The sequence below is a fragment of the Micromonospora sp. NBC_00421 genome, assembly GCF_036017915.1.
Classification (GTDB): Bacteria; Actinomycetota; Actinomycetes; order Mycobacteriales; family Micromonosporaceae; genus Micromonospora.
In genome coordinates, this window is record NZ_CP107929.1 from 3,689,278 (window position 1) to 3,746,948 (window position 57,671).

Consider the following 57,671-nt stretch of genomic DNA (forward strand, 5'->3'; position numbering starts at 1 on the left):
TAGGTCATCTCCTCGCGCAGCCGGGGTTGGTCCTGGCCCTGCGCCGCGGCCCGGCTGAACCTCGGGTCGGTCAGCACGGTCTTGACGTCCTCGTACCGGGTGGCGAGCCAGGACACCTCGCCGTACGGCAACTGCACCCGGGCCAGCGGCTCGGTGCTGCGCAGCAACCCGTACGTCGGGTCGATGTCGATCCCGGGCGACTCGCTGAACGGATACTTGCGGATCTCCTGATCGATCGTCACGGGACACTCCCTCAAGTCGCACCGGGCGCACGTGATCCGGCGCTGGCGTCGATGTCAGTTCGGCCGCTCGGCGCGGTACGGCGTATCCGGGCGACACGCCGGGCGCCGGCCGGACCAGGCGAGGGATACGTAATCAGGAAAGGAAATCCACCTACACCCCCGCGACGCCCCTAGCCTCCCCCTACCGGGCCCGCTAAGGGGCGGCTCTGGGGTGTCGTTAGGGGTTCGGGTCGACGGCCCACCACTAGCGTGTGGACGAGACAACGCGCTGTTGACCGTCGAGCGATTCTCGCGGGCGCGCACCGGTGATCGAGTCACGCCACGTCGGTGGGCGCAACCCCCCATGGAGGATGGTTGATGTCCCTGCTCGTTTCCACGACCGCCGATCCGGGGCGGTTCCACTCCTTCGGGCCGCACCACATCGATGAGCTGGGGACCCGGTACGGATTGTCGGCCGACAATCTGCACGCGATCCGCACCATTTCCCAGGTGCTGCCGTTCCGGGTCAACGAATACGTCCTGTCGCACCTGATCGACTGGGACCGCATCCCGGACGACCCGATCTTCCGGTTGGTGTTCCCGCAGCACGGCATGCTCGCCGCCGCCGACGAGCGGATCGTCGGCGACCTGCTGCGCGCCGGCGACCGCAAGGGGCTGCGCGGTGAGGTGGCCCGGATCCGGGCCGGGCTCAACCCGCACCCGTCCGGGCAGCAGCAGCACAACGTGCCGAGCCTGGACGGCCAGGAGCTGCCGGGCATGCAGCACAAGTACCGGGAGACGGTGCTCTACTTCCCGCAGCAGGGGCAGACCTGCCACGCGTACTGCACCTACTGCTTCCGATGGGCGCAGTTCGTCGGGGACGCCGACCTGCGGTTCGCCGCGCCCGGCCCGGAGCAGTTGGTGACCTACCTGCACCGGCACCCGGCGGTGACCGACGTGCTGGTCACCGGGGGCGATCCGATGATCATGTCGACGGAGCGGCTGCGCAGCCACGTGGAGCCGCTGCTGAAGGTGGACACCGTCCGCACCATCCGGTTCGGCACCAAGGCGGTCGCCTACTGGCCGTACCGGTTCGTCTCCGACAGCGACGCCGACGACCTGCTGCGGCTGTTCGCGCAGGTGGTCGCGTCCGGCCGCAACGTCGCGGTGATGGCGCACTTCAGCCACCCCCGGGAACTGGCCACCGAGGTCGCCACCCGGGCCATCGCCCGGATCCGGTCGACCGGGGCGGTGGTCTACTGCCAGGCCCCGCTGATCCGGTACGTCAACGACGACGCCCGCGCCTGGAGCGAGATGTGGCGTGCCGAGCTGGCCGTCGGTGCGGTGCCCTACTACATGTTCGTCGAGCGGGACACCGGTCCCCGGGACTACTTCCAGGTGCCGCTGACCCGGGCCGCCGACATCTTCCGCACCGCGTACCAGGATCTGCCCGGCCTGGCCCGGACGGTGCGCGGGCCGGTCATGTCGGCGACCCCCGGCAAGGTGCTCGTCGACGGCGTCGAGCGGACCCCGGACGGCGACTTCTTCCAGCTCCGGTTGATCCAGGCCCGCGACCGGCGGCTGGTCGGCCGACCGTTCCGGGCCCGCTGGTCGGCCGACGCGGCCTGGCTGAGCGACCTGGAACTCGATCCGAGCGCCCCGGCGGACATCCTCGCCGCGGTCAGCCCCAGCACGGCCCGCCCCGGCGTGGCCGTCACCGCCTGAACACGTACCCACCCCGAAGGGAGCTGGCCATGGCCGGCCGGAAGATCTCGCCCAACCTCGCGCTCGACCAGTTGGTCGCGCAGCGGATCGCCGCCGGCGAGTCCATCGTGCACCTGGGCTTCGGCGAGTCCCGCCTGCCGGTGTTCCCGCCGCTGGCGCGGGCGCTGACCGAGGGCGCCGACCGCAACGCGTACGGGCCGGTGGTCGGTGACCCGGCCACCCGCGACGCGGTGGCCGGGTACTTCTCCCGCCGTCGGCTGCCCACCGAGGCTGACCAGGTGATCATCGCGCCGGGCAGCAAGCCGCTGCTGATGGCCCTGCAGTTGGTGGTCGGCGGGGACACCCTGGTCGCCGCCCCGAGCTGGGTGACCTACGCCCCGCAGGCCCGGTTGGCCGGCAAGACCGTGCTGGGGGTGCCGATCCCGGACTCCTGCGGTGGGGTGCCCGACCCGACGGCGCTGCGGGAGACGATCCACGCCGCCCGGGTGCTCGGTCACGACCCGCGCATCCTGGTGCTCACCTCGCCGGACAACCCGACCGGCACGCACGCCCCGGACGAGCTGGTCCGGGAGCTGTGCGCGATCGCCGAGGAGGAGGACCTGCTGATCGTCTCGGACGAGATCTACCGGGACATCCTGCACACCCCGGGGACCGACCTGCTCTCCCCGGCCGAGATCGCTCCCCGGCGGACCGTGGTGATCACCGGGTTGAGCAAGAACCTGGCCCTCGGCGGCTGGCGGATCGGGGCCGCCCGGTTCCCGGTCGGCGGGTGGGGCGGGCGGATCCGCGCCGACGTCGCCGCGGTGGCCAGCGAGATCTGGTCCACCCTGGCCGGACCGATGCAGTCGGTGGCCCGGTACGCCTTCGCCGAGCCGCCGGAGATCCGCGAGCGGCTGACCGAGGACGCCGCGCTGCACGGCGCGGTGGCCGGCGCGGTGCACCGGATCATGGTGGACGCGGGCGCCACCTGCCGGCCGCCGACCGGCGCGTTCTACGTCTACCCGGACTTCGCGCCGCTGCGCGAACCGCTGGCCGAGCAGGGCGTCACCGACGGTGCCACGTTGCAGCACTACCTGCTGGAGGAGCTGGGCGTCGCGGTGCTCTCCGGCCACCACTTCGGCGACCGGCCGGAGGCGCTGCGCTTCCGCGCCGCGACCAGCATGCTCTACGGCGACACCCCCGAGCAGCAGCGGCAGACCCAGACCGCCGCCGACCCGCTGGCCGTGCCGCACGTCGCCGACGCGCTGGTCCGCATCGAGCAGGCCCTCGCCAAGCTCCCCCGGTGACCCCACCGCCCGGCTCCCCCGCCGACCGCGCCCGCGCCGGTCTGCCCCGACGACAAGGACGCCCCAGATGACAAGCGCCATCGTCTTTCCCGGGATGGGTCCGTGCGACTTCGCCGACGTCGCGAAGTTCATGCTCATCGACCGGGACGCCCGCGAACTGCTCGCCGCCGCCAGCGACGCCCTGGAGTACGACCTGTTCGCCAGCTACCGGGACAGCGACAGCGACTACTCCGAGTACGCCCAGGTCGCCTTCCTGGTCAACTGCGTGGCGCTGGCCCGCTGGGCGGAGCGGACCATGGACCTGCGTCCGGACCTGATCGCCGGGCCCAGCTTCGGTGGCAAGGCCGCCGCCGTGTTCAGCGGCGCGCTGGACTTCGCCGAGGCGGTCCGGATGACCGCCCGGCTGTCCCGGATCGAGACGGAGTACTTCACCGCCGAGCAGCGGGGGGTGGTGACGATGTCGTTCGTCCGTACCCCGGCCGAGCGGCTGCGGGAGATCCTGGCCGAGCTGGACGAGGCCGGCGAGTGGTACGAGATCTCCTGCTACGTGGACACCGACTTCTGGATGGTGACCCTGCACGAGCGGCGCACCGAGTGGTTGACGCAGCGGCTGCGGGCCGGCGGTGGACTGCCGCTGTACGTGATGGACCCGCCGCTGCACGCCGCCGCGTTCCAGCCGCTGCGCGACCGGGTGGAGGCGGAGCTGTTCGGGTCGCTGCACTTCACCGACCCGCAGATCCCGGTCGTCGCCGACCAGGACGGCACGGTACGCACCACCGCCGACGGCGTACGGGCCATGCTGCTGGACGGGATCGTCACTCCGGTGCGCTGGCCGGAGGTGGTCGCCACGTTCCAACGGTCCGGGGTGGAGACGGTGCACGTCTGCGGACCGGACCGGTTGTGGGGCCGGGTCGGCGCCACCGTCCGCAACTTCCGGACCACCATCGTGGACCCGCGACGGGCGATGCGGCCGATCCGCCGCACCGTGGCCGCCTGAGCACCGGCAGAGCACGGAGGACGAGATGACCCAGCACACCGACTACGCCCTGCACGGCCGGTTCCTCCAGGGGCTGGCCGCCGCGCCCCGGGCCACCGCCCTGCACCTGCCCACCGGCCCGGTCAGCTACGAGCAGCTGCACGCCACCGCGCTGCGCTGGGCGGGGGCGCTGGCCGTCGGCCCGGACGGGCCACCCCGGGTGGTCGGCATCCTGGCCGGCAAGACCCTGGAGTCGTACGCCGGGCTGCTCGCCACCCTGTACGTCGGCGCGACCGCCGTGCCGCTGCACCCTGAGTTCCCGGCGGCGCGGACCGCCGGAATGCTCACCGCGTGCGGGGTCTCCGTCCTGCTGCTCGACGACGCCGGGCTGGCGGTCCGGGCGGAGATGGGTGACGCGGTGGCCGGGGTGCCGGTGTTCGCGCCGGTGGTCGACCCGCGCGGCAGCGGTGCCGGGCTGCGGCTGCCGGTGGCCTCGGCGACGCCGCTGGCCGCGCCCCGCCCCGCCGGCCCCGACGACGTGGCCTACGTGCTGTTCACCTCCGGCTCGACGGGGCGGCCCAAGGGGGTGCCGATCACCCACGGCAACCTGCGGCACTACTTCTCGGTGCTGGACGACAGGTACGATTTCGGGCCCGACGACCGGTTCTCCCAGTCGTTCGACCTGAACTTCGACTGCGCGATGTTCGACCTGTTCTGCGCCTGGGGTGCCGGGGCGAGCGTGCATCCGGTGCCGCCTGTGGCCTACCGGGACGTGCCGAAGTTCGTCGCCGAGCGGGGCCTGACCGTGTGGTTCTCCACCCCCAGCGCGATCACCCTGGTCCGGCGGACCGACCGGCTGACCGCGGCGGCGATGCCGTCACTGCGGTGGAGTTTCTTCGCCGGGGAGGCGTTGCACGCCGCCGACGCGGTGGACTGGCAGGCGGCGGCCCCCGGGTCGACCCTGGAGAACATCTACGGCCCCACCGAGCTGACCGTCACCATCACCGGGCACCGCTGGTCGCCGCAGACCTCGCCGGGGCTCTGCGTCAACGGCCTGGTCCCGATCGGCGCCCTGCACGACGGGCACGACGGGGTGCTGCTCGACGCCGACGGCGCCGCCAGCGAGGTGGAGGGCGAGCTCTGCATCACCGGCCCGCAGCTCACCCCCGGCTACCTCGATCCGGCCGACGACCAGGGCCGGTTCCTGGTCCGCGACGGCCGACGCTGGTACCGCACCGGCGACCGGGTCCGGCGGCTGGAGAACAAGGAACTGATCTACCTGGGCCGGTTGGACTCCCAGGTGCAGGTGCACGGCTGGCGGGTGGAGCTGGCCGAGATCGAGCACGCGTTGCGCGACTGCCCCGGCATCGAGGACGCGGTCACCGTGGCCCGCGCCGCAGCCGGCGGCACCGAACTGGTGGTCTTCTACACCGGGGAGCCGACCGCCCCGGCGGAGCTGGCCCGGCAGCTGCGGAAGATCCTGCCGAAGGGCATGCTGCCGCGCTCGTACCGGCACCTGCCGGAGTTCCCGCTGAACTCCAACCGCAAGGTGGACCGCGCCCGGCTGGCCCGCGAGGCCGCCGAACACTGACCAGCCCGCTCCGGCCACCGCGGAAGCCCCGCGCCGGAACCCCGCTCCCGGGAACCCCGCGCCGGAAGCCCCATGATCGACACAGTTTCGTTGTTGTAGTGGTATCCGAACGGTCCGATGCCACTACAACAACGAAACTGTGCGCCCGAGAACCCGGGGCGGGGCTCGGCGTCAGCAGACGGAACCCCTGGCCGGTCCCCCTCCTGAAGGGACCGGCCAGGGGCCGTTTCGGGGCGCGGGGCCAGCCCTTCGCGGAGCCGACCCAGCGGGGCCGACCCAGCGGGGTCAGGCTTGCGTGGGTTGCCCGGCGCGGGCGGCGAGGGCGCGGCGGTCGACCTTGCCGTTGGCGTTGACCGGCAGCTCGTCGAGGACCCGCACCTGTTGCGGCACCATGTAGTCGGGCAGCGCCTCCAGGCAGAACGCGCCCAGTTCCATCTCCTCCACGCCGGTGACGCCCTCGTCGAGCACCACGAACACGGCGAGCACCGGGTCCTTGCCCTCCTGGGGCAGCATCAGCGCGGCGGCCCCGGCGATGCCCGGGAAGTCCCGGACCCGACGCTCCACCTCACCCAGCTCGACCCGGTTGCCGCGGACCTTGACCAGAGAGTCGACCCGGCCGATGAAGTACAACTCCCCGCCCTCGCCCCGGTACGCCAGGTCTCCGGTGCGGAAGACGACCTGACCGGTGGCCGGGTTGAGCGGGTCGGGGACCAGCGCGGCGGCGGTGGCCTCCGGGTCGTTCCAGTAGCCGTGGAACAGGGCGGCGCTGCGCAGGTGGATCTGCCCGACGGTCCCCGGGGAGTCGACCGGCCGGCCGTCCTCGTCGATCAGCAGCATCTCCGCGCCCGGGTGGGCGTGCCCGATGGAGATCCGGTCGACGTCGTCGGGCAGCGGGTTCGGCACGTCGGTGAACGACGCGGCGATGGACTCGCTGCTGCCGAAGCAGTTGACCACCCGGGCGTGCGGCAGGGCGCGTTGCAGCTCGCGCATCTCCGGCAGGGGGAAGTTCTCACCGGAGTAGAGCACCCCGCGGATCTGCTCGCCGAGCGCGGCCAGCCCGGCGAACTCGTGCCGCAGCACCCCCCGCCAGATCGACGGGACCCCGTTGACCTGGGTGGCGCCGCCGTCGGCGAGGAACTGCACGAAGCGGCGCGGCCAGCGCAGCAGCGCGCGGGGCACCGGCACCACGGCCGCGCCGCTGCCCAGCGCCAGCCCGATGTCGAGCAGCGAGAAGTCGAACTGCAGCGGCGAGGTGGTGGCGACCCGGTCCTCGGCGGAGACGATGCCGTGCCGCAGCATGCCCCGGAAGAAGGCGAGCACCCCCCGGTGGCTCATCACCACGCCCTTCGGGCGGCCGGTGGTGCCGGACGTGAAGATCATGTAGGCCGGGTCGGTGGGCACCAGTTCCCGGCGGTGCCGGGTACGCGGCGCGGGCGTCCGCTCGACCTGGATGCCGTCCGGGCCGAACCGGGCGGTCCCCATCGGCGCGGGTACCCCCTCCCGGCGTCCGTCGACGGGTTGCAGGTGCAGCGCCGCGGCGGTGCTCTCGGCGATCAGCGCGAGCCGCTGGGCCGGCGTCTCCGGGCTGACCGGGATGAAGGTCAGACCCAGCGAGGAACAGGCCAGGAACACGGCGATCGCGGTCGGGGAGGTGTCCGACTCCAGGATCACCCGGTCGCCGATGTCCAGGCCGAGTTCGTCGAGGGCGGCGGCGTAACCGTCCACACGCTGGGCAAGCTGACGGTATGAGATGGAGCCGACCTCGCCGCCGACGACCTGGATGACGGCCGGCTTGTCGGGCGTCAGCCGGGCGCCCGCCAACAGGAACTCGTGCAACGTCTCCACCGAGGCGTGCGTGCGCGCGAAGTTCTCTCGACTCATGGCCGGAGCGTAGCGGCGACCCCGGCCGCCCCCACCCGCATCGACCCCCCTAACCATCCCTTACCCGGCTCCGCCGGGGACCGGAAGATTGTCGGGTCGTCACCGCAGGGCAGCCGTTGTTAGCGTTTTCCCACCCTGCACCGGAAGGAATCGCGGACATGTGGGATCAACGGTTCGAGGCCATCCTGCGCCAGCACCTGCCCTTCCTCGACCCCGAGGAGCCCCTGCTGGCCGGCACCAGCCTGCGCGACTCGGGCCTGGACTCCCTCGCCATGGTCGAGCTGCTGGCCACCCTGGAGAGCGAGTACGCCGTGCGGTTCGTCGACGAGGCGATGTCGATGGAGACGTTCGCCACCCCGCACACGCTGTGGAGCGTGCTGAACGACATGCGCGGTGCTCCCGCTCCCGTGTGAGCAGCCGGCGTACGACGAGGTGCCCGTGACCGGGTCGGTCACGGGCACTTTCCGTGCCCGGCCCGGCGGGCCGGGCAGCGGCGGTCAACCGCCGATCGCGTCCAGTTCGGTCAGGTCGGTGGCGGTGAGCACGAGCCCCGCGCCGGCGACGTTCTCCCGCAGGTGGGCCACCGACGAGGTGCCGGGGATGAGCAGGATGTTGGGTGACCGTTGCAGCAGCCAGGCCAGGGCGACCGCCATCGGCATGGCGTCCCGCCGGGCGGCCACGGCCGAGAGCGCCGCGGACTGCAGGGGGCTGAAGCCACCCAGCGGGAAGTACGGCACGTAGGCCACCCCCTGCCCGGCGAGCCGGTCGATCAGCGCGTCGTCCCGGCGGTACGCGAGGTTGTAGAGGTTCTGCACACAGACGATCGGGGCGATGGCCTGCGCCTCGGCGACCTGGTCGGCCGTCACGTTGCTGAGCCCCAGGTGCCGGATCAGGCCCTGCTGCTGGAGCGCGACGAGCGCCTCGAACGGTTCGGCGAGCGGGCCGGGCCGGGGTCCGGTGGCGTCGCCGAGCCGGAGGTTGACCAGGTCGAGCGTCTCCACCCGGAGGTTCTCCAGGTTCTCGTGCACGGCCTGGCGCAGTTGCGCCGGCTCCCGGGCCGGGGGCCAGCCGCCCTGCCCGTCCCGGGTCGCGCCGACCTTGGTCACCAGGTGCAACCCCTCGGGGTACGGGTGCAGGGCCGCCCGGATCAGCCGGTTGGTGACGTGCGGTCCGTAGGCGTCGCTGGTGTCGATGTGGGTGATGCCGAGGGCGACCACCTCCCGCAGGACGGCGAGCGCGCCGTCGGGATCGGCGGGCGGTCCCATCACCCCGGGGCCGGCGAGCTGCATGGCGCCGTAGCCGAACCGGGTGACGGTCAGGTCGCCCAGCGTCCAGGTGCCGCCGGGCAGAGATCGGGTGAGCATGCGGTTACCTCGGGCTTTCGTGGTGAACGGAGTGCTGCCCGACCACTATCCGCGAGGTAGCTTTCTGCCGGTAAGTAGGCACCTGAAGGTGCGTAACGCACCGGGCACGGGAGGAACGGCCGATGGCGACGAGGACGGCGGCCCAGCGCAGGGCGGAGACGACGGTGGCGTACGACGCCTTCATGGCGCAGTGTCCCAGTCGGGAGCTGCTCGCCCGGATCTCCGACAAGTGGGTCGCGCTGGTGCTGGCCGCGCTGCGCACCGACGGCTCGCACCGGTTCGGCGCGGACTGCGCCGGCACTCCCCGGCCGATGCGCTACTCGGAGCTGTCCCGCCTGCTGGCCGGGGTCAGCCAGAAGATGCTCACCCAGACGCTGCGCTCCCTGGAACGTGACGGCCTGGTCAGCCGCACCGTCACGCCGACGGTGCCGGTCACCGTCAGCTACGAGCTGACCGACCTCGGCTTCTCCCTGCACGAGACGATGCGCGGCCTCAAGACCTGGGCCGAGACCCACCTGGACGACGTGCACGCCCACCGCGCGGCCTACGACGCCCGCGCCGCCTGACCGGGACACCGCGCCATCCGAACCGGGACGCCGCCCCGCCTGGACCGGCGGCGCGGGCGTCGGCGCGGCCCGTGTGGGACCGCGCGGCTCAGAGCTTGTCGAGAAACTGGGTGAGCAGCTCGGTGAACCGCTCCGGGGTCTCCAGGTGGGGCAGGTGGCTGGCCCCCTCGATGATCTCCCAGTGGGCCCCGGGAACCAGGTCGTGGAAGGGGCGTACCGCCGCCGGGGTGACCTCGTCGTGCTCGCCGCTGACGACCAGGGTGGGCACGTCGATCTGCGGCAGCCGGTCGACGAGCGAGTAGTCGCGCAGCGTGCCGATGATGTGGAACTCGCTCGGCCCGTTCATCGCGTGGTAGACGGTCGGATCGCCGTTGATCTCCATGAACGAGGCCATCAGCTCCGGCGGCAGCGGCTTGCACCGGCACACGTGCCGCTGGTAGAAGACCATCATCGCCGCCGTGTACGCGGGGCTGCCGGTGGTGCCGGCGGCCTCGTGCCGGCGCAGCGTCGCGTCCACGCCCGGGGGCAGCGCCGCCCGCAGCACGTCGAGCTCCGGCAGCCACAGCGGGTACGACGCGGGCGCGTTGGCGATCACCAGGCCGCGCAGCCCGGCGGGCCGTTGTACCGCGTGCGCCGCCGCCAGCACCCCGCCCCAGGACTGCCCCAGCAGCACGTACTCCTCGGCGATGCCGAGCCGGCGCAGCAGGTTGTCCAGTTCGGCGAGGAACAGCTCCACGGTCCAGAAGTCGGCGCCCCGGCCCGGCAGGTGGGTGGAGCCGCCGTTGCCGAGCTGGTCGTAGTGCACCACCGGCCGGCCGGACCGGCTCAGCTCGGCCAGGTTGAGCAGGTAGTCGTGGGTGCTGCCGGGACCACCGTGCAGCACCACCAGCGGCGGCCGGCCGTCGTGCAGCTCGCCGGTCACCCGGTACCAGGTCCGGTGCTCGCCGAACTCGACGGTGCCCTTGGCGGTCGGTGCCAGTGCCATGTCGTCCACTCCCGCTGTCGTCACTGTGCGATCCAGTCCCGCACCACGTCGGCGGTCGTGCCGGCCTGACCCTCCATCATGGTGAAGTGGTCGCCGGGCACCTCCCGGAGCGTGTGCGGGGTCTCCCAGGTGGCCCGCCACCCGTCGTCGTCGGCACCGGGCACGATCGACTCCTGCGGCCGGACGAAGAGCACCGGCGGGTCGATCGCCTCGACCGGGCAGCTCTCCAGCAACCGGATGTAGCGGCCCATCGCCGACAGCCGGGCGCTGCTGAACTCGCCGAAGGTGGCCTCCTTGTCCAGCAACGATTCGAGCATGTGGGTGAAGAACGTCGCCGTGGTGCTGCCGGTGGTGAGGTAGGTGTCCAGCAGCACCACCCCGGTCGGGCCGTACCCCTGCCGCGCCAGCTCACCGGCGGTGGCGTGGGCGAACAGCCCACCTGAGGAGTAACCGACGATGACGTACGGGCCCTGCTCGGCGATCGGGCGGACCATCTCGGCGAAGACCCGTACCGCCGCGTCGGCCGAGGCGGGCAGGCTGTCGTCCCGGCCGAAACCGGGCACCGGCAGGGTCCACACGTCCCGGGTGCCGCCGAACTCGGCGGTGAACCGGGCGTACTGCTGGTCTCCGCCGAGGGCCATCGGGGAGGGGAAACAGACGATCGCCGGCCCCTGGTCGCCACGGGCGAGCCGGCGGGGCGCGGGGATCTCCGGCAGGTCGGCCGGCCCGTCGAAGCTGGGCCGGATGTCCGCCACCGCGTGGAGCAACGCCAGGCCCTGCGGCACCCGACCGCCCCGGACGGCGGCGCCGAACAGCGCGCTCATCGTGTCGGCGGCGTCGGCCGTGCTGACGCCGTCCTGCGCCGGTGGGGCGGCCAGTTCGGTCCGCAGCAGCGCGGCGAGTTCGTCGACGCTGCCGTGGTCGAAGACCACCCCGGTGGCCAGTCGCAGCCCGGTGGCCTCGTTGAGGGCGTTGCGCAGCTCCATCGCGGTGAGCGAGTCGAAGCCCAGCTCGACGAAGCGCAGCGCCGGGTCGAGGTCGTCCGGGCCGCCGTGGCCGAGCACCGTCGCGGCGCACGCCCGGACCAGGTCGCGCAGCAGCGCCTGCTGGCCGTCGGCGTCGAGCCCGCCGAGGGTACGCCGCAGCGCCGCTGGGTCGGGCCGGCCAGTACCTGAGGACGCGGCCCGCCGTACCGGGGGGACCAGGGTGCGCAGGATCGGCGGCACCTCGCCCTCCGCCGAGGTGCGCAGGTCGGCCTTGACCGGGACCAGCACCGCCTCGGTACGGGCCAACGCCGCGTCCAGCAGGGCCAGCCCCTCCTCGGCGGACATCGGCAGCACCCCGCCCCGGGACATCCGGGCCCGGTCGGTGCCGCCGAGGTCGTCGGCCATCCCACCGCCGGCCCACGGCCCCCAGGCCAGGGACTGGGCGGGCAGCCCGGCCGCCCGCCGGGCCTCGGCCAGCGCGTCGAGGAAGGCGTTCGCCGCCGCGTAGTTGCCCTGCCCCGGCCCGCCGAGCACCCCGGCCGCCGAGGAGAACAGCACGAACGCGGTGAGCCCCGCGTCCCGGGTCAGCTCGTGCAGGTGGGTGGCGGCGTCGACCTTGGGGCGCAGCACCGCGTCGAGGCGGTCCCGGGTCAGCGACGGGATGACCCCGTCGTCGAGCACCCCGGCGGCGTGCACCACAGCGGTCAGCGGGTGGTCGGCGGGCACCCCGGCGAGCAGCGCGCCGACCGCGTCCCGGTCGGCCAGGTCGCAGGCGGCCACGGTGACCTCCGCCCCACGGGCGGTGAGGTCCGCGCACAGCTCGGCCATCCCGTCCGCGTCGGGGCCGCGCCGGCTGGCCAGCAGCAGGTGCCGCACCCCGTACGCGTCGACCAGGTGTCGGGCGACGAGCCGGCCGAGGGTGCCGCCGGCCCCGGTGAGCAGCACGGTGCCCTCGGCGGTGAAGACACTGCCGGGGATGCCGTCGGGGGCGGCGGCAGGCGTCAGCCGGGCGGCGTGGGCGACGCCCTCGCGGACGACGAGTTGCGGTTCACCGCCGGCCAGCACCGCCGGGAGGGTCTGCGCGGACTCGTCGTGGTCGTCGAGGTCGACCAGGACGATCCGGCCCGGGTTCTCCGACTGGGCGGACCGGACGAGACCCCAGGCCGCCGCGGCGGCCGGTTCGGTGACCGGGGTGCCCTGCGCGCCGTGGGTGAGCACCAGCAGCCGGGACGACGCCAACCGGTCGTCGGCGAGCCAGCCCTGGAGCAGGGTGAGGAGCTGCCCGGTGGTGTGCCGGGCACCGGCGGCGAGGTCCCGCGAGTCGGGTTGCACGCTGGCGACCAGCACCACGTCCGGTACGGCCCCGCCCGCGTCCAGGGCGGTGGTGAGAGTGGACAGGTCGGGGTGGGTCTCGGCGAGCAGACCGACGGTGTCCAGCGCGGCGGCCACCTTGAACTCGTCCATGCCGACAAGCGCCCAGCGGCCGGTGGCCGGGGTGGCGGGCAGCGGAACCGGGGTCCAGTCGACCCGGTAGAGGTGCTCCTGTCGACCGGCGCGGGCAGCGGCGAGCTGGCCCGCGTCGATCTCCCGCAGCACCAGCGAGTCGACCCGGGCGACGGGCGCGCCGGTCTGGTCGGCGAGGGTGAGGGCGACCTGGTCGGGTCCGGCCGGGGTGACGGTGACCCGCAGGGCGCTCGCGCCGGTGGCGTGGACGGTCACCCCGGTCCAGGTGAACGGGACGGCGGTCGTCCCCTCGCCCCGGGTGAGCCCGATGGCGTGCAGGGCCGCGTCGAACAGGGCCGGGTGCAGGTGGAACCGGTCGGCGTCGAGCACGTCACCGGGGAGCGCGATCTCGGCGTACACCTCGTCGCCGTGTCGCCAGGCGGCCCGCAGGCCCTGGAAGACCGGGCCGTAGACCAGGCCCGCGTCGGCCATCCGCTCGTACAGGCCGTCGAAGTCGACAGGGGTCGCGGCGGGCGGCGGCCAGGCGGTCGTCGGGTCGGCCGGCGGGCTGGTCGGGGCGGGGGTGAGCAGCCCGGTGGCGTGCCGGGTCCACGGCGCGTCCCGGTGCCGGGAGTAGACGGTGACCGGCCGGCCGCCCTCGTCGTCGGGCGCACCGACGGCCACCTGCACCTGCACGCCGTCGTCGGCCGGGACGACCAGCGGGGCCTGGAGGGTGAGTTCGGCCAGCCGGCCGCAGCCCACCTGGTCCCCGGCCCGCACGGCGAGTTCCACAAGCCCGGTGCCGGGCAGCACGATCGTGTCGCCCAACGCGTGCTCGGCCAGCCACGGGTGGGTACGCCGGGACAGCAGCCCGGTGGCGATCAGCCCGTCGGTGTCGGGCAGGGTGGTGACAGCCGACAACAGCGGGTGTTCGGCGTCGAGCAGACCGGCGGCGGTGACGTCCCGGTCCGCCCCGATGTCCTGCATCCAGTAATGCTGGTGCTGGAAGGCGTAGGTGGGCAGGTCGACCTGCCGGCCTCCCGGGTTGACCGCCGCCCAGTCCAGCTCGATCCCGCTGACCCACGCCTGGGCCATCCCGGTGGCGTACGCCGCCACCTGCCCACGGTCCCGGCGCTGCAACGGGATGGCCACCGCGTCGTCGACACAGTCGCCCACCATGGCGGTGAGCACGCTGTCCGGCCCGATCTCCACGAACCGGGTCACCCCCCGCGCGGCCAGCGCGGCGACCGCGTCGGCGAACCGCACCGTCCCCCGCACCTGACCCTGCCAGTAGGCGGCCGAACCGAGCTGTTCGTCGGTCGCCGGCTCACCGGTCGCGGTGGAGATCAGCCCGATGGCGGCCGAATCGGCGGTGACCGTCTCCAACACCCGCCCGTAGTCGGCCAGCATCGGATCCATCAGATGCGAATGAAACGCGTGCGACACCCGCAACCGACGCGTCTTCACCCCAAGCGACGCCTCCAGTGCGGCGATCCGCTCCTCGGTGCCCGACACCACCACCGCCCGGGGACCGTTCACCGCCGCCACGTCCACGTCACCGAGATCCAACTCGTCGAGAGGCGCGGCGATGGCGAGCATCGCCCCACCCGCCGGCAACGCCTGCATCAACCCACCCCGCGCCGCCACCACCCGACACGCGTCCTCCAGCGACCACACCCCCGCCACATGCGCCGCAGCCAACTCGCCGATCGAATGCCCGGCGACGAAATCCGGCTTCAACCCCCACGACTCGGCGAGGCGGAACAGGGCCACCTCGACCGCGAACAACGCCGGCTGCGTCCACCCCGTCCGATCCAACACACCATCCGGATCGGCGAACATCACCTCCCGCAGATCACCACCCAACAAGGGGACGAAGACGGCACACACCTCGTCCAACGCGGCGGCGAACACCGGGAAGGCGTCCACCAGCTCACGACCCATGCCGACCCGCTGCGCACCCTGACCGGTGAACAACACCGCCGTCCGACCAGCGACCACCCGACCCGACAGGCCGGCCCCGACGGCCAGCGCCTCCAGGCCGGTGGCGAGGTCGGGGGCGGTGCCACCGACGACCACACCCCGGTGGTCCAGGGCGGCCCGGCCGGCGGCGAGGGAATGCCCGACGTCGACTGGTCGTTCGTCGGTGAGGAAGTCCCGCAGCCGGGCAGCCTGGGCGGTGAGGCCATCGGTGGACCGGCCGGCCAACGGCCAGAGCACCACTGCCGGCTCGGGCGTCGGCTCGGGCGCGGTTTCCGGTTGCGGGTACTCCTCGACGATGACGTGGGCGTTGGTGCCGCTGATGCCGAACGACGACACCGCCGCCCGACGGGGGTGACCGTTGACCGGCCAGTCGACGGCCTCGGTGGCGAGCTGCACGTCACCGGCGGACCAGTCGACGTGCGGGCTCGGCGCATCCACATGCAGAGTGCGCGGCACTACCCCGTGCCGCATCGCCATCACCATCTTGATCACACCCGCCACACCCGCAGCAGCCTGCGTATGACCAAGATTCGACTTCACCGACCCCAACCACAACGGCCGCTCCCGCTCCCGACCGTACGTCGCCAGAATCGCCTGCGCCTCGATCGGATCACCCAACGTCGTACCCGTACCGTGCGCCTCCACCACGTCGACCTCGGCGGTCGACACCCGGGCGTTGGCGAGGGCCTGCCGGATCACCCGCTGCTGCGCCGGCCCGTTCGGTGCGGTCAGGCCGTTCGACGCACCGTCCTGGTTGACCGCCGAGCCCCGGACGAGGCCCAGGATCGTGTGCCCGTGGCGGCGTGCGTCGGAGAGGCGTTCGAGCACCAGCACACCCACGCCCTCGGACCAGCCCGTGCCGTCGGCGCCCGCCGCGAACGGCTTGCACCGGCCGTCCCGCGCCAAACCCCGCTGCCGGGAGAACTCCACGAACGTCTCCGGTGTCGCCATCACCGTCACCCCACCGGCCAACGCCAGATCACACTCACCCGACCGCAACGCCTGACCCGCCAGATGCATCGCCACCAACGACGACGAACACGCGGTGTCCACGGTCACGGCGGGGCCTTCGAGGCCGAGGGTGTAGGCGATCCGGCCGGAGACGACGCTGCCGGCACTGTGCCCGGTCACGTAGTCGTGGTACATCAGGCCGGCGAAGACACCGGTGGCGGAGCCGCGTACCGAGGCGGGGTCGATGCCGGCCCGCTCGAACGCCTCCCAGGAGACCTCAAGCAACTGCCGCTGCTGCGGGTCCATCAGGACGGCCTCACGGGGCGAGATGCCGAAGAAGGCCGGGTCGAAGCCGGCCGCGCCGGGCAGGAACCCGCCCTGGTCGGCATAGCTGGTGTCGGGGCGGGTGCCGGTCGGGTCGTAGAGCCGGGCCAGATCCCAACCCCGGTCGGTCGGGAAGCCGTCGATCGCGTCGCCGCCCTCGGCGACGAGCCGCCACAGGTCCTCCGGCGAGGAGACCCCGCCGGGGTATCGGCAGGCCATCCCGACGATCGCCACCATGTCGTCACCGACCGCCGTGCTGGCGGTCCGCCGCTCCTGCGGTACGTCGAGAGCGCCGGTCAGCTCCCGGTGCAGCAGCTCGGTGAGGGCGGTCGGGGTCGGGTAGTCGAAGATCAGGGTGGCGGGCAGCCGCAGGTCGACGGCCGTGGAGAGCGCGTTGCGCAGCTCGACGGCGGTGAGCGAGTCGAAGCCGAGGCTCTGGAACGTCCGGTCCGCCTCCACGGCCTCCGGACCGGCGAGGCCGAGCACGGCGGCGACGTGGGTGTGCACCAGGTGCCGGACCGCCCCGGCCCGCTCGTTCTCCGGCAGCCCGGCCAGCCAGTCGCTGTCCGGCCGGTCCACGGCGGTGGCGGCGGCAGCGGTACGCCGGGTCGGCCCGGTCAGCCCACGCAGCACCGGAGCCAACCGGTCGCCCAGGGTACGCAGGGCCGGTACGTCGAGCCGGGCCGGGACGAGGGTGGCCGGTCCACCGGCGACGGCGGCGTCGAGCAGCGCCAACCCGTCCCCGGTCGTCAACGGCAGCACCCCACCCCGGGACATCCGCTCCCGGTCGGCCTCACCGAGCCGGTCGGTCATCGCCGAACCGGTGCCCCACAACCCCCAGGCCAACGACACGGCCGGCAGTCCCGCCGCGCGACGGGTCACCGCCAGGGCGTCCAGGAAGGCGTTCGCCGCCGCGTAGTTGCCCTGACCAGGTGCGCCCAGCACACCGGACAGCGACGAGAAGAGCACGAACGCCGACAGCTCCCGGTCCCGGGTCAGCTCGTCCAACAGCATCGCCGCGTCCACCTTGGGGCGCAGCACCCCGGACACCCGGGCCGGCGTCAACGACGAGACCACCCCGTCGTCGAGCACGCCGGCGGTGTGCACCACCGCCGACAGGTCCGGCACGTCGGCCAGGGCGGCGGTCACCTGGTCGCGGTCGGCCACGTCGCAGGCGATCAGGTCGACCCGGGCACCGGCCCCGGTCAGCTCGGCGACGAGGTCGTCGGCGCCGGCTGCCGCCGTACCGCTGCGCGACAGCAGCAGCAGCCGGGGCACCCCGTGCGCCGTCACCAGGTGCCGGGCCACCGCCGCGCCGAGCGCGCCGGTCGCGCCGGTGACAAGCACCGTGCCGGTGCCGAAGAGCGGGGTGTCCGCCGGCGTCGCGGGCAGCGCCCGCCGGACGATCCGGGGGATCCGGACGACGCCGTCGCGGACCAGCACCTGCGGGTCACCGGTGGCCAGGGCCAGCGGGAGGACGTCGTCGAGCCGGTCGGTGTCGGCGTCGACGAGGAGGATCCGGTCGGGGTTCTCCGCCTGGGCGGAGCGCAGCAGACCCCAGACCGCCGCGCCGGCCAGGTCGGTCACGTCGTCACCGGCGGCGTACCGGGTGAGCACGACGAGCGTGGCGGTGCCGTCCCCGGCCAGCCAACGCTTGGCGATCTCCAACACCCGGTTCACCTCGGCGTGCACGTCGTCGGTCCCGCCGGCGCGCAGCACCACCAGCTCGTGGGAGCTGCCGGCGAGGGGGTCACCGGTGCCGGCAGCGGTGGTGGAGGCATCGCCGGGCGGGGTGGTGTCGGGGTGCCAGGCCCAGGTGGGGGCGGTCGCGGCCGGGGTGACGGCGACGGGCTGCCAGTCGAGGCCGAAGAGCGCGTCGGCGACGCCGGTGGCGGCGGTGACCTGCACCGGGCGGAGCACCAGCGACCGCACGGTGGCGACGGGTGCACCCTGCGCGTCGGCGACCGCGATCCGCACGCCGGTGCCGGCGGGGGTGAGCCGGACCCGGAGGCTTGTCGCGCCGGTGGCGTGCAGCGTCACCCCGGACCAGGCGAACGGCAGGCCCCGGGGGGTGTCGCCCTCGGCACGGGTGAGGACGTGCAGGCCGGCGTCGAAGAGGGCCGGGTGCAGGCCGTAGCCGTCGTGCTCCGTACCGTCGGGGAGGTCGACCTCGGCGAAGAGTTCGGCACCGGCACGCCAGGCGCGGCGCAGGCCCTGGAAGGTGGGGCCGTAGTCGAGTCCGCCGGCGGCGAGGTCGTCGTGGAGACCGGCCAGCGGCAGGGGTTCGGCGTCGGCGGGGGGCCACTCGGTGAGGGCGACGCCGGTGGTGTCACCGGCGACCAGGACACCGGTGGCGTGCCGGGTCCACGGGGCGTCGTCCCGCTCCCGGGAGTGCACCTGGACGGCACGCCGTCCGGTCGGGTCGGGTGGCTCCACGGCGACCTGCACCTCGATGCTGCCGTCGGGGACGACGAGCGGCGCGTGCAGGGTCAGCTCGTCGAGCAGACCGGTGCCGACCTGGTCACCGGCGTGGATGGCGAGGTCGACCAGGCCGGTGCCGGGGAACACGACGGTGCCACCGACGGCGTGGTCGGCAAGCCACGGGTGGGTGTGCAGCGACCAGCGACCGGTGAAGACGACTCCGTCGGTGTTGGCGAGCGGTACGGCGGCGTCGAGCAACGGGTGGGTGGCGGCGAGCAGTCCGGCGCCGACCAGGGCCGGGTCGTAGAGCCAGTAGTGCTGGCGTCGGAAGGCGTAGGTGGGCAGGTCGACCTGCCGGGCGGCGGGGTGGATGGCCGCCCAGTCGAGGTCGAGGCCGGTGGTCCACGCCTGGGCCATCCCGGTGGCGTACGCGGTCACCTGGTCGCGGTCCCGACGTTGCAACGGGATGGTCACCGCGTCGCCGGCGCTTTCGGCGACCATGGCGGTGAGCACGCTGTCCGGCCCGATCTCCACGAACCGGGTCACCCCACGAGCCTTGAGTACGGCGACCGCGTCGGCGAACCGCACCGTCCCCCGCACCTGACCCCGCCAATAGGCAGCCGAACCCAACTCGTCGTCCCCGGCCAGCTCACCGGTCACGGTCGACACCAACGGGATGCCCGCCGGGTTCGCGGTCACCCCCTCCAACACCCGCCCATACTCAGCCAGCATCGGATCCATCAGATGCGAATGGAACGCATGCGACACCCGCAACCGACGCGTCTTCACCTCAAGCGACGCCTCCAACACGGCAATCTGCTCCTCGGTGCCCGACACCACCACCGCCCGGGGGCCGTTCACCGCCGCCACGTCCACGTCACCGAGATCCAACTCCGCCAGCGGCGCGGCGATCGCCAACATCGCCCCATCCGCCGGCAGCGCCTGCATCAACCCACCCCGCGCCGCGACGATGCGACACGCGTCCGTCAGGGACCACACCCCGGCGACGTACGCGGCGGCCAACTCGCCGATCGAATGCCCGGCGACGAAATCCGGCCTCAAACCCCACGACTCGGCGAGCCGGAACAACGCCACCTCGACCGCGAACAACGCCGGCTGCGTCCACCCCGTCCGATCCAACACACCATCCGGATCGGCGAACATCACCTCCCGCAAATCACCACCGAGCATCGGCGTGAACGTGCCGCACACCTCGTCCAACGCCGACGCGAACACCGGGAAGGCACCCGCCAGCTCACGGCCCATGCCGACCCGCTGCGCACCCTGACCGGTGAACAACACCGCCGTCCGACCGGTGGTCAGGTGGCCGTGCACACCCTGACCGGCGGCGAGCGCGCGGAGACCGGCGACGCCGTCGCCGACGGCCACCCCCCGGTGTTCCAGGGCGGCCCGGCCGGTGCCGAGGGTCAGCGCCACGTCGGCGGGGCGCAGGTCGGCGTCGGCGAGGAAGTCGGCGAGGCGGGCGGCCTGCGCGGCGAGGCCGCTGGCGGACCGGCCGGAGACCGGCCAGAGCGACACCGGCCCGGTAGCGAGGCCGGTGACGGTCGTGGCGGCGGAGCCGGTCGTCGGTGCGGCGGCGGAGCCGGTCGTCGGTGCGGCGGCGGGGGCCTGCTCCAGGATCAGGTGGGCGTTGGTGCCGCTGATGCCGAACGACGACACCGCCGCCCGCCGGGGACGACCGACCACCGCCCACTCCGCCGCCTCCGTCGCGAGCTCGACCGCACCAGCCGACCAGTCCACATGCGGACTCGGCGCATCCACATGCAACGTCCTCGGCACCACACCATGCCGCATCGCCATCACCATCTTGATCACACCCGCCACACCCGCAGCAGCCTGCGTATGACCAAGATTCGACTTCACCGACCCCAACCACAACGGCCGATCCCGACCCCGACCATACGTCGCCAGAATCGCCTGCGCCTCGATCGGATCACCCAACGTCGTACCCGTACCATGCGCCTCCACCACATCCACCTCGACCGCCGACACCCCCGCATTGACCAACGCCTGCCGGATCACCCGCTGCTGCGCCGGCCCGTTCGGCGCCGTCAACCCATTCGACGCACCATCCTGATTCACCGCCGAACCCCGCACCACACCCAGAACCCGATGCCCATTCCGCACCGCATCGGACAACCGCTCCAACACCAACACACCAACACCCTCGGACCACCCCGTCCCATCAGCCGACGCCGCGAACGGCTTACACCGACCATCCCGCGCCAGACCCCGCTGCCGCGAGAACTCCACAAACGTCTCCGGCGACGCCATCACCGTCACCCCACCCGCCAACGCCAGATCACACTCACCCGACCGCAACGCCTGACCCGCCAGATGCATCGCCACCAACGACGACGAACACGCGGTGTCGACCGACACCGCCGGTCCCTCCAGCCCGAACGTGTACGCCACCCGGCCGGTGACGATGCTGCCGGAGCTGCGCCCGGAGACGTAGTCGTGGTACATCACCCCGGCGAACACACCTGTGGGCGAGCCGCGCAGGGTGCCCGGGTCGATGCCGGCCCGCTCGAACGCCTCCCAGGAGACCTCAAGCAGCAACCGCTGCTGCGGGTCCATGATCACCGCTTCGCGGGGGGAGATACCGAAAAAGAGCGGGTCGAACTGGGCGGCGTCGGTGAGGAACCCGCCCTTCGCCACGTAGGTGGTCTCGGGGCGGGTGCCGGTCGGGTCGTAGAGCCGGGCCAGATCCCAACCCCGATCGGTCGGGAAGTCGTCGACGGCGTCGCCGCCCTCGGCCACCAGCCGCCACAGATCCTCAGGCGAGGAGACCCCACCGGGGTAACGGCAGGCCATCCCCACGATCGCCACCGGATCGTCGGCGACGGCGGTCGTGGTGACCGGCCGCATGGTGTCGACGCCGTCCGGGCCGGCGATCTCGTCGAGCAGGTGCCGGGCCAGGTCGCGCGGTGACGGGTAGTCGAAGATCAGGGTGGCGGGCAGCCGCAGCCCGGTGCTTGCGGTGAGCTCGTTGCGCAGCTCGACGGCGGTGAGCGAGTCGAACCCCAGCTCCTGGAACGCCCGGCCGGCGTCGATCCGCTCGGCGGACGCGTGCCCGAGCACCGCCGCCACCTGGCGGAGGACCAGGGCGGTCGCGGCGCGCTCGCGTTCCTCGGCGGGCAGTGCGGCGAGCTCCGCCGCCCAACCGGTGGCACCGGCCCCGGCCGCGCGGGCGGCCGTCCGCCGGGCCGGACGGACCAGGCCGTGGAACGGCAACGGCAGATCCCCGCCGAGGGTACGCAGGGCCGCCAGGTCGAGCCGGGCCGGCACCGCGGTCGGGTACGGGTTGCCGACGGCGGCGTCGAGCAGCGCCAACCCGTCCCCGGTCGTCAACGGCAGCACCCCACCCCGGGACATCCGCTCCCGGTCGGCCTCACCGAGCCGGTCGGTCATCGCCGAACCGGTGCCCCACAACCCCCAGGCCAACGACACGGCCGGCAGTCCCGCCGCGCGACGGGTCACCGCCAGGGCGTCCAGGAAGGCGTTCGCCGCCGCGTAGTTGCCCTGACCAGGTGCGCCCAGCACACCGGACAACGACGAGAAGAGCACGAACGCCGACAGCTCCCGGTCCCGGGTCAGCTCGTCGAGCAGCCATCCCGCGTCGACCTTCGGGCGTAGCACCGCGGAGAGCCGCGCGGCGGACAGCGTCGACACCACGCCGTCGTCGAGCACCCCCGCCGTGTGCACCACCGCCGACAGGTCGGGACGGCCGTCGACCAGGGCGGTGACCTGGGCCCGGTCGGCCACGTCGGCGGCGACCAGCTCGACCTGGGCACCGGCCCCGGTCAGCTCCGCGACGAGGTCGCCGGCACCAGCGGCGGCGGGGCCCCGGCGGGACACCAGCAGCAGCCGGGACACCCCGTGGGTCGCCACCAGGTGCCGGGCCACCGCCGCACCGAGGGCACCTGTCGCGCCGGTGAGCAGCACGGTGCCCGTACCGAACAGCGGAGCGTCAGGGGTGGACGCGGCGACGGCCTGGCGGGTGAGTCGGGGCACCGAGACCACGCCGGCCCGGACCCGCACCTGCGGTTCGCCGCTCGCCAGGGCGACAGCGAGCGAGGCGGCCACGTCCGCATCCGGGTCGGTGTCGAGCAGCAGCAGCCGGTCCGGGTTCTCGGCCTGCGCCGAGCGGAGCAGGCCCCACACGGCCGCTCCGGTCAGGTCGGTCGCGTCGTCGCCGACGGCGCGTCGGGTGAGCACCACCAGTCGGTGGGTGTCCGGGCCGGTCAGCCACTGCTGCACCAGGCCGAGAACCCGGTTCACCTCGTCGTGCACCGCCTCCGGGCCGGCGACGTCCCCGTCGGCCCCGGCGGTCAGCACCAACAGTTCGGTGTCGGTCGGCCCGGTGACCAGCGCCGCCGGGTCCGACCCGGCGAACGCAGGCTCGGTGCCGGCCGGCAGGGTGGCCGGGTGGTAGGCCCAGGTCGGGGTGGCCGGAGTGGGGGTGCCGATCTCCTGCCAGGTCAGGTCGAACAGCGCGTCGGCGACCCCACCGGGGCGGCCCACCTGGACGGGGCGCAGCACCAGCGAGTCGACCGTGGCGACCGGGGCACCGACCGCGTCGGCGACCGCCACCCGGACCCCGGAGCCGGCCGGGGTGAGCCGGACCCGTACACCGGTCGCGCCGGTGGCGTGCAGGGTGAGGCCGGACCAGGCGAACGGCAGCCCCCGGAAGGCGTCGGTGTCGGCGAGGCCGAGGGCGTGCAGGCCGGCGTCGAGCACGGCGGGGTGCAGGCCGAACCCGTCGGCGTCCACCTCCTCCGGCAGGCTCACCTCGGCGTAGAACTCGTCGCCGCGTCGCCAGACCCGGCACAGGGCCCGGAACGCCGGGCCGTAGACCAGGCCGCCGGAGGCCAGGTGGGGATAGAGGTCGTCGGTGGGCACCGGTTCCGCACCGGCGGGCGGCCACTCGACGAGGGCGGTTCCGGTGGTACGGGTACCGGTGGCGAGCACCCCGCTGGCGTGCCGGGTCCACGGGGCGTCGGTGTCGGCGCTGCGGGCGTACACACCGAGGGTGCGGGCCTGGCCGGTGTCGGCGGGGCCGACGACGACCTGGAGCTGGACGGCGCCGCGTTCGGGCAGCACCAGCGGGGCTTCGATGGTCAGTTCGTCGATGGTCTCGGCACCTACCTGCGCGCCGGCGTGCAGGGCCAGGTCGACGTAGCCGGTGCCGGGGAAGACCACCGCGCCGTCGACGGCGTGGTCGGCGAGCCAGGGGTGCCGGTCGAGGGAGAGCCGGCCGGTGAGGACGGCACCGTCGGCGTTGGCGAGGGTGACCGCCGCACCGAGCAGCGGGTGGTCGGCGGAGTCCAGACCCATGGCGGTGGCGTCGCCGGGGTCGGCGGGCGCATCCAGCCAGTACCGCTGGTGTTGGAAGGCGTAGGTGGGCAGGTCGATCTGCCGGCCTCCCGGGTTGACCGCCGCCCAGTCCAGGTCGATCCCACTGACCCACGCCTGGGCCATCCCGGTGGCATACGCCTCCACCTGTCCCTCGTCCTGCCCCTGCACCCCAGCGGTACCGCCGGCCTCCCCCCGGCCCCTCGGACGCCGCTGCAACGGAACCGCCACCGCATCCTCGACACACTCGCCCACCATGGCGGTGAGCACACTGTCCGGCCCGATCTCCACGAACCGGGTCACCCCACGAGCAGCCAACGCGGCGACCGCATCCGCGAACCGCACCGTCCCCCGCACCTGACCCCGCCAATAGGCAGCCGAACCCAACTCGTCGTCCCCGGCCAGCTCACCGGTCACGGTCGACACCAACGGGATGCCCACCGGGTTCGCGGTCACCCCCTCCAACACCCGCCCATACTCAGCCAGCATCGGATCCATCAGATGCGAATGGAACGCATGCGACACCCGCAACCGACGCGTCTTCACCCCAAGCGACGCCTCCAACACGGCAATCCGCTCCTCCGTGCCCGACACCACCACCGCCCGAGGACCGTTCACCGCCGCCACATCCACGCCACCGAGATCCAACTCCGCCAACGGAGCCGCGATCGCCAACATCGCCCCACCAGCCGGCAACGCCTGCATCAACCCACCCCGCGCCGCCACCACCCGACACGCATCCGCCAGGGACCACACCCCCGCCACATACGCCGCAGCCAACTCACCAATCGAATGACCCGCCACGAAATCCGGCCTCAAACCCCACGACTCGGCCAACCGGAACAACGCCACCTCAACCGCGAACAACGCCGGCTGCGTCCATCCGGTCTGGTCGAGCACACCACCCTGATCGGCGAACATCACCTCCCGCAAATCACCACCCAACAAAGGCCCGAACGCCCCACACACCTCATCCAACGCCGACGCGAACACCGGGAACGCACCCGCCAGCTCACGACCCATCCCCACCCGCTGCGCACCCTGACCGGTGAACAACACCGCCGTCCGACCGGTGGTCACCCGACCGGACAGGCCACCACCGGCGGCCAGGTTCTCCAGCCCGGCCGCGTCGTCGCCGAGCACCACACCCCGGTACGCCGAAGCGGCCCGGGTGGTGCCCAGCGAGTACCCGACGTCCACCGGACGTTCGTCGGTCAGGAACTCCCGCAGCCGGTCCGCCTGCCCGGCCAGCGCCGCCGCCGACCGGCCCGACAGCGGCCAGAGCACCACCGGCGGCTCGGCGGTCTCGACCGGCTCGACGGCCTCGACCGGTGGGGCCTGCTCCAGGATCACGTGCCCGTTGGTGCCGCTCACCCCGAACGACGACACCCCGCCCCGGCGCGGCTGGCCGTGGTCGGGCCACTGCCGCGCCTCGGTCAGCAGTTGTACGGTGCCGGCGGACCAGTCCACGTGGGTGGAGGGTTCGCCCACGTGCAGGCTCTTGGGCAGCACGCCGTGCCGCAGCGCCATCACCATCTTGATCACGCCGCTGACGGCGGCGGCGGCCTGGGCGTGGCCGATGTTGGACTTGACCGAGCCGAGCCAGAGCGGCCGGTCCGCCGGCCGGTCGTGCCCGTACGTGGCGATCAGCGCCTCCGCCTCGATCGGGTCACCGAGGGTGGTGCCGGTGCCGTGTGCCTCGATCAGGTCGACCTCGGTGGAGGTGAGCCCGGCGTTGGCGAGCGCCTGGAGGATGACCCGCTGCTGGGCCACCCCGTTGGGGGCGGTCAGCCCGTTGGACGCGCCGTCCTGGTTGATCGCGGAACCCCTGATGACGGCGAGCACCCGGTGGCCGTTGCGCTGGGCGTCGGAGAGCCGCTCCAGCAGCAGCATGCCGACGCCCTCGCCCCAGCCGGTGCCGTCGGCGTCGTCGGAGAACGGCTTGCAGCGGCCGTCGGAGGCCAGCCCCCGCTGGCGGCTGAACGCGACGAACGAGCCGGGCGTCGACATCACGGTGACACCGCCGGCCAGCGCCAGGCCGCACTCGCGTTGCCGCAGCGCGTGCGCGGCCAGGTGCAACGCGACGAGCGACGACGAGCAGGCCGTGTTGACCGTGACGGCCGGCCCCTCCAACCCCAGGCTGTACGCGACCCGCCCGGAGATGACCGCCCCGGAACTACCGGTGCTCATGTACGCCTCGACCGGTTCGGGCAACACGGTGAGCCGGTCCCAGTAGTCCTGGCCGCCACAGCCGACGAAGACGCCGACCGGGCCACCGCGCAGCGAGTCGGGGTCGATGCCGGCCCGCTCGCACGCCTCCCAGCTGGCCTCCAGCACCAGCCGCTGCTGCGGGTCCATGGCCAACGCCTCGCGGGGCGAGATGCCGAAGAACTCGGCGTCGAACTCGTCGGCGTCGTGGACGAAACCACCCTGCTGGACGTAGCTGCTGCCGGCGGCGTCCGGGTCGGCGTCGTACAGGGCGGCGGTGTCCCAGCCCCGGTCGGTGGGGAAGTCGCCGATGGTGTCGACGCCCTCGGCGACCACCCGCCACAGGTCCTCGGGCGAGTTGACCCCGCCCGGGTAACGGCAGGCCATGCCGACGATCGCGATCGGATCCTGCTCCTGCGACTCGACCTCACGCAGCCGTTCCCGGGTGCGGTGCAGGTCGGCGGTGACCCGCTTCAGGTACTCGAGGAGCTTTACTTCGTTCGCCATCCGAACCTCACCAAACTCGTTGCCAGCGGGACACGTTGCGCCGGGAGCGCGGTGGCGACTCAGGTCATCCCGAGTTCCTTGTCGATCAGGTCGAACACGTCGTCGGCGGACGCCGTTTCCAGCCGGTCGACCAGGGTGGTGCCCGCGGTGGTGCTGAGGGTCTCGTTGAGCTTCGCCAGCAGTGACTGGAGCCGGACGGTGACCCTGTGGCGTTCGATCTCCTCCGGCGTCAGTCCGGCCACTGTCACCTCCAGCCGGTCCAGCTCGGCGAGCAGGCCACCGGCGGTGTCACCGGTGTAGCCGAGCTCGGCGCGGAGCTGGTCGGCCAGGGCGGTCGGGTTGGGGTGGTCGAAGACCAGGGTTGCGGAGAGCCGTACGCCGGTGGCGGCGCTGAGCCGGTTGCGCAGCTCCACGGCGGTCACCGAGTCCATCCCGAGTTCCTTGAACGCCCGCTGCGGCTCGACCTCTTCGGTGTCGCCGTAGCCGAGGACGGCGGCCACGTTGGTGCGGACCGTCTCCAGCAGCAGGTCGCGCTGCTCGGCCGCGGACAGCGTGCCCAGCCGGTCGACAAGCGCCGAAGACGACGCCGGGTCGGTGGCCTCGGCGGTCTCGGGTGCGGCGTCGGGCAGCTCGGCAAGCAGCGGCCGGGGCCGGGACAGGGTGTAGATCGGGGTGAACCGGGTCCAGTCGACGTCGGCCACGACGAGGTGACTCTCGTCGTGGTCGAGGGCCTGCCCGAGCGCGTCGACGGCGAGGCGGGGGTCCATCACGCCGACGCCGAGCCGGTCGAGGTGCACGCCGACCTCACCGCCTGCCATCCCACCGCCGCCGCCCCAGCTGCCCCAGGCGACCGAGGTGGCGACCGCGCCCCGGCTACGCCGCCGGTGCGCCAACGCGTCCAGGTACGCGTTCGCCGTCGCGTACCCCGCCTGCCCGGCACTGCCCCACACCGCCGCCCCGGACGAGAACACCACGAACGCGTCCAACGACCGGTCCGCCGTCAACTCGTCCAGATGCACCGCACCGAGCACCTTCGCCCGGCACACCTCGGCGAAGTCGTCGACGCCGGTCTGGCCCAACGGCACCTCGGGGTGCAGCACCCCGGCGGCGTGGAACACGGCGGTCAGCCCGTCACCGAGGTCGGCCAGGAGCGCAGCGACCGCCTCCCGATCCGCCACGTCACACGCCACCACCTCGACCCCCGGAAGCCGGGCCACCAGCTCGGCCGCACCGGGAGCCGCCGGACCACGCCGGCTGGCCAACACCACCCGCTGCGCGCCCTGCGCGACCAGCCATTCGGTCACGTGTCCGCCGACCCCGCCGGTGCCGCCGGTGACCAGCACGGTGCCGGCGGGCCGCCAGCGCCGCTCGGGCGCCCCGGTCACCGGGTGCCGGACCATCCGGCGGGCCAGCGGGCCGGCCGGTCGCAGCGCCACCTGGTCCTCGCCGCCGCCGGTCAGCACGTCGGCCAACCGGTCGACGGTCTCCGGCGTCCACTCGGCGGGCAGGTCGACCAGGCCACCCCACCAGCCGGGGTAGTCGAGGGAGAGCACGGTGCCCAGCCCCCACAGCGCACCCTGGGCGGGGTCCGCGACCGGCTCGAACCGGTCCACCCCGACCCCTCCGGCGGTGACGCACCAGAGCCGACCGGTGAAGTCGGCCGCAGCCAGGGCCTGCACCAGCGACACGGTGGCGGCGATCCCGGCGGACAGGCCGACGCCGAGCGGGTCGGGGTCGTCGTCCAGGGCGAGCAGGGAGAGCACCCCGGCGGGGGCCTCCCGGCCGGCGTGGTCGGTGCCGGTGACGGTGACCACCTCGGCGCCCCGGGCAGCCAGTCCGTCGACGACGGTACGCAGCCGGTCGTCGCCGTCCAGTGCCGCCGGGGCGACCACCCACCACACGCCGGTGAGCTGCCCGCCGGTGGGCAGCTCGGTAGGCCGCCACACCACCCGGTACCGCCAACCGTCCACGGTGGCCACGTCCCGTTGCCGGGACCGCCACGACGTCAGGCCGGGCAGCACCTCGCCCACCAGTGCGGTGTCGACGCCGAGGCCGTCGGCGAGCAGGTCGACGTCGGCGCGTTCCACGGCGTCCCAGAACCCGGCGTCGGTGCCGCCGCCGCCCGGGGCGGCGGCGGCCGGCTCGATCCAGTAGCGCTGGTGCTGGAAGGCGTAGGTGGGCAGGTCCGCCCGGCGGGTGCCGGGCAGGGCGGCGGACCAGTCCACCTCGACGCCCCGGACGTGCAGCTCGGCCAGGGAGGTCAGCAGCCGGTCCAGGCCGCCGTCGTCACGGCGCAGGGTGCCGGTGACCACCGTGGGGCGGTCCGCCGACTCCAGCGTCTCCTGCATGCCCATGCCGAGCACCGGGTGCGGGCTGACCTCCACGAACCCGGTCCAGCCCTGCCCGGCGAGAGAGCGGATCGCCGGGTCGAACCGGACCGTGTTGCGGAGGTTGTCGTACCAGTAGCGGGCGTCCAGGGTGGCGGTGTCCACCCAGTCGCCGGTGACCGTGGAGAGCATCCGGATCGTCCCGGTACGCGGGTTGATCGGGGCCAGGTCCTCGAGCAGCCGGTGCTCCAGCGCCTCCACCTGCGCGGAGTGCGAGGCGTAGTCGACCGCCACCTGCTTGACCCGGACCCCCTCCTCGGTGAGCGTGGCGACGAGTTCGCGCAGCGCCTCCGGGGTGCCGGAGACCACCACCGAGCCGGTGCCGTTGACCACGGCGAGGGAGATGTCGCCCGCCCACCGGGCGATCCGTTCCTCCGCCCGGTCGGCGGGCAGCCCGACGGAGACCATGCCGCCCCGACCGGCCAGCTTCTCGCCGATGGCCCGGCTGCGCAGGGTGACCACCCGCGCCCCGTCGGCGAGGGACAGTCCTCCGGCCACGCAGGCGGCGGCGATCTCACCCTGCGAGTGACCGACCACGGCGTCGGGTTCGACGCCGTACGCCCGCCAGGTGGCGGCGAGGGAGACCATCATCGCCCAGAGCGCGGGCTGGACCACGTCCACCCACTCCAGCGAGGGTGCCCCGGGCACGCCGCGTACCACGTCGAGCAGGTCCCAGTCGACGTAGGCGCGCAGTTCGGTGGCGCAGTGACGCATCTGCGCGGCGAACACCGGCGAGGAGTCCAGCAGGGCGGCGGCCATGCCGACCCACTGGGCACCCTGACCGGGGAAGACGAAGACGACCCGGCCGGTAGCGTCCGCCGTGCCGGTGACCGAGGTCGGGGACGGCTGGCCGTCGACGACCGAGGCGAGCGCGGCCCGCAACTGCGCCGGGTCACCGCCGAGCACCACCGCCCGGTGGCCGAGCCGGGCCCGGCCGGCGAGCGTACGGCCGACCGCGGCGGGGTCGGCCGGCGCGGCGTCCAGGTGGGACAGCAGCCGCTCGGCCTGGGCCCGCAGTGCCCGGTCGGTGTGCCCGGAGAGCACCCACGGCAGCACCGCCGGGGTGGCCGGCTGCTCCTCCTCGTCGGCCGGCGGCATCTCCTCCAGCACCACGTGCGCGTTGGTGCCGCTGATGCCGAACGAGGAGACCGCGCAGCGGCGGGCCCGGCCGGTCTGCGGCCATTCCACCGGCTCGGTGAGCAGCCGCACCGTGCCGGGCGACCAGTCGATCTCGCCGCTGGGTTCGTCGACGTGCAGGGTACGGGGCAGCATCCCGTGCCGCATCGCCTGCACCATCTTGATCACCCCGCCGACACCGGCGGCGGCCTGGGAGTGGCCGATGTTGGACTTCAGCGAGCCGAGCCAGAGCGGCCGGTCGGCGGGGCGATCCCGCCCGTACGTGGCGAACAGCGCCTGCGCCTCGATCGGGTCGCCGAGCCGGGTACCGGTGCCGTGCGCCTCGACCGCGTCGATCTCCTGGCCGGCGAGCCGGGCGTTGGCCAGCGCCGCCCGGATGACCCGGCGCTGGGACGGGCCGTTGGGGGCGGTGAGGCCGTTGGACGCGCCGTCCTGGTTGATCGCGGAGCCACGGATGACGGCGAGCACCTGATGCCCGTTGCGGCGGGCGTCGGAGAGCCGTTCCAGCACCAGCGAGCCGGCGCCTTCGGCCCAGCCGGTGCCGTCGGCGGCGGCGGCGAACGACTTGCACCGGCCGTCGAAGGAGAGTGCCCGCTGCTGGGAGAACTCGACGAACGCGCCGGGGGTGCCGATCACTGTCACCCCACCGGCGACGGCGAGCGACGACTCCCCGGAGCGCAGCGACTGGCAGGCCCAGTGCAGGGCGACGAGCGACGACGAGCAGCCGGTGTCGACGGTGACCGCCGGACCCTCCATTCCGAGGGTGTACGACAGCCGGCCGGAGACGATGCTGCCGGCACCCCAACTGTTCGGGTAGTCGTGGTAGACGACGCCGGTGAACACTGCGGTGGGGCTGCCCTTGAGCGACAGCGGGTCGATGCCGGCCCGCTCCAGCGCCTCCCAGGACGTCTCCAGGAACAGCCGCTGCTGCGGGTCCATCTCGGCGGCCTCGCGGGGCGAGATGTTGAAGAACGTCGGGTCGAAGTCGGCGGCGTCGTAGAGGAAGCCGCCGGCGCGGGTGTAGCTGGTGCCGGGGTGGTCCGGATCCGGGTCGTAGAGCCGGTCGAGGTCCCAGCCCCGGTCGGTGGGCATGCCGGAGATCGCGTCGGTGCCGGCCGCCACGAGGTCCCACAGGGCCTCGGGCGAGTCCACCCCGCCGGGGTAACGGCAGCCCATGCCGACGATGGCGATCGGCTCGGCGGCGCGCTCCTCGACGTCGCGGAGCCGCTCGCTGGTCTCGTGCAGGTCGGCGGTGACCCGGCGCAGGTAGTCACGAAGCTTCTGTTCGTTGGACATCAGGAACCCATTCCTGGACGGAGCCGACGGATCATGAGGTGCCGAACTTGCTGTCGATGAAGTCGAAGAGGTCGTCGTCGGAGGCGGTGTCGAGATCCTCGGTGACGCTGGCGACCTCGGTCGGGCGTTGACCTGCGGTCCAGGCCGCGAGCAGGGCCTTGAGCCGCTCCCCCACCCCGGCCCGGGTGCTCTCGTCGAGGGCGGCCACCGCGTCGGCGTCCAGGGTGGACAGCGCGGCCTGGAGCCGGTCGAGGTCGTCGAGCAGGGTGACACCCCCGGCGTCGGCGGGCACCAGCTCGGTGAGCAGTTGCTGGGCCAGCTCGGTCGGGGTCGGGTGGTCGAAGACCAGGGTGGCGGGCAACCGCAGCGCGGTCTCGGTGGCGAGCCGGTTGCGCAGCTCGACGGCGGTCAGCGAGTCGAAGCCGGCCTCCTTGAACGCCCGCTCGGGGTCGACGTCGGCGCCGGAGGCGTACCCGAGGACGGCGGCGACCTGGTCGCGGACCAGCGCCAGGACGGTGTCGAGGCGGTCCGGGGACGGCATCGCGGCGAGCCGGCCGGCGAGGTCGCCGGTCGTGGCGACCGGGGTGGCCGGTTCGGTCTCCGGCTGGGCGTCAGGGAGCGCGGCGAGCAGCGGCCGGGGCCGGGACAGGGTGTAGATCGGGGTGAACCGGGTCCAGTCGACGTCGGCCACGACGAGGTGACTCTCGTCGTGGTCGAGGGCCTGCCCGAGCGCCCGGACGGCGAGCCGGGGGTCCATCGGCGGGGTGCCCTGCCGACGCAGGTGGGCGGTGGCCTCCCCGTCGGCCATCCCGCCGCCGGCCCAGCTGCCCCAGGCGACCGAGGTGGCGACCGCGCCCCGGCTACGCCGCCGGTGCGCCAACGCGTCCAGGTACGCGTTCGCCGTGGCGTACCCCGCCTGCCCGGCACTGCCCCACACCGCCGCCCCGGACGAGAACACCACGAACGCGTCCAACGACCGGTCCGCCGTCAACTCGTCCAGATGCACCGCACCGAGCACCTTCGCCCGGCACACCTCGGCGAAGTCCGCCACGCTGGTCTCCGGCAGCGACTTCTCCTGGTGCAGCACGCCGGCGGCGTGGAACACGGCGGTCAGCCCGTCACCGAGGTCGGCCAGGAGCGCAGCGACCGCCTCCCGATCCGCCACGTCACACGCCACCACCTCGACCCCCGGAAGCCGGGCCACCAGCTCGGCCGCACCGGGAGCCGCCGGACCACGCCGGCTGGCCAACACCACCCGGTCCGCGCCCTGCGCGACCAGCCATTCGGTGAGGTGCCCGCCGATGCCACCGGTGCCGCCGGTGACCAGCACGGTGCCGGCGGGCCGCCAGTGCCGTTCGGGGCTGCCTGCGGCGGGCCAGCGGACCAGCCGCCGGGCCAGCACCCCGGCGGTACGGACGGCCACCTGGTCCTCCGCGCCGGCGGCGAGGACGTCGGCGAGCCGCGCGACGTGCCCGTCGGCCCAGTCGGTGGGCAGGTCGACCAGGCCACCCCAGGAGTGCGGGTACTCCAGGGACAGTACGGTGCCCAGTCCCCAGAGCGCCCCCTGCGCGGGGTGCGGCAGGTCCTCGAACCGGTCGACGGCGACACCGCCTGCGGTGAGGCACCAGATCCGGCCGGCGAAGTCGGTGGCGGTGAGCGCCTGGATCAGCGCCACGGTGTCGGTGACGCCGACGGAGAGCCCGGCGTCGGTGGCGTCGGGCGTGTCGTCCAGGGCGAGCAGGGAGAGCACCCCGGCGGGGGTGTCCCCGGCGGGCAGCTCGGTGCCGGTGACGGTGACGACGTCGGCGCCCCGGGCGGCCAGTCCGTCGGCGATGGCCCGTACCCGCGCCTCGTGGCCGGCGGGGTCGGCGGGTCCGCCCGGCTGCCCGTCGGTCGAGCCGGCCGGTACGACGAGCCACCAGGTGCCGGTCAGCTCCCCGCCGTCGGGCAGTTCGGTGGAGCGCCACACCACCCGGTAGCGCCAGTCGTCCACGGTGGACGCGTCCCGCTGCCGGGCCCGCCAGCTGGCGAGGCCGGGCAGCACCTCGGTGACCACCCCGGGGGCCACCCCGAGGCCGTCGGCGAGCAGGCCGGTGTCGCCCCGGTCGACGGCGTCCCAGAACCCGCCGTCGGCGTCGTCGATGTCGACGGTGGCGGCGGCGGGCTCGATCCAGTAGCGCTGGTGCTGGAAGGGGTAGGTGGGCAGGTCGACCTGCCGGCCTCCGGGGTGGATGGCCGTCCAGTCGAGGTCGACACCGGTGACCCACGCCTGGGCCATCCCGGTGGCGTACGCGGTGACCTGGTCGCGGTCCCGGCGTTGCAGCGGAATGCAGGTGGCGTCGACGGTGTCGGCGGCCATGGCGGTGAGCACACTGTCCGGCCCGATCTCCACGAACCGGGTCACCCCCCGCGCGGCCAGCGCGGCGACCGCGTCGGCGAACCGCACCGTCCCCCGCACCTGACCCTGCCAGTAGGCGGCCGAACCGAGCTGTTCGTCGGTCGCCGGCTCACCGGTCGCAGTGGAGATCAGCCCGATGGCGGCCGAATCGGCGGTGACCGTCTCCAACACCCGCCCGTAGTCGGCCAGCATCGGATCCATCAGATGCGAATGAAACGCGTGCGACACCCGCAACCGACGCGTCTTCACCTCAAGCGACGCTTCGAGCGTGGCGATCTGCTCCTCGGTACCCGACACCACCACCGCCCGGGGACCGTTCACCGCCGCCACGTCCACGTCACCGAGATCCAACTCGTCGAGAGGCGCGGCGATGGCGAGCATCGCCCCACCCGCCGGCAACGCCTGCATCAACCCACCCCGCGCCGCCACCACCCGACACGCGTCCTCCAGCGACCACACCCCGGCCACGTACGCCGCAGCCAACTCACCAATCGAATGACCCGCCACGAAATCCGGCTTCAACCCCCACGACTGGGCCAGACGGAACAGGGCCACCTCGACCGCGAACAACGCCGGCTGCGTCCACCCCGTCCGATCCAACACACCATCCGGATCGGCGAACATCACCTCCCGCAGATCACCACCCAACAAGGGAGCGAACGCCGCACACACCTCGTCCAACGCGGCGGCGAACACCGGGAAGGCGTCCACCAGCTCACGACCCATGCCGACCCGCTGCGCACCCTGACCGGTGAACAACACCGCCGTCCGACCGGTGGTCACCCGACCCGACAGGCCGGCCCCGACGGCCAGCGCCTCCAGGCCGGGGGCGAGGTCGGGGGCGGTGCCACCGACGACCACACCCCGGTGGTCCAGGGCGGCCCGGCCGGCGGCGAGGGAGTGCCCGACGTCCACCGGCCGTACGTCGGCGGGCAGTTCGTCGCGGAGCCGGGCGGCCTGCCCGGCCAGCGCACCGGCGGACCGGGCGGACAGCGGCCAGAGCACCACAGGCGGTTCGGGGGCTTCGACCGGCGCGGCGGACTCGACAGGCGGCGCCTCCTCGACGATCACGTGCGCGTTGGTGCCGCTGATCCCGAACGACGACACCCCGGCCCGGCGGGGGCGCTCCGTCGCCGGCCAGTCGACCGGGTCGCTGAGCAGCCGGACGTCCCCGGCCGCCCAGTCGACCTGCCGGGACGGCGTCTGCGCGTGCAGGGTGCGCGGCAGCGTGCCGTGCCGCATCGCCATCACCATCTTGATCACCCCGGCCATGCCGGCGGCGGCCTGGGCGTGCCCGATGTTCGACTTGATCGAACCGAGCCACAGCGGCCGGTCCCGCTCCCGGCCGTAGGTGGCAAGCAGCGCCTGGGCCTCGATCGGGTCACCCAGGGTGGTGCCGGTGCCGTGCGCCTCGACGGCGTCGACCTCGTCGGGGGTGAGCCGGGCGTTGGCCAGAGCCGCCCGGATCACCCGCTGCTGCGCCGGCCCGTTCGGCGCGGTCAACCCGTTCGACGCACCGTCCTGGTTCACCGCCGAACCCCGGATCACCCCGTACACCCGGTGACCGTTGCGCCGCGCGTCGGAGAGGCGTTCCAGCACCAGCACGCCGACCCCCTCGGACCAGCCGGTGCCGTCGGCGTCGTCGGAGAACGACTTGCACCGGCCGTCCGGGGCGAGCCCCCGCTGCCTGCTGAACGCCACGAACGGGGTGGGGTTCGACATCACCAGCACCCCACCGGCGACGGCGGTGCCGCACTCCCCCGCCCGCAGCGCCTGGCTGGCCAGGTGCAGCGCGACGAGCGACGAGGAACACGCCGTGTCGACGGTCATCGACGGCCCCTCGAAGCCGAAGGCGTACGACACCCGGCCGGAGATCACCGACGCGGAGCTGCCGGTGCTCAGGTACGCCTCCGACTCGGCCGGGGCGAGGCCGAGCAGGTCGCCGTAGTCCTGGGCGCCGGAGCCGACGAAGACCCCGACCGGGCTGCCGCGCAGCTCCTCCGGGTCCAGTCCGGCCCGCTCGCACGCCTCCCAGGTGACCTCGAGCATCAGCCGCTGCTGCGGGTCCATGGCGATCGCCTCGCGGGGCGAGATACCGAAGAACTCGGCGTCGAACGCGCCCGCCTCGTAGACGAAACCGCCGGAGCGGACGTAGCTGGTGCCGGGCTGGTCCGGGTCGGCGTCGAAGAGCGCGTCGGAGTCCCAGCCCCGGTCGACGGGGAAGGCGCTTATCGCGTCGGTGCCGCTGTCGACGAGCCGCCAGAGGTCCTCCGGGGACCGCACCCCACCCGGGTAGCGGCAGCTCATCCCGATGATGGCGATCGGCTCGTCGGGGCTGAGCCCGCCGGTGCCCGGGGCGGTGGTGCCCGGGGCGGTGGTGCCGACGAGTTCGTCGTACAGGTGGCGGGCCAGCACGGCGGGGGTCGGGTGGTCGTAGATCATGGTGGCCGGCAACCGCAGCCCGACCGCCGTACCGAGGGCGTTGCGCAGCTCCACCGCGGTCAGCGAGTCGAAGCCGAGTTCCCGGAACGGCCGCTGGACGTCCACGGTGGCATCGACGTCGTACCCGAGGACCGCGGCGACCTGGGCGCGGACGGTGTCCAGCAGGTACGGCAGCCGCTCGGCGTCGGGCATCCCGGCCAGTACGGAGGTGTCGACCGACTCGTTCGGGGCGGCGACCGGCGGGGCCTGGCGGGCCTCGGGGAGCGCGGCGAGCAGCGGCCGGGGCCGGGCCAGGGTGTAGACCGGGGTGAACCGGGCCCAGTCGATGTCGGTGACCACGAGGTGGTTCTCGTCGTGGTCGAGGACCTGCTGCAACGCCCCGAGGGCGAGGCGCGGCTCCATCGGTGGGGTGCCCTGCCGCAGGAGGTGCTCGGTGGCCAGGGCGTCGACCATGCCACCACCACCCCAGGTGCCCCAGGCCACCGAGGTGGCGGTCCGACCCCGGCGACGACGCCTGTGGGCCAGGGCGTCGAGGAAGGCGTTGCCGGTGCCGTAGGCGGCCTGCCCGGCGCTGCCCCAGACCGCCGCGCCGGAGGCGAACAGCACGAACGCGTCGAGCTGCCGGTCGCCGAGCAGCGCGTCGAGGTGGGTCGCGCCGAGCACCTTGGCCCGGCACACGGCGGCGAAGTCGTCCAGACCGGTCTCGCCGAGCGGGGCGGGGTCGTAGAGCACCCCGGCGGCGTGGAAGACGGCGGTCAGGTCGTCGCCGATCCCGTCGAGCAGGGCGGCGACCGCCTCCCGGTCGGCCACGTCGCAGGCGACGACCCGTACGCCGGGCAGCCGGGCGGCCAGGTCGGCGGCCCCGGGGGCGGCCGGACCGCGCCGGCTGGCCAGCACCACCCGCTCGGCGCCCTGGTCGAGGAGCCATTCGGTGAGGTGTGCGCCGATGCCGCCGGTGCCGCCCGTGACAAGCACCGTTCCGGTGGGCCGCCAGCGCCGCTCGGGGCTGCCGGCCGCCGGCCAGCGGACCATCCGCCGGGCCAGCACCCCGGCGGTGCGCAGGGCGACCTGGTCCTCACCACCGTCGGCGAGCACGTCGACGAGCCGGTCGAGGGTGTCGGACGTACAGTCGGCGGGCAGGTCGGCCAGCCCGCCCCACCAGCCCGGGTAGTCGAGGGAGAGCACGGTGCCGAGACCCCAGAGCCCGGCCTGCGCGGCGTGCGGCAGATCCTCGTACCGGTCGACGGCGACCCCGCCTGTGGTGAGGCACCAGAACCGGCCGGTGAAGCCGGCGGCGGCGAGGGCCTGCACCAGGCGCACGGTCCCGGTGACCCCGGCGGACAGCCCGGCGTCGTACGGGTCCGGGGCGTCGTCGAGGCCGACCAGGGACACGACCCCGGCGGGGACGCTCCGGCCGGTGAGCACGGACGCGGTGTCCCCGTCGGTGCCGGTGAGGTCGGCGACGGCGAGTCGGGTCACGGTGGCACCGCGTGCGGTGAGCGCGGCGGCTACGGCGGCGGCCCGGGGGTCGTCGGTGGGTGCGTCAGGCGTGACGATCCACCAGTCGCCGGTCAGCTCCCGGCCGGTGGGCAGGTCGGTGTCCCGCCACACCACCCGGTACCGCCAACCGTCGGTGGCGGTGGCCGGTGCGGCGGTGGGTGCTTCCAACCAGTAGCGCTGGCGGGCGAAGGCGTGGGTGGGCAGGTCGACCTGCCGCGCGCCGGGGTGCACGGCCGCCCAGTCGAGGTCGGCACCGGTGGTCCACGCCTGGGCCATCCCGGTGGCGTAAGCGTCGACCTGGTCGCGGTCCCGACGTTGCAACGCGATGGCGGCGACGTCGTCCACACAGTCGGCCACCATGGCGGTGAGCACGCTGTCCGGCCCGATCTCCACGAACCGGGTCACCCCACGAGCCGCCAGCGCGGCGACCGCGTCGGCGAACCGCACCGTCCCCCGCACCTGACCCTGCCAGTAGGCGGCCGAACCGAGCTGTTCGTCGGTCGCCGGCTCACCGGTCGCAGTGGAGATCAGCCCGATGGCGGCCGAATCGGCGGTGACCGTCTCCAACACCCGCCCGTAGTCGGCCAGCATCGGATCCATCAGATGCGAATGAAACGCGTGCGACACCCGCAACCGACGCGTCTTCACCTCAAGCGACGCTTCGAGCGTGGCGATCTGCTCCTCGGTACCCGACACCACCACCGCCCGGGGACCGTTCACCGCCGCCACGTCCACGTCACCGAGATCCAACTCGTCGAGAGGCGCGGCGATGGCGAGCATCGCCCCACCCGCCGGCAACGCCTGCATCAACCCACCCCGCGCCGCCACCACCCGACACGCGTCCTCCAGCGACCACACCCCCGCCACGTACGCCGCAGCCAACTCACCAATCGAATGACCCGCCACGAAATCCGGCTTCAACCCCCACGACTCGGCGAGGCGGAACAACGCCACCTCGACCGCGAACAACGCCGGCTGCGTCCACCCCGTCCGATCCAACACACCACCCGGATCGGCGAACATCACCTCACGCAGGTCACCACCGAGCAACGGCGTGAACGTGCTGCACACCTCATCCAACGCGGCGGCGAACACCGGGAACGCCTCCGCCAACCCACGACCCATCCCCACCCGCTGCGCACCCTGACCGGTGAACAACACCGCCGTCCGACCAGCGACCACCCGACCCGACACACCACTGCCGGCGGCCAGGGTCTCCAGCCCGGCGGACAGCTCGGTCGCCTGCCGGCCGACCGCCACTCCACGGAACTCCAACCCGGCCCGGCCCGCACCGAGCGAGAACCCGACGTCGACCGGACGCGCGTCGGTGCCGGCGGCGAACTCCGCGATCCGGGCGGCCTGTCGGGCCACTCCCTCGGGGGAGCGCGCCGACACCGGCCAGAGGGTGACCGGCGGGGTCGGCCCCGGCTCGGCGTCCTCGACGGGCGGGGCCTGCTCGACGATGAGGTGCACGTTGGTGCCGCTGATGCCGAACGCCGACACCCCGGCCCGGCGCGGTCGGTCGGCCGTCGGCCAGTCGACCGGCTCGGTGAGCAGCCGGACGTTCCCAGCGTCCCAGTCGACCTGCCGGGACGGCGTTTCTGCGTGCAGGGTGCGCGGCAGCGTCCCGTACCGCATCGCCATCACCATCTTGATCACCCCGGCGACCCCGGCGGCGGCCTGGGCGTGCCCGATGTTCGACTTGATCGAACCGAGGAGGAGCGGTCGTTCCCGGTCCCGGCCGTAGGTGGCCAGCAGCGCCTGGGCCTCGATCGGGTCACCCAGGGTGGTGCCGGTCCCGTGCGCCTCGACCACGTCCACGTCGGCCACGGAGAGCCGGGCGTTGGCCAGCGCCGCCCGGATCACCCGCTGCTGCGCCGGCCCGTTCGGCGCGGTCAACCCGTTCGACGCACCGTCCTGGTTCACCGCCGAACCCCGGATCACCCCGTACACCCGGTGACCGTTGCGCCGCGCGTCGGAGAGGCGTTCCAGCACCAGCACGCCGACCCCCTCGGACCAGGCCGCGCCGTCGGCCCCGTCGCCGAAGGAGCGGCACCGGCCGTCCGGGGACAGGGCGCGTTGCTTGCTGAACTCGACGAAGAGCTGTGGGGTGGCCATCACGGCGACCCCGCCGGCCAGGGCAAGCCCGCACTCCTCCTTGCGCAGCGACTGGCAGGCCAGGTGCATCGCCACCGACGACGACGAGCAGGCGGTGTCGACGGTGATCGCCGGCCCCTCCAGGCCCAGGTGGTACGCGACCCGGCCGGAGACGAGGCTGCCGGAGGTGGTGCTGTCGACGTAGTCGTGGTGCATCACGCCGACGAAGACGCCGGTGGCGCTGCCCTTCAGGGCGATCGGGTCGATGCCGCCGTGCTCGAACGCCTCCCAGGACGTCTCCAGCAGCAGCCGCTGCTGCGGGTCGGTCTCCACCGCGTCCCGGGGGCTCATCCCGAAGAAGCCCGGGTCGAAGTCGGCGGCGTCGTGGAGGAAGCCGCCCTGGCGGGTGTAGCTCTTGCCGGGCTTGCCGGGTTCCGGGTCGTAGACGCCGTCGACGTCCCAGCCCCGACCGGTGGGGAAGCCGGAGATGGCGTCGGTGCCGTCCTCGACGAGCCGCCACAGGTCCTCCGGCGACCGGACCCCGCCGGGGTAACGGCAGCCCATGCCGACGATCGCGATCGGCTCCTGGTCCCGGCCCTCCACCTCACGCAGCCGCCGGTTGGCCTGTTGCAGTTCGGCGGTGGCGCGCTTGAGGAAGGTCCGGAGCTTGTCGTCGTTCGCCATCGTTCACACCAATCTTCGCGCGCCGCAGGTTTCGTCGGGGGCTGTCCTCAGGAGATGCCGAGCTCGTTCTGCAGCACGTCGAACAGTTCCTCGTCGGTGGCGGACTCGTAGTCGTTCGGGGTGTCGTCGTCGGAGTCGCCGGCCCGGTCCTGCCAGCCACGCAGCACCGCCTCCAGCCGGGCCGTGATCCGGGCGTGCTCGTCGTCGGGCACCCCGGTCAGGGCCTTCTCCAGCCGGTCGAGATCGGCGAGTACCACACCGGCCGGGTCGACGTCGGGCACCACCAGCTCGGCCTTCAGCGCGCGGGCCAGGGTGGCGGGTTCGGGGTGGTCGAAGACGAGGGTGGCGGGCAGCCGCAGCCCGGTGACGGTGCTGAGCACGTTGCGGAACTCGACGGCGGCGAGGGAGTCGAAGCCGAGGTCCTTGAACGCCCGGCCGGGTTCCACCGAGGCCGGGCCGGGGAAACCCAGCACGGTGGCGGCGTGCGTGCGGACCAGGTCGAGCAGCAGGGTGTCCCGGTCCGCGTCGGAGAGACCGGCGAGCCGCTGGGCCAGCGCCGGGCCACCGGCCGCCGCGCCGCCGCTGGCGGTGGCGGTGGCGGTGGCGGTGGGCCGGGCCGGGGTGCGGACCAGGCCGCGCAGCACGGCGGGCAGCGTGTCGGTGCGCCGCCGCAACGCGTCCAGGTCGACCCGCACCGGTACGACTGTGGCCCGGTCGGTGGCGACCGCCGCGTCGAAGAGTTCCAGCCCCTCGTCGGTGCTCATCGCCGGCATCCCGAGCCGGCTCATCCGGTGCAGGTCGGCGTCGTCGAGGTGACCGCCCATCCCGGTGCCGGTCGCCCAGAGGCCGAAGGCCAGCGAGGTGGCGGGCAGTCCGTCGGCGTGGCGGCGTTGGGCGAGCGCGTCGAGGAAGAGGTTCGCTGCGGCGTAGTTGCCCTGACCGGCGCCGGCCACCCAACCGGCCGACGAGGAGAAGAGCACGAAGGCGGTCAGCTCGCGGTCGCGGGTGAGGTCGTGCAGATGCCAGGCGGCGTCCACCTTGGGCCGCAGCACCCGGTGCAGTTGTTCCGGGGTGAGGGCGTCGACAAGCGCGTTCTCGGCGGTGCCGGCGGCGTGCACCACGGCACCGACCGGGTGCTCGGCCAGCAGTGTGGCGACCGCGTCCCGGTCGGCGACGTCGCAGGCGGCGACCGTCACGTCGGCGCCGGCGGCGGTGAGGTCCGCGACCAGTTCCGCCGCGCCGGGCGTGGCCGCGCCGCTGCGCCCGGTCAACAGCAGCCGGCGTACGCCGTGCCGGGTGACCAGGTGCCGGGCGACGAGGCTGCCCAGCCCGCCGAGGCCACCGGTGATCAGGACGGTGCCGTCGGCGGGCCACCGGCTGCCGGCGGTGGTGTCGACGGCCAACCGGGTCAGCCGGGGCACCAGTAGCTGGCCGTCCCGGACGGCCAGCTCGGGTTCACCGGTGGCCAGCGCCGCCGCGAGGTGTGCGGTGCCGGGGTCGGTTACGTCGGTGTCGACGAGCACGAACCGGCCGGGGTGTTCGGCCTCGGCGGCCCGGACCAGCCCCCACCTCGCCGCCGAGGCGGGGTCGACCGGGGTGTCGCCGGCCCCGACCGCGTTGCGGGTGAGCAGGACCAGCGTGCTGTCGGCGTACCCCGGGTGGGTGAGCCAGCGGCGCAGCAGCCCCAGCAGCTGTTCGGTGGCCCGGTGCACGGCGGCCGGGGCCGGGCCGGGCGGATCCAGGGTGACCACGACGGTGTCGGCCGCCGGTTCGGGCAGTTCCGCGTCGACGTCGACCAGGGTCCAGCCGTCGGCGGCGACGTCCGGTGCGGGGACGGGCTGCCAGACCACCTCGTACAGGTGGCGGTGCCGGCTGCGGGCGGCGTCGCCGAGGGCGTCGGCGGCGACCGGCCGGACCACCAGCTGCTCGATGGTGGCGACCGGGTTGCCCTGCCCGTCGGCGACGGTGACGGCCAGTTTGTCGGCGGCGGCCGGGGATATCCTCAGCCGCAGGGTGCTGGCGTGCGCGGCATGCAGGGTGACCCCGCGCCAGGAGAACGGCAGCGGGGTGTCGCCCGCGCCCTCGTCGAGCAGGTTGGCGTGCAGGGCCGCGTCGAGCAGCGCCGGGTGCAGCAGGAACTGGGCGGCGTCGGCCACGGCCACGTCGGGCAGTGCCGCCTCGGCCCAGAGCTCGGTGGCGTCGCCGTCGCCGCGCCGCCACACCGCGCGCAGCCCCTGGAACACCGGCCCGTAGCCGTAGCCGTGGTCGCGCAGCCGCTCGTAGAGGCCGTCGAGGTCGACGGGTTCGGCCCCGGCGGGCGGCCACTCGGACAGGTCGGCGGCGGCCGGGTCGGCCCCGGCCTGCCGGACCAGGACCCCTTCGGCGTGCCGGGTCCAGTCGGTGTCGTCGGCCGCGTCGTCGGGCCGGCTCCAGATGCCGAGGGTACGGGCCCCGCTGTCGTCGGTGGCGTCGACCGTGACCCGCAGGGCCAGGCCGCCGTCGGCGGGGAGCACAAGCGGCGCACCGATGGTCAACTCGTCGAGGACCGGGCAGCCCACCTGGTCACCGGCGCGCAGGGCGAGTTCGACCAGCCCGGTGCCGGGGACGAGGACGGTGTCGAACACCGCGTGGTCGGCGAGCCATGGTTGGGCGGTGCGGGAGAGTCGGCCGGTGAGCACCACCCCGTCGGTGCCGGGCAGGTCGACGACCGCACCGAGCATCGGATGGTCGGCGGGCAGTTGACCGAGCCCGGCGGTGTCACCACTGCCGGGGGGAACGTCGAGCCAGTACCGCTGGTGTTGGAAGGCGTAGGTGGGCAGGTCGATCTGCCGGCCTCCCGGGTTGACCGCCGCCCAGTCCAGGTCGATCCCACTGACCCACGCCTGGGCCATCCCGGTGGCGTACACCTCCACCTGTCCCTCGTCCTGCCCCTGCACCCCAGCGGTACCGCCGGCCTCCCCCCGGCCCCTCGGACGCCGCTGCAACGGAACCGCCACCGCATCCTCGACACACTCGCCCACCATGGCGGTGAGCACACTGTCCGGCCCGATCTCCACGAACCGGGTCACCCCACGAGCAGCCAACGCGGCGACCGCATCCGCGAACCGCACCGTCCCCCGCACCTGACCCCGCCAATAGGCAGCCGAACCCAACTCGTCGTCCCCAGCCAGCTCACCGGTCACGGTCGACACCAACGGGACCGTCGCCGGGTTCGCGGTCACCCCGTCCAACACCCGCCCGTACTCAGCCAGCATCGGATCCATCAGATGCGAATGGAACGCATGCGACACCCGCAACCGACGCGTCTTCACCCCAAGCGACGCCTCCAACACGGCAATCCGCTCCTCGGTGCCCGACACCACCACCGCCCGGGGGCCGTTCACCGCCGCCACGTCCACGTCACCAAGATCCAACTCCGCCAACGGAGCCGCGATCGCCAACATCGCCCCACCAGCCGGCAGCGCCTGCATCAACCTGCCCCGCGCCGCCACCACCCGACACGCATCATCGAGGGACCACACCCCCGCCACATACGCCGCAGCCAACTCACCAATCGAATGACCCGCCACGAAATCCGGCCTCAAACCCCACGACTCGGCCAACCGGAACAACGCCACCTCAACCGCGAACAACGCCGGCTGCGTCCACCCCGTCCGATCCAACACACCATCCGGATCGGCGAACATCACCTCCCGCAAATCACCACCGAGCATCGGCGTGAACGTGCCGCACACCTCGTCCAACGCGGCGGCGAACACCGGGAACGCACCCGCCAGCTCACGACCCATCCCCACCCGCTGCGCACCCTGACCGGTGAACAACACCGCCGTCCGACCGGTGGTCACCCGACCCGCCACACCACTGCCGGCGGCCAGGGCGTCCAGCCCCGGCACCAGGTCGGCCGTCTCCGCGCCGACGGCCAGGCCACGGAACTCCATTGCCGACCGGCCGGTGCCGAGAGAGAACCCGACGTCCGCCGGTCGTTCGTCGGTCAGGAACTCCCGCAGCCGGTCCGCCTGCCCGGCCAGCGCCGCCGCCGACCGGCCCGACAGCGGCCAGAGCAGCACCGGTGGTGCCGAGACCTCGACCGGCTCGGCGTCCTCGACCGGTGGGGCCTGCTCCAGCACCACGTGGGAGTTGGTGCCGCTGAGCCCGAAGGACGACACGGCCGCCCGTCGGGGTCGCCCCGTCGCCGGCCACTCGACGGCCTCGGTGAGCAGCCGGACGTCGCCGGCCGTCCAGTCGACGTGCGGGGTGGGCCGGTCGACGTGCAGGGTGCGGGGCAGTACGCCGTACCGCATCGCCAGCACCATCTTGATCACCCCGGCGACCCCGGCGGCGGCCTGGGTGTGCCCCAGGTTGGACTTCACCGAGCCCAGCAAGAGCGGCTGCTCCCGGTCCCGGCCGTAGGTGGCGAGGATCGCCTGTGCCTCGATCGGGTCACCGAGCCTGGTGCCGGTCCCGTGCGCCTCGACGGCGTCCACCTGGTCGGCGGTGAGCCGGGCGTTCGCCAGGGCGTCGGCGATGACCCGGCGCTGCGACGGGCCGTTGGGGGCGGTGAGGCCGCTGCTGGCGCCGTCCTGGTTGACCGCGGTGCCCCGGACCACTGCCAGCACCCGGTGCCCGTGGCGTTGGGCGTCGCTGAGGCGTTCGACGAGCAGCATCCCGACACCCTCGGCCCAGCCGGTGCCGTCGGCGGCGGCGGCGAACGGCTTGCACCGGCCGTCGGCGGCCAGACCCCGCTGCCGGCTGAAGTCGACGAACGTCTCCGGGGTGGCCATCACGGTCACCCCACCGGCCAACGCCAGCGTGCACTCCTCGCGGCGCAGCGACTGGATCGCCAGGTGCAGCGCGACAAGCGAGGACGAGCAGGCGGTGTCCACTGTGATCGCCGGGCCTTCGAGGCCCAGCACATAGGCGACCCGGCCGGAGAGGATGCTGCCGGTGTTGCCGTTGCCGATGAAGCCCTCCAACTCGGCGGGCACCACCGGCAGCCGGCTCGAGTATTCGTGGTACATCATCCCGGCGAACACCCCGGTACGACTGCCGCGCGCCGAGACCGGGTCGATGCCGGCCGATTCGAATGCCTCCCAGGACGCCTCCAGCACCAGCCGCTGCTGCGGGTCCATGGCGATCGCCTCGCGCGGGGAAATGCCGAAGAATGCGGGATCGAATTGCGCGGCGTCGGCCAGGAACCCGCCGGTTTTCGCGTACGTCTTGCCGGCCTTGGAATCGTCGGGGTCGTAGATTTCCTCGACGTTCCAGCCCCGGTCGTCGGGAAAGTCGGAGACCGCGTCCGTGCCGTCGAGCAGGAGCTGCCACAGCGCCGCCGGGCTGTCCACGCCGCCGGGGAAACGGCAGCTCATTCCCACGATCGCGATCGGGTCGTACTCCCGGCGCTCGGCCTGACGCAGCTGCCGGCGGGCCTCGCGCAGATCGGTGGTGGCCCGCTTCAGATACCCGAGAAGCTTCTCCTCGTTCTCCATCTACGTCTCCCGCCACTAGCCCCAGCCGGACAGACCCGGGCCAATATCGACTCACGGGTCAGCGCGGCGGCAATTGTCGAAACAGAGAGCTTCTTCAGGCATTGTTGGTTGTTCCGCGATGACCCTACGGCGGCCCGACGCACCCCTAGACCCCTTACCGCCCCCAGAGCGCCCCCTAGGCCCTGGTGGTCCGACCTCGACTGTCGACAGTGGTGCGGCGGCGGTGGGCTGGGGTTGCTCGCCGGGCACCGACCGGCGGGCGGACTAGAGTCGGAAGCGTCCTGGCCCCACCGACCCTCGGCAGCCCCGGCACGGCGCGGATCACCGCCGGTGCGGGCCTGCCGGCCCGAAGGAGCACAGTGAACAGACGCCTCCGGACCACCCTCGCCCTCGCCCTGACCGGCACGCTGCTGACCACGGTCGCGGTGTCGCCGGCGCAGGCCCACCCGGCGCAGCGCCTCCCCGACGTCATCGCCCTGCCCGACGGCTTCCAGCCCGAGGGCATCGCCACCGCCGGTCGGTACGCCTATCTCGGCTCCCGCGCCACCGGCGCGATCCAGCGGGTCGACCTGGTGACCGGTCGCGGCAGCCAGCTCAGCCCGCCGACCGGCACCCCGTCGCTCGGCCTGAAGGTCGACCGGCAGGGCCGGCTCTTCGTCGCCGGTGGCACCGCCGGGGACGCCCGGGTGGTCGACACCCGGACGGGGCGGGTCCTGGCGAGCTACCAGCTCGCCGGCGCACCCAGCTTCGTCAACGACGTCGTGCTCACCGCCGACGCCGCCTGGTTCACCGACTCGTACCAGCCGGTCCTCTACCGGGTGCCGTTCGGCCGGCACGGGGCGCCGCCCGCCGCCGACGCCGTCACGGCGGTGCCGCTGACCGGGGCCTACCAGCAGGTCGCCGATGCGATAAACGTCAACGGCATCGCGGACACCCCGGACGGCCGGGCGTTGATCGTGGTGCAGTCCAGCACCGGGAGCCTGTTCCGGGTGGACCCGGGCACCGGGGTGACCACCGTGGTGGACGTACCCGGGCACTCGTTCGTCGCGGGTGACGGGCTGCTGCGCGACGGCCGCACCCTCTACGTGGTGCAGAACCGGCTGCAGCAGGTCACCGTGGTCACGCTGAACCAGGCGGGCACCGCCGGCACCGTCACCGGGACGCTCACCGATCCGGACTTCGACGTGCCGACCACCGTCGCCAGCGCGTTCGGGCGGCTCTACCTGCCGAATGCCCGCTTCACCACGACGCCGACGCCGACCACGCCGTACACGATCGTCGCGGTCCGCCCGGCCTGACCACCACCCCGGGGGTACGCGCGGATGCCGCGGGTACCCCCGGGGCTCCTACCGCGGGGGACCGCCGCGGTGGTCGACCGCCGGGCCGGCGGTGGCCGGCCCGGCGGAACCCGGGTCGGTCAGGCCCGGGACCACTTCTGGCTGCTCACCCCGAGGCAGTCCCACAGGTGCAGTTTGCCGCCGTTGTTGGGGTTCTGGTCGCGCACGTCGACGCACCGGTTGGCGCTGAGGTTGACCAGGTCCCCGGCGCCGTTCAGGGTGAACCGCTGGGCCGGGTTGCCGTTGCAGGTGACCAGGTTGACCTCGGTGCCGTTCGCGGTGCCGGCCCAGGCCGGGTCCATGCACTTGCCCATCGCGCGGACGGTGCCGTCACCGGCGAAAGTCCAGGCCTGGGCGGCGCTGGTGTTGCAGTCCCAGATCTGGAGCTTGGCCCCGTCCACCGGGTTGGAGCTCGGGATGTCGATGCACCGGCCGCTCTGCGCGCCCCGGATCCGGGTGGTGCCGGACGGCGGGTTGCCCCCACCGGGCACGTAGCCGGAGACCCGGACGTAGTCCACGAGCATCTGTTGGGGGAACTGGGTGGAGCCGTCGGGGTAGCCGGGCCAGTTCCCGCCCACCGCCACATTGAGGATCATGAAGAACGGGTGGTCGTAGACCCAGCGGTTGCCGCCGAGCCGGGACGGGTCGACGCGGTGGTACTCGACACCGTCGAGGTACCAGACGATCAGGTTCGGCTCCCAGTCCACCCGGTAGGTGTGGAAGGTGTCGGCCAGGGGCTGGCCGATGGTACGGCTGCCGGTGATGCCGCCTCCGCCGGAGTAACCGGGGCCGTGCACGGTGCCGTAGACCGTGTTCGGCTCCCGGCCGATGTTCTCCATGATGTCGATCTCACCGGCGGCGGGCCAGCCGGCGCTGCCCATGTCGTTGCCGAGCATCCAGAACGCCGGCCAGATGCCCTGACCGCGCGGGATCTTGATGCGGGCCTCGAACCGGCCGTACGCCTGGTTGAAGGTGGCGGCGGTGAGCAGCCGGGCCGAGGTGTACTCGCACCGGCCGTAGTGGCACTGGTAGTTGGCCGGGTTCTCCTTGCGGGCGGTGATGACCAGGTTGCCCTGCCCGTCGTGGACGGCGTTGCTGGTGCTGTTGGTGTAGTACTGCCGCTCGTTGTTGCCCCAACCGCCGCCACCGATGTCGAAGCGCCATCTGTTCTGGTCGACGGGGGTGCCGGCGGAGGCGTTGAACTCGTCCTGCCAGGTGATGCCGCCGATGGCGGCCGAGGCGGGCTCGGCCTGGGCCGGCAGGACCAGCGCGGCGGCGACGGTGACGAGTGCGACCGCCGCATGGGCGAGGGATCGGGACCGTGGGGTGGGTCGGGTTCCGAACACGTGAGGCTCCTTCGGGCGACAGCGGGGACGGGTGGGCACGTCAAGGAGAGCGCTCTCCACGAAGGATGTCGATTTCCCGGAATTCTGTCAAGAATGTTGACAGTTAACCGGTCACCCTCGACCACGCCGATCGGCTACCGTGACCAGGAAGTCACTTTCGGTGATCAGGGGGGTTGCGCGAGACGGTCGCAAGGGGGCGGGCCTCCCCGAAGGGGGCGCTCAGCCCGGACCGGCCGGTTGGCCGGGTGACTGGAGGCGGGGGGCGGCTGACCGGGGGCCGGGTGCGGGCGGGACGCGGTGCGGACCGCCCGCCGGCCGGCCGGTCAGCGGTGCAGACCGCGCCAGGAGGGGTTGCTGCCACGCCAGGCGTCGGCGAGGATGAGCGCCGCCGCCCGGCTCGGGCACTGCTGCACGCGGGAGCGACCCGACGCCCCGCCGATCTGCGCCTGGACCTCCCAGGCCTCCCCGTCGGTACGGATGTACACGTCCCGCCGCCCGCGCGGGCTCGGGTCACCGTTCCACCAGTGCTCCTCGACCATCATTTGCCGACCGTATAGCAAATTGGCCCCGGAACGTGAGTCACGACTTCGTGGAGGTCCCCCACCGGACCCTCGCAGTCACCCCTGCCGGGGGGTGAGCAGGTAGTCGTCGGCCTCCGCGCTCCACGCCAAGGCGACCTCGTCGGCGGTGGCGGCGGCCTTGCAGAACTGGAGGAAACTGCGGTAGCCGAGCTTCTTCTCGCTGAACTCGGGGCGGGCCCGGCGGAGCTGGTTCTTGAGGCCGGAGAGCGCCACCGGGCCGCCGGACGCGGCCAGCTCCGCGACCACCGTCCGTAGCAGTGCGAAGGCCACCTCCTGGTCGCCGTGCTCGGGCAGCGACACCTCCGGATCGCCCTTGGCCGGCCCCTCTGCCAACTCGACGACGTTGTGCCCGGCGAGGTGGCGCAGCAGCTCGCCGAAGGTACGGAAACCGTAGTCGGACTCGCTGAAGGTGGGATCCTTGCGCAGCAGGGTGCGCTTGAGCCGGGAGGCGGTCACCTCGCCGTCGGAGCTGCCCTGGAGGCCGGCGACGGTCTGTGCGACAAGCACCGCGAGCGCGTCGGCGTCGCGGGCCGGTTCCTCCGCGGCCGGCGGGCGCTCCGGCTCCACCGGTTCCTGCTCCGCATGGTCCGCCTGCTGCGGTTCCGCGGGTCGGGCCGGACGACCACGCCGGGCGCGGACCGGCAGGACGTCGACGCCCTCCAGCCGGTCGTAGTAGAGGAACTCGTCGCAGGCGGGCGGGAGCAGCGCCGAGGTGGACTTCTCCACCCCGACCCCGATGACCCGCTTGTTGAGTTCGCGGAGCTTGTGCACCAACGGGGTGAAGTCGCTGTCCCCGGTGCAGATGACGAAGGTGGAGATGTAGCCGCGCTCGAAGGCCAGCTCCACCGCGTCGACCGCCATCTTGATGTCGGCGGCGTTCTTGCGGGACGCCCCCATCCGCTGCGGTATCTCGATCAACTCGACGTGCGAGCGGGTGAGCATCCGGCGGTCCTCGTCGAAGTACGACCAGTCGGCGTACGCCCGCCGCACCACCACCCGACCCCGCTCGGCCAGGGCGTCGGCGATCGGCCGAAAGTCGAACGCCCGGCCGCCATGGTGATCCCGCGCCCCCAGCGCCAGGTTCTCGTAGTCGAGAAAGAGCGCGATCCGATCCTCTTGATCCACCCGACCACCCTAGTCCCACCCCCTCCCCCCACCACCCCGCCACGCGCTCCCCACCCCGACGACGCCCGGTGATCAAGAGGAAAAGGTCACCCGCCGGACGGGACCTGACGCAATTCTCTTGATCGCCGGAGGTCTCCGGAGGGGGTGGGTGGGTGGGTGGGTGGGTGGGTGGGTGGGTGGGTGGGTGGGTGGGTGGGTGGGTGGGTGGGTGGGTGGGTGGGTGGGTGGGTGGGTGGGTGGGTGGGTTGGGGGGTTGGGGGGTGGGTTGGGGGGTGGGGTTGGGGGGGTGGGGGGTTAGGGGGTTCGGTCTTCTGCGAGGGCCTTGATGCCGTGCAGGACCGAGTCGATGTGGGAGCGGAGCTGGCCGAGCCGGAACTCGACCATCTGTTCCTCGTGCTCCGGGGCCTGGTCGATCACGTGACTGAGCCCGGAGCGGCCCGGACCGACCCGCACCGACTGCCGCAGCCGGGTGCCGTTCTCCTCCGGTTCCACCTCGAAGCGCCAGGTGGCCGCCGGTGAAGCGAGATCGGCCCGACCGGTGCCGTCCGGGCTGACGAACGTGCCGTCCGGGTCGGTGACGACCCACCCGAAGACCCGCTGCTGCTCCAGTTCGGTGACGTAGGAGGCGGTCCGCCAGTCGCCGATGTGCGAGTGGCTGTTGTAGCCGACGAAGCCTGCCCCCACCTTCAGGCCCTCCGTGCCGTCGAGCCACTCCACCCGCTGCAGCTCCGGGCTCAACCGGGCCGGCAGATGGATGTCGGTGACCAGTTCCCAGACCCGGGACGGAGTCGCCTCGACGTGGACCTCGCAGGTCACACCCGGCCCATCGACATAACGCAACGTCGCCACCTTCGCGCTCGGATCCGGCCCGCCGGATCACCCACAGTGCGATCGACCATAATGCATGTCGACGACGGGCGGCGGGACCACCCGAGGTGGGGGCGGTCGGACCGCCCCCACCTCACCGGTTCTGCCCCGCAGCCGGCGGGGTCGCCATCTTGTGGTTCTGACCGGGGATGCGGAAGTGGTGGAAGCTGACCGTGGCGCTCACGTCCAGGGCCTCCACCCAGTGCCACCACCCCACTGGGACGAACAGCAGTTGGCCCGGTTCCAGCACCGTTTCCAGCACCGTCGCCTCGGCGTACCGGGGGTGCCGGGTGAGGTCCGGGTGCGCCGCGTCGACCGCGCTGAACGTGCCGCCGCGCGGATAGACCAGGTGCCGCTCGTACGACGGGACCAGCCGGACGTGCTTGCGGCCGAGCACCTGGCCGAGCAGCACCGAGCTGTTGTCCACGTGCAGCGGGGTCACCGTGCCGGCCGGTCCCAACAGCAGGTGCCCGAGCCCCGACGGGTCCACGATGCCCTCCGGGGTGCGGATGTCGGCGGCGAGCGGGCGCAGCGCCCCGGACCAGTTCTCGTTGCGCGGCACCATGTAGTAGTCGTTGGTGCGGGTGCCCGAGCCGAGCAGCGCCAGGTAGTCGCGGAACGGCATGCTGGTGCGGTGCCTGTCGTACTGCCAGGCGTGGTCCGGGTTGGTGTCCCGCCCGGTCATCACCTCGACCACGGCGTCGCCACAGGCCGCCGCCAGGCCGTCCAGCGTCCAGCCGAGGGCGGGCCAGTCGGCCATCAGGCCGTCCAGCACCACAGGTCGGTTGCCGAAGTAGTACCGGGAGAAGAACTCCTCCGGCGCGAGGTCCGCACGCCGGTCCAGGGTCCGCCCCCCGTCGCTGTCGCGCAGCGTCCGGTACGTGTCGAGCACCGACTCCAGCCAGTCGTAGCGCAGCGCGAGCCGGCGGCACACCGCGAAGTACGGGTGGTCGGTCAGTTCCCGCAGTTCGGCGTCGACGGCCTCGGGGGTGCCGGACCCGGCGACGGCGGTGGCCCGTGCCTGCGCCACCGACACGCCCATGGCCAGGTTCTCGACCAGCCACTCCCGCCACGCGGGGTCGAGCCGGGGTGGGACGAGCGTGGTCATGCCACGGCCACCGGGACGGCGGTGAGCCGGGCCGGTCGCGCCGCCTCCTGGCAGGTCGGGTACGAGTTCTTCACGTGCTCGGGGAAGTGCTCGGCGGCCGGCGACGGGGTCGGTCGCGCCTCGCGGGCGTACTCCTGGCAGTTGACGTAGGAGTTCTTGACGTGGGCCGGGATGTGGTCCGGCGGCGGGGTGAGCCGCGCCTCGCGGGCGTACTCCTCGCAGTTGACGTAGGAGCCCTTGACGTGGGCGGGGAAATGGTCCGGAAGAGTGGTCATGGGCCCAGTCAACGGGCCGGGGCGTCCCGGCCACCAGGGACCGGCGTCCCGGCCGCCCGGGACGTTCCCGCAGCTCATGGGTAGACTCCCGGCCGGAAACGATCACCGGAAGGGCCCATGACCAAGAGGTACGAGCTACCGCTGCTGGTGCTGACCGCGGCGACCGGGGCGGTCGACGGCGTCAGCTACCTCGCCCTGGACCGCGTCTTCACCGGCAACATGACGGGCAACGTGCTCTTCATCGGTTTCGGGCTGGCCGGGGTGTCCGGCCTGCCGGTGCTCAACAACCTGGTGGCGCTGCTGGCGTTCATGGTCGGCGCGGTGCTCGCCGCCCGGCTGACCCGCCGTGCGTCGGGTCCCGCGACGCTGCCCGCCGCCGGCCTGGCCATCCTGGTCGGCGGCAGCGTGCTGACGCTCGTCCTGGCCGGGGTCTGGCTCGCCACCGGCCCGCCGACCCACGGGGCGATGCTGGTCACGACCGGGCTGCTCGCCCTGGTGCTCGGCGCGCAGGCCGCAGCGGTCAAGCACATCGGCATCCGGGACCTCTCCACGGTGGTGGTCACCATGACCATGGTGAACCTCTCCACCGACAGCCGGGCCGCCGGCGGCCCCGGTACGGCCTGGGCGCGACGGTTCGGGGCGATCACCGCGATGGGGTTGGGCGCCTTCGTCTCCGCGGTGCTGACGTTGCGGGTGAACGGGGCGGTGGCGCTTGTCGTGGCCGGCGTGTTGTTGACGGTCGGCACGACGCTGATCGCGGTGATCCGCCACCGGGAGGTCACCGCCGCGGCGTCGGCTGACGGCGGACCGGCCCCCACCGGTCCCTGACCCCGGCACCCACAACGCACCGGTCCGCCGACCGGCCACCAGGCGCTGACCGCCCGCCCTCGGCCCACGGCCGGCCCACCCACGCGCGCTGGCCCGCCGCTCCCACGCTCACCGGTTCGGCCCGCTGTCGGGGTTCAGGTCTGCGGGCTGAGTCCCGCCACGGCCATCCGGAACAGCCGGTTCGCCCGGGCGGCGGGGTCGGGGTGGTGCTCGGTGGCCAGGACGATGCCGACGACCAGCGTGATCAGATCCCCGACCGTGACGTCCGCCGCGATCGCGTTGTCGCGGACGGCCCGGCGCAGCAACGGCCCGGCCGCCTCCTCCAGCGCCGCCGAGCAGCTGTTCTGGTGCACCGGGTCGGCCGGAGCGCCGTCGTAGGCCAGGGCGGCTGCCAGCCCCCGGGCGGAGACGGAGTAGGTGACCACGTCACCGAGCCATTCCAGCAGCGCCGTCCGGCTGTCGCCCCGGTCGGTCAACTCCCCGGCGCGGACCCGCAGGGCCTCGATCCGTTCCCGGGAGACCGCCTCCAGCAACGCCCGTCGGGTGGGGAAGTGCCGGCGCACGGTCGCCGAGCCGACCCCTGCGGTACGGGCGATCTGCTCCAGGGAGGCACCGGCCCCGTGGGCGGCGACCTCCCGTTCGGCCACGGTGAGGATGCGGGCGTAGTTGCGCCGGGCGTCGGCGCGCTGGCCGTCGGGCATGGCGTCCTCTCCGAGCTTGCTAAGTGGCGGGGCCCGCCGTATCCTACCCGACAATAAACGGCGGGCCCCGCCGTTTAACCGAAGGAGTGCCATGTCCGCAGCTTCCGCCCCCGTCCTGGTCACCGGCGCGACCGGCAGGCAGGGCGGTGCCACCGTCCGCGCCCTGCGCGCCGCCGGGGTCCCCGTCCGCGCCCTGGTCCGTGATCCGGACACCGAACGGGCCCGGGCCGTCGCCGCGCTCGGCGTCGAGCTGGTCACCGGCGACCTGCTCGACCGCGATTCGGTGGTGCGGGCCGCCGAGGGCACCCGCGCCGTCTTCTCGGTGCAGATGCCCCCGATGAACGCGGCGGGCTTCGACTTCCCCGGCGAGGTGGCCCAGGGCGTCAACCTGGTCGAGGGCGCGCGGGCGGCCGGGGTACCGCAGTTCGTGCACACCTCCGTCACCGGTGCCGGTCAGCACGTCGAGGCGCCCGGCTGGGCCGAGGGTCGCTGGGCCTCGATGGCACCCACCCTGGGCGCCAAGAGCGCGATCCAGGACCGGGTCCGCACGGCCGGCTTCCGGCACTGGACGCTGCTCAAACCAGGCTTCTTCATGGACAACTTCCTGCCGTCCATGGCCTTCCTGTTCCCGCGTGGCGTCGAGGGCGGGCTGGTCAGCGTCCTACGCCCGGAGACCCGGCTGTCGCTTGTCGCGACGGACGACATCGGGCGGGCCGCCGCAGCGGCCTTCACCGACCCGGAGCGCTTCGACCGGGTCGAGCTGGAACTGGCGAGCGACCACCTGTCGATGACCGAGATCGCCGAGGTGCTCTCCCGGGCGCTGGGCGTCCGACTGTCCGCGCCACGGATGACCGAGCAGGAGGCCCTCGCCGCGGGCATGCCGGCGATGGGTGCCAGCCACGAGTGGCTGAACGCGGTCCCCCAGCCGGCCCGCCCGCAGGACGCGCGGGCGCTCGGCCTCCCCCTCACCAGCTTCGACGCGTGGGCACGGGAGCACATGCGGGCGGACGCCTGACCCCACGACCTGCGGTGGGCGGCTCCATGCCGCCACCACGGGCGGGGAAGGCCAAAAACTTTTGTGGGGTTCCTACAACGGTCACCGCTCAGGGTTCGGTGATTACGACATGGCGCTACCGGCCGGCACCCGGCAGGGTGATCGCTGTCGGGGGTCGATGCCTTGCGGCGCGTACTCGTGGGTCTACCGGAGGAGTCGGTCGGGTGTTCAGCCGTGTCGCCATCGTCAACCGGGGTGAGGCCGCGATGCGCCTCATCCACGCGGTCCGAGAGCTGGCCGCGCAGACCGACACCCGGATCGAGACAGTGGCCCTGCATACCGACGTCGATCGCACCGCGACGTTCGTCCGCGAGGCCGACATCGCCTACGACCTCGGTCCCGCCGCCGCCCGACCGTACCTCGACCTGAAGAAGCTGGAGCACGCCCTGGTCGAGACCGGGGCCGACGCCGCCTGGGTCGGCTGGGGTTTCGTGGCCGAGGACCCGGCCTTCGCGGAGCTGTGCGAGAAGATCGGGGTCACCTTCGTCGGGCCCAGCCCGGACGCGATGCGCAAGCTCGGCGACAAGATCGGCGCGAAGCTGATCGCCGAGGAGGTCGGCGTGCCGGTCGCGCCGTGGAGCCGGGGCGCGGTGGAGACCCTGGAGGCCGCGATCGCCGCCGCCGCCGAGATCGGCTACCCGCTGATGCTCAAGGCGACCGCCGGTGGCGGTGGGCGGGGCATCCGGGTCGTCACCAGCGACGCCGAGCTGGCCGACGCCTACCAACGCACCAGCCAGGAGGCGGCGCGGGCCTTCGGCAGCGGGATCGTGTTCCTGGAGCGCCTGGTCACCGGTGCCCGGCACGTCGAGGTCCAGGTGATCGCGGACGGTCAGGGCACCGCCTGGGCGCTCGGCGTCCGGGACTGCTCGGTGCAGCGGCGCAACCAGAAGGTCATCGAGGAGTCCTCCTCGCCGGTGCTCGGCCCGGAGCAGACGGCCGAGCTCAAGTCGTCGGCCGAGCGGCTGGCCGTCGCGGTCGGCTACCGCGGCGCGGCGACCGTCGAGTTCCTCTACCACCCCGGTGACCGGCTGTTCGCCTTCCTGGAGGTCAACACCCGACTCCAGGTGGAGCACCCGATCACCGAGTTGACCACCGGATTCGACCTGGTCAAGGCGCAACTGCACGTCGCCGCGGGTGGCCGGCTCGACGGCGTGCCGCCGCTGGAGCGCGGGCACGCCATCGAGGCCCGGCTCAACGCCGAGGACCCGGACCGCGACTTCGCACCGGCCCCCGGCCGGATCGCCCGGCTGGACCTGCCCGCCGGGCCGGGCATCCGGGTGGACACCGGGGTGAGCGAGGGCGACACCATCCCGGCCGACTTCGACTCGATGATCGCGAAGATCATCGCGTACGGCCGGGACCGCGACGAGGCGCTCGGCCGGCTGCGCCGGGCGATGGCCGACACCACGGTGATCATCGAGGGCGGCGCGACGAACAAGAGCTTCGTGCTCGACCTGCTCGACCAGCCCGAGGTGATCGACGCCAGCGCCGACACCGGATGGATCGACCGGGTACGCGCCGAAGGCCGGCTCGTCTCGCACCGGCACTCCGCCGTCGCGCTCGCCGCCGCCGCCATCGAGGCGTACGAGGAGCAGGAGCGCGCCGAACAGCAACGGCTGCTGTCGACGGCGTCCGGCGGGCGTCCGCAGGTGCAGCACACGAGCGGTCGGCCGTTGGACCTCAAACTGCGCGGCGTCGGCTACCGGATGCGGGTGGCCCGGGTCGGCGCGCACCGGTTCCGGGTCGGCATCGAGGCCGGTGGCGACGTGCACACCGCCGACGTCGAGCTGGACCGCTTCGACCGGCACACCGGCCAGATCGCCGTCAACGGCGTGCGGTACCGGCTGCTCACCGGGACCCACGGGGCGATCCACCTGGTCGAGGTCGACGGGGTGACCCACCGGGTCGGCCGCGACGAGGGTGGCGTGGTCCGCTCGCCGATGCCCGCGCTGGTCGTCGCGACGCCGGTGGAGGTCGGCGCCGAGGTGGAGGCGGGCGCACCGGTGCTGGTGCTGGAGGCGATGAAGATGGAGACGGTGCTACGGGCACCGTTCCGGGCCCGGCTCAAGGAGTGCGGGGTCTCCGTCGGCAGCCAGGTGGAGGCCGGTGCGGCGTTGCTGCGGCTGGAGCCGCTCGCCGACGACACCGACGAGCCCACCGACGCCCCCACCGCCGCCCCGGTCGCGCTGGACCTGCCCACCGCACCCGACCAGGCCCCGGCCATC

General features: G+C 73.3%; 24 protein-coding genes and 1 pseudogene (2 of these 25 only partly in view). 10 read left to right on the top strand and 15 right to left on the bottom strand.

Annotation, left to right across the window (positions count from 1 at the left end; all coding sequences use genetic code 11):
• On the bottom strand, positions 1-242 hold the beginning of the coding sequence (locus tag OHQ87_RS15225; RefSeq protein WP_328338413.1) for a cytochrome P450. Its footprint begins 946 nt before the window's first position; only the first 242 of its 1,188 coding nucleotides appear in the window; the start codon lies at positions 240-242; its stop codon lies beyond the left edge, outside the window.
• Between the two features lie 357 nt (positions 243-599).
• Here OHQ87_RS15225 and OHQ87_RS15230 point away from each other — a divergent pair, with 357 nt between their 5' ends.
• From OHQ87_RS15230 to OHQ87_RS15245, 4 genes are all read left to right on the top strand, one after another.
• A complete protein-coding gene (locus OHQ87_RS15230) occupies positions 600-1,946 on the top strand; it encodes a KamA family radical SAM protein (protein WP_328338415.1) in 1,347 nt (448 codons plus the stop codon).
• A 29-nt stretch (positions 1,947-1,975) separates the two neighbouring features.
• Positions 1,976-3,232 carry a pyridoxal phosphate-dependent aminotransferase gene (locus OHQ87_RS15235; protein WP_328338417.1) on the top strand — a complete coding sequence of 419 codons (1,257 nt, stop codon included), beginning with the start codon at positions 1,976-1,978 and terminating at the stop codon, positions 3,230-3,232.
• Between the two features lie 67 nt (positions 3,233-3,299).
• Positions 3,300-4,229 (top strand): ACP S-malonyltransferase, encoded by a 930-nt coding sequence (locus OHQ87_RS15240; RefSeq protein WP_328338419.1) that lies wholly within the window; start codon positions 3,300-3,302, stop codon positions 4,227-4,229.
• Between the two features lie 25 nt (positions 4,230-4,254).
• Positions 4,255-5,799 (top strand): AMP-binding protein, encoded by a 1,545-nt coding sequence (locus OHQ87_RS15245; RefSeq protein WP_328338421.1) that lies wholly within the window; start codon positions 4,255-4,257, stop codon positions 5,797-5,799.
• Positions 5,800-6,084: 285 nt separating this feature from the next.
• Here OHQ87_RS15245 and OHQ87_RS15250 read toward each other — a convergent pair whose 3' ends face one another.
• Positions 6,085-7,680, bottom strand: coding sequence for a D-alanine--poly(phosphoribitol) ligase (locus tag OHQ87_RS15250; RefSeq protein WP_328338423.1), 1,596 nt, complete (start codon positions 7,678-7,680; stop codon positions 6,085-6,087).
• A 158-nt stretch (positions 7,681-7,838) separates the two neighbouring features.
• On the opposite strand from OHQ87_RS15250, the gene OHQ87_RS15255 reads away from it, so the two are divergent.
• A complete protein-coding gene (locus OHQ87_RS15255; protein WP_328338425.1) occupies positions 7,839-8,093 on the top strand; it encodes an acyl carrier protein in 255 nt (84 codons plus the stop codon).
• A gap of 84 nt (positions 8,094-8,177) precedes the next feature.
• On the opposite strand, the gene OHQ87_RS15260 is transcribed toward OHQ87_RS15255, so the two are convergent.
• Complete coding sequence (locus tag OHQ87_RS15260) at positions 8,178-9,044, bottom strand: aldo/keto reductase family oxidoreductase (RefSeq protein ID WP_328338427.1); 867 nt, start codon at positions 9,042-9,044, stop codon at positions 8,178-8,180.
• A gap of 122 nt (positions 9,045-9,166) precedes the next feature.
• On the opposite strand from OHQ87_RS15260, the gene OHQ87_RS15265 reads away from it, so the two are divergent.
• Positions 9,167-9,610, top strand: coding sequence for a winged helix-turn-helix transcriptional regulator (locus OHQ87_RS15265; protein WP_328338429.1), 444 nt, complete (start codon positions 9,167-9,169; stop codon positions 9,608-9,610).
• Positions 9,611-9,698: 88 nt separating this feature from the next.
• Here the strand turns inward: OHQ87_RS15265 and OHQ87_RS15270 are convergent, their stop codons facing one another.
• From OHQ87_RS15270 to OHQ87_RS15290, 5 genes and pseudogenes are all read right to left on the bottom strand, one after another.
• Positions 9,699-10,604, bottom strand: coding sequence for a proline iminopeptidase-family hydrolase (locus OHQ87_RS15270; protein ID WP_328348861.1), 906 nt, complete (start codon positions 10,602-10,604; stop codon positions 9,699-9,701).
• 11 nt (positions 10,605-10,615) lie between these two features.
• The gene (locus OHQ87_RS15275; RefSeq protein WP_328338430.1) at positions 10,616-26,797 is read right to left on the bottom strand and encodes a type I polyketide synthase; all 16,182 of its coding nucleotides are present in this window, start codon (positions 26,795-26,797) and stop codon (positions 10,616-10,618) included.
• 59 nt (positions 26,798-26,856) lie between these two features.
• Positions 26,857-31,620 (bottom strand): type I polyketide synthase, encoded by a 4,764-nt coding sequence (locus OHQ87_RS15280; RefSeq protein WP_442930830.1) that lies wholly within the window; start codon positions 31,618-31,620, stop codon positions 26,857-26,859.
• 28 nt (positions 31,621-31,648) lie between these two features.
• The gene (locus tag OHQ87_RS15285) at positions 31,649-40,738 is read right to left on the bottom strand and encodes a type I polyketide synthase (RefSeq protein WP_328338432.1); all 9,090 of its coding nucleotides are present in this window, start codon (positions 40,736-40,738) and stop codon (positions 31,649-31,651) included.
• Positions 40,739-40,785: 47 nt separating this feature from the next.
• A pseudogene (locus tag OHQ87_RS15290) lies at positions 40,786-46,224 on the bottom strand (SDR family NAD(P)-dependent oxidoreductase); the annotation flags it as partial.
• A 359-nt stretch (positions 46,225-46,583) separates the two neighbouring features.
• Here OHQ87_RS15290 and OHQ87_RS15295 point away from each other — a divergent pair.
• Positions 46,584-47,522: an SMP-30/gluconolactonase/LRE family protein gene (locus tag OHQ87_RS15295; protein ID WP_328338435.1), complete on the top strand. Its 939-nt coding sequence runs from the start codon at positions 46,584-46,586 to the stop codon at positions 47,520-47,522.
• A gap of 119 nt (positions 47,523-47,641) precedes the next feature.
• On the opposite strand, the gene OHQ87_RS15300 is transcribed toward OHQ87_RS15295, so the two are convergent.
• From OHQ87_RS15300 to OHQ87_RS15325, 6 genes are all read right to left on the bottom strand, one after another.
• On the bottom strand, positions 47,642-48,907 hold the full coding sequence (locus tag OHQ87_RS15300) for a family 16 glycosylhydrolase (RefSeq protein ID WP_328338437.1): 1,266 nt from the start codon (positions 48,905-48,907) through the stop codon (positions 47,642-47,644).
• A 323-nt stretch (positions 48,908-49,230) separates the two neighbouring features.
• Positions 49,231-49,449 carry a hypothetical protein gene (locus OHQ87_RS15305; protein WP_067305065.1) on the bottom strand — a complete coding sequence of 73 codons (219 nt, stop codon included), beginning with the start codon at positions 49,447-49,449 and terminating at the stop codon, positions 49,231-49,233.
• Positions 49,450-49,524: 75 nt separating this feature from the next.
• A complete protein-coding gene (locus OHQ87_RS15310; RefSeq protein ID WP_328338442.1) occupies positions 49,525-50,613 on the bottom strand; it encodes an NYN domain-containing protein in 1,089 nt (362 codons plus the stop codon).
• 294 nt (positions 50,614-50,907) lie between these two features.
• Positions 50,908-51,453 carry an SRPBCC family protein gene (locus OHQ87_RS15315; protein ID WP_328338444.1) on the bottom strand — a complete coding sequence of 182 codons (546 nt, stop codon included), beginning with the start codon at positions 51,451-51,453 and terminating at the stop codon, positions 50,908-50,910.
• A gap of 121 nt (positions 51,454-51,574) precedes the next feature.
• A complete protein-coding gene (locus OHQ87_RS15320; RefSeq protein WP_328338445.1) occupies positions 51,575-52,588 on the bottom strand; it encodes a cupin-like domain-containing protein in 1,014 nt (337 codons plus the stop codon).
• Positions 52,585-52,863, bottom strand: coding sequence for a hypothetical protein (locus OHQ87_RS15325; protein WP_328338446.1), 279 nt, complete (start codon positions 52,861-52,863; stop codon positions 52,585-52,587). Before OHQ87_RS15325 ends, OHQ87_RS15320 begins: the two co-directional genes overlap by 4 nt.
• Before the next feature lie 117 nt (positions 52,864-52,980).
• Here OHQ87_RS15325 and OHQ87_RS15330 point away from each other — a divergent pair, with 117 nt between their 5' ends.
• The gene (locus OHQ87_RS15330; RefSeq protein WP_328338447.1) at positions 52,981-53,691 is read left to right on the top strand and encodes a YoaK family protein; all 711 of its coding nucleotides are present in this window, start codon (positions 52,981-52,983) and stop codon (positions 53,689-53,691) included.
• A 134-nt stretch (positions 53,692-53,825) separates the two neighbouring features.
• Here the strand turns inward: OHQ87_RS15330 and OHQ87_RS15335 are convergent, their stop codons facing one another.
• Positions 53,826-54,392, bottom strand: coding sequence for a TetR/AcrR family transcriptional regulator (locus OHQ87_RS15335; RefSeq protein WP_328338448.1), 567 nt, complete (start codon positions 54,390-54,392; stop codon positions 53,826-53,828).
• A gap of 91 nt (positions 54,393-54,483) precedes the next feature.
• Between OHQ87_RS15335 and OHQ87_RS15340 the strand changes: the two genes are divergently transcribed.
• Both OHQ87_RS15340 and OHQ87_RS15345 read left to right on the top strand, forming a co-directional pair.
• On the top strand, positions 54,484-55,407 hold the full coding sequence (locus OHQ87_RS15340) for an NmrA/HSCARG family protein (RefSeq protein WP_328338449.1): 924 nt from the start codon (positions 54,484-54,486) through the stop codon (positions 55,405-55,407).
• 203 nt (positions 55,408-55,610) lie between these two features.
• On the top strand, positions 55,611-57,671 hold the 5' portion of the coding sequence (locus OHQ87_RS15345) for an ATP-binding protein (RefSeq protein WP_328338450.1). 3,405 nt of this gene lie beyond the right edge of the window; only the first 2,061 of its 5,466 coding nucleotides appear in the window; it begins with the start codon at positions 55,611-55,613; the stop codon falls past the right edge of the window.

Excerpts from the sequence above, each read along its gene's own strand:
- OHQ87_RS15260 (WP_328338427.1), bottom strand. The coding sequence starts at position 9,044 with ATGCTCACCCGATCTCTGCCCGGCGGCACCTGGACGCTGGGCGACCTG.
- OHQ87_RS15250 (WP_328338423.1), bottom strand. The coding sequence starts at position 7,680 with ATGAGTCGAGAGAACTTCGCGCGCACGCACGCCTCGGTGGAGACGTTG.
- OHQ87_RS15265 (WP_328338429.1), top strand. The coding sequence starts at position 9,167 with ATGGCGACGAGGACGGCGGCCCAGCGCAGGGCGGAGACGACGGTGGCG.
- OHQ87_RS15325 (WP_328338446.1), bottom strand. The coding sequence starts at position 52,863 with ATGACCACTCTTCCGGACCATTTCCCCGCCCACGTCAAGGGCTCCTAC.
- OHQ87_RS15275 (WP_328338430.1), bottom strand. The coding sequence starts at position 26,797 with ATGGCGAACGAAGTAAAGCTCCTCGAGTACCTGAAGCGGGTCACCGCC.
- OHQ87_RS15230 (WP_328338415.1), top strand. The coding sequence starts at position 600 with ATGTCCCTGCTCGTTTCCACGACCGCCGATCCGGGGCGGTTCCACTCC.
- OHQ87_RS15255 (WP_328338425.1), top strand. The coding sequence starts at position 7,839 with ATGTGGGATCAACGGTTCGAGGCCATCCTGCGCCAGCACCTGCCCTTC.
- OHQ87_RS15285 (WP_328338432.1), bottom strand. The coding sequence starts at position 40,738 with ATGGCGAACGACGACAAGCTCCGGACCTTCCTCAAGCGCGCCACCGCC.
- OHQ87_RS15340 (WP_328338449.1), top strand. The coding sequence starts at position 54,484 with ATGTCCGCAGCTTCCGCCCCCGTCCTGGTCACCGGCGCGACCGGCAGG.
- OHQ87_RS15335 (WP_328338448.1), bottom strand. The coding sequence starts at position 54,392 with ATGCCCGACGGCCAGCGCGCCGACGCCCGGCGCAACTACGCCCGCATC.
- OHQ87_RS15240 (WP_328338419.1), top strand. The coding sequence starts at position 3,300 with ATGACAAGCGCCATCGTCTTTCCCGGGATGGGTCCGTGCGACTTCGCC.
- OHQ87_RS15235 (WP_328338417.1), top strand. The coding sequence starts at position 1,976 with ATGGCCGGCCGGAAGATCTCGCCCAACCTCGCGCTCGACCAGTTGGTC.
- OHQ87_RS15305 (WP_067305065.1), bottom strand. The coding sequence starts at position 49,449 with ATGATGGTCGAGGAGCACTGGTGGAACGGTGACCCGAGCCCGCGCGGG.
- OHQ87_RS15320 (WP_328338445.1), bottom strand. The coding sequence starts at position 52,588 with ATGACCACGCTCGTCCCACCCCGGCTCGACCCCGCGTGGCGGGAGTGG.
- OHQ87_RS15330 (WP_328338447.1), top strand. The coding sequence starts at position 52,981 with ATGACCAAGAGGTACGAGCTACCGCTGCTGGTGCTGACCGCGGCGACC.
- OHQ87_RS15245 (WP_328338421.1), top strand. The coding sequence starts at position 4,255 with ATGACCCAGCACACCGACTACGCCCTGCACGGCCGGTTCCTCCAGGGG.